This window comes from Virgibacillus siamensis (assembly GCF_039522605.1).
GTDB classification, from domain to species: domain Bacteria; phylum Bacillota; class Bacilli; order Bacillales; family Amphibacillaceae; genus Lentibacillus; species Lentibacillus siamensis.
In genome coordinates this window covers 168,265-225,935 of record NZ_BAAADS010000006.1, presented here as the reverse complement: position 1 = coordinate 225,935, position 57,671 = coordinate 168,265, and the positions used below count along the sequence as shown (strand labels likewise).

The window sequence follows — 57,671 nt, the reverse complement described above, 5'->3', positions numbered from 1 at the left end:
TGGCCGGATACAGAAGCCCTCATTTCGGTTATGTTTGTGAATTACGTGAATGGTACGTTTTTGTTTTTTTTACGAAGGGATCTTAGCTTTATACAGCGGGTTTGAGCTTTTGTTCAGCGGGTTTAGGAGTTTATTCGGCGGGTTTAGGAGTTTATTCGGCGGGTTTACCCATTTGTTCGGCGGGTTCAGAAATTTATTCGGCGGCTTTGCCCATTTGTTCAGCGAGTTTGGGAGTTTATTTTCCAAAAGTCCAGCAGCAATCTTAAAAACATTGACAAATTTACCTGGCCCTGCGTATACTTTTTAAAGTATACTTTTTTTATCGGAATAATGTAATTTGAGGAGAGGGTCAACATGTTTCTTCAGATGGATGGTGTGAGCAAACGCTTTATCGGACGGGATCAGCAGCCTTTTAACGTATTTTCAGATATTAACCTAAGCATACCTGAAAATCAATTTGTATCTATCCTGGGTCCATCCGGTTGTGGAAAATCAACCCTATTATCGATGGTGGCTGGACTTGAAAATGCTACCAATGGGGCCATATCACTTCAAAACAACGTAATTACTCAGCCTGGACGGGAGCGTGGAATGGTTTTTCAGCAGCCTTCATTATTTCCATGGCTTAATGTCCGGGATAACGTTACATTTCCACTGAAAGGGATAATGACAAAACACGAAGCGAATGAACGCGCGGATGATTTTTTGAAAATGGTTCACTTAAGTCATTTCAAAGATAATTTCATCTATGAACTTTCCGGGGGAATGCAGCAGCGGGTTGCGATAGCACGAGCACTGGCCATGGATCCCAAGGTTTTATTAATGGATGAACCATTCGCTGCTTTGGATGAACAGACACGGCATATTTTGCATGATGAACTGATTCGGATTTGGGAGCAAACACAAAAAACCATCCTGTTTGTAACTCACAGTATTCAGGAAGCTATTAAACTATCAGATCGCGTTATCGTAATGGGAACACTGCCAGGCCGGATTATCGCTGACATTGAAGTGGATATCCCAAGACCACGTAAACGGGAAGACCACCAGGTGATTGAAATTGAAAAAAAGGTGATGGGCTTGCTTGAAGGCGAAATTGACAAAGTATTAAAGGAAGAGCTAACCAATGAAAATTAATATCATCGTTAAACGTATTTTATTTTTAATAGCGGTCATCGGAATATGGCAACTGATTTTTGTTACAGGCGTTTTTCCGGATATTATTTTACCTTCACCAGCACAAATAGCTACAGCCTTATTTGAAGGATTTACAAGCGGCGATTTGGTTCAAGCATTGGGGGCAAGTCTGAAACATCTACTGATTGGTTTATCATTGGCCATTTTATTTGGAACCATTCTAGGTGTGATTTTCGGCAAATCCAATCAAGCGGATGAAACAGCTGGAATGTACCTGATTGCATTGCAAAGTATTCCAAGCATTGTGTGGGTACCGCTTGCGATTATGCTGTTTGGTTTTTCCGAATTTGCTGTTGTTTTTGTCGTAGTATTGGGCGGTACATTTGTGATGGCGTTAAATGTAAGAACGGCCATTCACAACGTTTCACCACAACTCATCCGGGCCGCCAGAACAATGGGAACACGCGGCTTCAGTCTATTCCGCCGTGTTGAAATCCCTGCCAGTATCCCCTATTTCATGCAGGGTGTCCGACTCGCCTGGGCATTCAGCTGGCGTGCACTCATGGCAGGTGAATTACTCAGTAATGGCCCTGGACTCGGCTATTCACTGCGCTATGCACAGGATTACGCCCGCATGGATCAGGTTATCGGAATAATTATCATTATTGGAGTAATTGGTGCAGTAGTTGACCAGCTTGTATTTTCAAAATTGGAAAAGAACGTGATGCAACGATGGGGATTACGAACAAAAGCTTAAAACCTGTCCACACTCAAAAATAATTCGGCAAAATTCAGGTGGCGACACCAAAAAAAGGGAGAGATCAAGATGAAAAAACTTATTTTATTGGCTTGCGCTGCTATATTCAGCTTTCTATTAACTGCATGCGGAGGAAATGACGAACAAGCGAGTGCTGATGGATCAAAGGAAATCACCATTGGCTACTTTCCGAATATTAATCATGTTGCCGGCATGGTTGCTGAAGAAAAAGAGTTATATTCTAAAACATTACCGGGTGGAACGACGGTTAATTATAAATACTTCCCTGATGGTTCAGCCTTTATGACTGCGATTGAAACAGGAGAAATTGAAGGCGGCCTTGTCGGACCAGGTCCTGCCATGAACCATTTTACAAGCGGCGCAAAAATTAATGTTGTTGCTGCCGGTTCAACAGGCGGTACCGTCATTATGGCAAGAAAAGGCACTAATATTGAAACACCGGAAGATTTAAAAGGACATTCATTTATTTCGCCACGCGTCGGCTGTACACACGATGTTCAATTTGAAACGATGATGAAGGAAGAATACAGCATTACCTCGAAGCGGATTGGCGGAACCATGAAACATGTTACAGGAAAACCAGCAACCTACCACCGACTGTTTAAAACTGAAAAAGTAGATGCTGCAACTGTACCGGAACCATGGGCATCCGTTATTGAGGAAAAAGGCAGCGGTGAGGTTCTTGTAGATACCAAAAACGTCGCATATGGCCAAACATTGCCGGCAGCCGTGTTTGTAACGTCCCAGGATTTAGTCGAAAACAATCCTGAAATGGTTCAAAACATTGTTGATGCACATAAGAAGGCAACAAAATTCATTCAGGATAATCCGGATAAAGCCAAACAGATCGCAATCAAGAAAATCAAAGAAATCACTGATCAAGAACTTTCCCCGTCTGTTATCGACAATGCCTGGGAACGAATCAACTTCACATATAAAGTTGATGGTGATGTACTGCAGGATTTCGCAAATTCTTCCTACCAGCTTGAATTTTTAAAAGAAAAACCGGATTTGGAAGGATTGGTGAATACAAGTTTTATTCAAAAATAATAAATGCAATTTAAAAAGCAAGCCGGGATTAACCCTGGCTTGCTTTTTTAGCAGTTAAGTATAAACCTTTCTTACTGTATAAGTGCAACTAAGGTCGTCACCTAAAACCATGGTGACAACCAAGTTTTCTAATCACCGCTGTCCTTATATTCGTTGAAAAATGATGTGAATAATTCTTTGGACTGCGCACCATTTACGCGGTCAACTTCTTTTCCATTTTTGAAATAAACTAATGTCGGCGTACTTCTTATCATGTATTTGGGCGCCATTTCCGGAAATTCAATCAGGTTCAATTTTTTCATATCCACATTCATATCTTTTGCCAGCGGTGCCAGCATTGGTGTGGTTTTTTTACAGTGCGGGCATGTCGGACTGTAGAAGTAAACAAAAAGCCCTTCACCGCTGTTCACCTTTTTATTCAATTCGTCAGGCAGAATCTGGTTTCCGTAATATGGGCTGTCTAGTTGATCAATCGTCGCCTGATGGAGATCATCTTTGCCATACGGATTATTCTCCATCGCCTGATCATTCTTATAATCGATGACAAAATAAAGTCCAGCAAACAAGATGACAATAACAATCCCAAAAATTATCATCTTTTTTTTCATATTATTTCCCTCCTTGCTGTTTCATCAGGATGATATGTAAAACAAAGATTACAATGAATGCAACTCCAGCCATAAAAGGAATAGTGATGAATCCAAAGTAATTTACATACTCAGCATTACACGGCACCAACCCGCATGAATTACCGGCATCGGCTAATGCAGGCAGTTTTTGCACGAGATAATGATAAATAGAAACACACATGCCGATTCCACTCAATATAAGACCAGGCAACGCAACAGATATATCTTTTTTGATGGCAGCAACACCATATATGATAACCAGCGGATACATCAATATCCGTTGATACCAGCATAACTCACAGGGAACATACCCCATGATTTCCGAATAAAACAGGCTTCCCAACAGAGCAATTAATGATTGTGCCCAGATGAGCATAAGCAGTGTTTCATTTGACTTGGAATTTCCCATACATAAGCTCCTCATATTATATTACTTCAATATTATACAGGGAATTCTACAGGAAAATCAAAAATGAAATTTGAAAATACTAATTTTCTTCTTTGGATAAGGCATTTTTGTGAACATATACAGCTGCTTGTGTACGGTCATGCACATCAAGCTTTGATAAAATATTGCTGACATGGGTTTTTACCGTTTTAATCCCAATATAAAGGTTATCGCTTATTTCCTGATTCGTCAGCCCGTCACCGATACACAAAAGCACTTCCAATTCACGCTCCGTCAATTCTTCATGCGCTTTTTTCGGACCGCGCCGAAAATTGGTCATCATTTGGCCGGCAACTTTTGGCTCAATCACATTTTCACCCGCTGCCGCCTTTTTAATCGCCGCAGCGATTTCTCTGGCAGAAGATGTTTTTAAAATATAGCTGAACGCACCCGCTTCAATCGCAGGAATAACCTGTTCATTGTCATAATAGCTCGTTAAAATAATAATTTTGCATGAAGGCAGCTCTTTCATGACTTTTTCAGTCGCCTCAATCCCGGTACCATTTTCCATGATAAGATCCATTAAAACAACATCCGGCTTTGTTTCCAAAATAATACTTGCTCCGTTATTCCCGCTGGACGCTTCCCCTACAATTTCAATGTCTTCTTCCGTTCGTAAATAGGAAACGATGCCTTTGCGGACAATTTCATGGTCATCCACTACCACTACACGTACCATTGTCCTCCCCCTTTTAGCATGGAATCCGTAAATCGATATACGTTCCTTCCCCTTTTGTTGACCTGATGGCAAACGTTCCGCCAAGTTCTTCCGTACGCTCCCGCATTGTTTTTAATCCATATGATGTTTTGCGTCCTGTATCTTCTTTTACATTAAAGCCTGCCCCATTGTCACTGATATGTACAAATAATTCCTTCGACCGGACAGACGCTTCAATCGTTACATCAGTTGCTTTCGAGTGCCTCAACGTATTTGACAGCGCTTCCTGGATAATCCGAAAAACATGCTCTTCCACCGTATCCGATAGATCCAGTTCATCATCGATTACAACGTTAAACCCCATTGCTGTTTTTTCCATTAACTCATCAATCAGCTTTTTAATACCGGTTCTGAGCGGCTCTCCGGACAAATGAACCGGACGCAGATGCAGCAGCAATGCACGCATTTCCGTTTGAGCTTTCAAGGCGCTTTCGGCAACATCCTGGAGCTGTTCTTTGGCGACGGCAGGATCAATTTCAAGCTGACGCAATGACGCCTCTGACATCATCGTGATCGCGAACAATTGCTGACTCACCGCATCATGCAAATCCCGGGCGAGCCGCTGCCGTTCCTCGATTACGGCTGCCTTATGCGCTGATTTAGCAAAATCCGCTTTCTCATCGGCCATCCGCTGCAATGATTTCACTTGATTTTGCAATTTCCCGCCAAGCTCATTCATTTCATTGCCGATCCGTGTGATTTCATCGTTCTCATTAAAATAAATCTTTGAATGATAATTTCCATTGGCAAATTGCGTGATCAGACCGGATAAATAATCAAGCCGCTCCTTCATTTCACCACCTGTTTTGAACCCGGCGTAAAACGAAATGACAACACCAATCAAACAATATAATAAGATGAAAATAAAAATACCAAATGCTGACAGCCAATCGGGTGAAATCAGAACGTACACGGTCAATAACAATGATAACAAAATGACGGTCGTCAGAAATACTGCATATAAATGGGAACGGATATACATATAACGGATACTGCTCAGTTTTTGCAACATTTTTTTCCGCCCCCTTCTATACGGTTACAACCCGTATGGATCCTGCCTTAAGATTAACGTGTATATCCAATTTTTTGACCGAAGAATGATATTCCTTCGTTTCATACCGCAGGCGCCTGTTGATCCCTTCCGCTTTTTTCCCTACTATATCAATATCACCGGCTTTTGCCGAGGCATCCACTCTAAAAGCAACATTTTCCGGAATCAGAATATGCACATCCCCTGCCAACGATTTAATCGAAATCGGGGTTTCTTTTTCCGGAATAAACGCTTTGGAAAAATCCATGTAAAAATCGCCGGCCATGCTTTTCAGATTCATCGGTTCCACTTTCCAGTTCGGCTGACTGTATTCATGTTCCCCAACTGAAAAATAACTGCTGTCATATTCTGTCTTTGCTCCTGAATCGTCGCCATCCGAGCTATACGTAACTTTAACCTTGCCTGGCTTCCTGATAAACGAAAATCCAATATACACAATCAGCAATGGCCACAACTTCATAATATCCCAAAAATGGAATGGGATGACATCAAACCTGTCAAGAAGCAACAGTGAACCAAAGATAAAGAAAAATGACCCGAAAATCCAGCTGCCGCCCTTATGTCTGATTTTATCAACCATCCATTTCAATCCGAACAGAACGAAAATGGATGGATAAATATACAGCCACGCATTATCCATATTTATATCAACAACACCAATATTTGCCAAGACTAGCGCTGCACCGGCAAGTATCAGTATCCCAGCAAACAGAAACCGAAAAAACCCGCCCATTGCCATCCCCCATTTCTTCTATAGTCAAGTTACTTTTATTGTAATGGTTTGTCTTTATACGTGGAATGACCTCTGGAATGTTTTTGCCTCAGACTTAAGACGGAGACCCATTGCGTTTTCTTTGCACAGACTTATGTAAAAAAATCAGTGCAAACAGACAGATGTCCCCGAAGAAGAAGCCACCAAGCACGTCTGTCAGGTAGTGTACATTAATAACGTACCTGCTGATTCCAATCAGGAAAATAAGTAATAAAAAGCTGACATGCATGATTATTGCCGTTGTGTTATGTTCAATTTTTTTGGCAAGGAAGTAGGAAAGCATGCCATAGCATACGGTTGACATCATCGCGTGGCCGGAAGGGAAACTGTATCCTTCTGCATCAGCCGCAGCAAACAAACTTGGCCGTTCCCGTTCCACCACAACTTTTATCAAAACATTTAATCCATGACTGGACAAGGTTCCTAAACCGAATATCACAGCAGGAAGAAAGTCGCGGTAGATCCACCATAAAACAACAGACATAATAATGGTGAACAGGGTTAAAAACGTTCCCGAACCAAGTTCCGTAATCCAACGGAAAATTGTAAAAATATCCGATCCGGCCAGTTCCGCAACAAGTTCTCTCGTCCATTGATCTACATATAAAATATGACCGCTTACAAGCTTGACAACCCAAATCCCCATTATTACAGCCATTATACTAAATAATATGAGCAGTAGAGAATAATCTTTTTTTCGCACGTACAAAACCTCCTTTTGTAATCATACCTTATAACAGGTTTTAAAAAAATAATTTAGGGAATTGTATATATATAATGAAATTCATGAAAGGTTGGGATACAATGGATCAGGATTTACAAACTTTGATAGATGGTCTCAATGAAGACCTCTCACATGAATATGCAGCAGCAATACAATACACGTACAGTGCATCGGTAGTAACAGGATTGTACCGTTCTGCTTTAAAACCGTTTTTTGAGAATGAAATAAATGATGAAATGGGACACGCCCTATATCTGGCCGAAAAAATTTATAATATCGGTGGAACACCAACGACAAAAGCAGCCGAAATCCCACAGCCAACAGAAGTGAAAGATTTACTCGAAGCTTCCCTTCAATCGGAGAAAGATACGATTGAGCGCTATGAAAAACGCAAAAAACAAGCAGACGGACTGGGATACACGGAACTGGTCGTAAAGATTGAAGACATGATAGCCGATGAAACACACCATAAAGAAGAAATTGAACGATTACTCGCAGACCCGAGAGTTTCTTGAAGAAGAATTGAAACGAGGATTACTGTATTGCAGTAATCCTTTTTAATTTGAATACCAATAAAATGTTGGCGTTGGAACGGCAAGAATTTTGTTCTCCCTGATAAATCCGATCTTCTCCCGATAAATCCATTCTCCTCCCGATAAATTTCTACCACTGTATCCATTTCCTTCATAACACCTCATAATAAGATGTTTCACCTTTTTAAAATAGCGTTTAATGTTATAATTATAAGAAAATAATAAAAGGAGTTGATCATTTGCTGCAGGATATACATAAACAGCTGGATGAATATTATTCCGAGATGGTGGAGATTCGGCGTTATCTTCATCAGTATCCGGAACTTTCTTTTCAGGAAACGAAAACGGCAAAATATATTGCTGATTTTTATAAAGAATTGGGAATTCCATACGAAACGAATGTTGGAGGGAATGGCGTCATTGCTACACTAAAAGGTGGCAAACCGGGAAAAACCATTGCACTGAGAGCCGACTTTGATGGACTTCCGATTCAGGATCAAAAGGATGTTCCCTACAAATCAAAAGTGGACGGTGCTATGCATGCCTGTGGACATGACGGCCACACTGCGAGTCTGCTTATTCTTGCCAAGACCATGAAAGCTTTTCAAGAACAATTACCAGGAACGATTGTGTTTTTGCATCAACACGCAGAAGAATATGCTCCCGGCGGCGCAAAACCGATCATCGAATCGGGTGCACTGGATCATGTTGATGCCGTTTTTGGAACACATCTGTGGGCAACAACCCCATTTGGTGTTTTACAGACGTCAAAACACGCATTCATGGCTGGCGCTGACCGGTTTCATCTTACTATCCAGGGGAAAGGCGGCCACGGCGGCTATCCGCACGAAACAAAAGATGCCATCGTAATTGGTTCACAAGTTGTTTCCGAACTGCAGCAAATTGTCAGCAGGCGGCTTGATCCGCTGGAAACAGCAGTTATCACAATCGGACAGTTTAATGCGGGGTCAGCTTTTAATATTATTGCTGATACTGCAGAACTCGTCGGGACAGTACGGCATTTAAATACGAACGTCCAGGAACAGGTTATTCAGGAGATCGAGAAAATTATTAAAGGTGTTTGTGCGGGGCATGATGTCACGTATGATCTGAATTATGAAAAGGGCTATCCGCCGTTGATTAACAATGAACATGAAGCGGAACTTGTTTTGAAAGCAAGTGAAAAAGTACCGGAAATCAAACAGGCAGAAATTGTAAAACCTGTAATGGCTGGGGAAGATTTCGCTTATTATACGATGGAAAAGCCCGGGGCGTACTTCTTTACTGGGGCAAAAATAGAAGGTCAGGGCTACCCGCACCACCATCCGAAATTTGACATTGAAGAACGCGCATTGCCGGTTGCCGCCAAAACACTGATTACCGCATATTTTGATTTTCAGGAGCAGAGTTAAGTTCAGAAAATGCGAGCTGATAGATGTGAAAGATTATGTTTTTCTGTATGACAGCCATGTTGCACTGATGCAGTAAGAAGAGGTTGTATACTATCCGCTCAAAAAAACGAAACCATCTCACCAAGAGACGGTTTCGTTTTTTTTAGGCTATTTTTTTCTTTACATAACGGTTCTGAAAAATGTAGTTAAATGTTATTCCGGCGGCTAATACAAGTAAAGCACCAAGCCACTCTCCCATTCCAAGCAGCAGCACTGTAAAAATAATCGTCTGCAGGAGTGTCAACTGAAACAGCAGTTTCAATAATGACTGCTGCCTGACCTTTAATGCGACAGGATACAAATCAAGCCACATAACGGTGCGGTGATGATGATACAGGGTAATCATCTGAAAGCTGCTCATATAGATAAACAGCAGCGCAAAAATAGCTTTCATCCACAAATTCGGAATAAAGAAAATAAACAATCCGCCGATTACAATCAGCCTAAAATACATTCCAAGATAATCCACACTTCTGATAAACGAAATCCGGTACAGGTAATCAAAAGTATGTTTTTGGGCGAATGGTACGCGGTTGACTATTGACACGAGCCAATGTCTTCTTTTAACCCGGTTTTTTAAATGTGGAACATCGGCAAACATATTAGCAATCCGATAAAATGTCTGCATACGGCTTTGATCTTTTTCCAACAGTAAATCCCACAGGAGACCCGCCTGTCTTCTCGAAATCATCAAATCGTATAAAAAAACCAAAACAAACAAAAACGTTGTGATGCCAGCAAGCAGCATTTCACCTTTAACAAGAAAATAAAAAACAGCCATATTTAATAAAGTGCGGGCAAGCAAATCAACCTGACGGATGCCTGGTTCCCTAATTTTCAGCATCCACCAGTTGGTCAACATATTCCACAGTTTAAAAATCAGCACAACTGCCAGCGTCAATATATATATGTTACCGGCCCGACCCGGATATGCAGCAAAATACAATGGTCCAAAAGCTCCTCCGGCAAGCAGCAGTACATAAAGCTGCACAACAAAACTGTAAATGATAGCATTACGAAAATATGCATCCATTTTCGTTTCGGCCGGTATCAGAAAAACCAGATCAGGTTCCTGCAGTAAAGTACGGACAGGACTATAACTGACCAACAGTCCGAATACAATTCCTGCGATGAGCGCCGTCGGGAAATTATCCGGAAGATCCATCAGCCACTGCTGGTAATAATAAGCCATCGCTGCCACGAAAAAAAACATGGCGAATGCGATGTGCCCATTAAATATGTAACGTGTGTACCGGCTCAGCTCCTTGAAATGGGCAGACAGCCGTTTCTTGAAAAAATCATGGGAATCAAACATGACGATCTTCCTTTGTCAACCGCACATACAAATCATCCAGCGCAGCATCAGGCATATTGAATTCCTTCCGAAGTTCCTCCAATGTTCCGGCAGCACGGATTTCCCCATCGTGAAGGATAACAAAACGGTCACATTTCCGTTCAGCTGTCGCCAGGATGTGTGTGGACATCAACACACCAGAACCATTGGATTTCATGCTATCCATTAATTCCAGATAAGATTTGATGCCAAGCGGATCCAACCCGACAAATGGCTCATCCACAATATATAATGGCGGTTCAATCAAAAATGCACACATAATCATCACTTTTTGCCGCATCCCTTTTGAAAAATGAACCGGAAACCATTTCAGTTTTTTTTCCATCCGAAACTCTTTCAGAAGAGGCTGGAGCCTTTTTTCAAATACATCTTCCGGAATATCATAAGCCATTGCGGTAAGTCTTAAGTGCTCGTACAATGTGAGTTCATCGTATAAAATCGGCATCTCCGGTATGTATGCCATCTGATTTCGATAGCTTTTCGGATTTTCCTCAAACGTTTTTCCATTCACGGAAACAGTGCCTTTTTTGGCTTGCATTAAGCCGATTACATGCTTAATTGTGGTGCTTTTCCCAGCTCCATTCAAGCCAATCAGGCCAACAATCTCACCCGGAAAAACATCAAACGAAATTCCGTGCAAAACATTCTTATGTGTATATCCGCCATGCAGATCACCTATATGCAACAAAGATTCCACATATTCTCCTCCTAAACGTCACTTATTAAAATTTTACCATGTTTGCATGGCAATGCCAAAATAAACTCTTCCCGCTGATCCGACATTTTTTGGCAAATATGACGTTCGCCCAAAGGTTTGGCGAATATCATTTTTCTAATGTATAAAAATCACCCAAACCAACCACAATAGGTAATGAAGTTACGAGGATGTTCCACTGTGATACAAAATTCGTGTTCAAACACAAATGAGGTGTCTGTGATCGGCAATCTAACGAAATAACCGTTTTTTGCCAGCGTATCCCCGTAAAATGTTACGAGGATGTACACTGTCATACAAATTCGTGTTCAAACACAAATGAGGTGTCTGTGAAAGGCAATCTAATGCAATAAACGTTTTTGCCAGCGTATCCTGTAAAAAGGATTCTGCCAAAATAAGTTTTATTTGTAATCAACGTTAATCGATTATCGTTAACAATCATTACAAAGTCCCCAACATTAGAATTTTGCAAGTCATCCTCTTGCTTCTGTAACAGGCAGGTCCGCATCAGCGGGCTTGACCTGTTAATTTTATGTCTATACAATTAGTGTTAGAAAAACTCGGAATTTGCCTTGTCAAATGCCTAAGTTTTTCTTATAAGGTCAACCTTAACTTATACTTCTGACGTTATAAAGAAAATGAGGAGTGATATTTCGTATGGCTCACGAAGATTGTATTTTCTGTAAAATCATTAATGGAGATATTCCTTCAGCAAAAGTTTATGAGGATGACAAGGTATACGCATTTCTTGATATCAGCCAGGTAACCAAAGGACATACACTTGTTATTCCAAAAACACACACCAAGAATATTTATGAAACACCGCCGGAAACAGCAAGTGAGTTATTTTCCCGGGTTCCAAAAATTGCCGCTGCCATTAAAGAGCGCTACAACCCGATTGGGATGAATCTGCTTAACAATAATGAAGCACCGGCAGATCAGTCAGTTTTTCATTTACATATCCACATCATACCAAGGTATGACGATGGGGACGGTTTTTCATCCAATTGGACTACACATGGAGATGATTATTCCACTGAAGAACTTCAGCAAATTGCTTCTTCCATTAATGAAAAGATATAGTTCTTTTAGAAAATTAACATTTTTTATTTATTGGATATTCTGGTATAATGATAATACGTTTCCGCAGTTGGCAATGCGCACGCAGTTGAGAAATGATGAATCAGATTAGCTTAGCAAAAGAAAGTGATAAATGAATACTAGAGTTTTGATTATTTTGTCGTTGCTGGTGGGTGTAGGTGCCGTTTTATTCCATTAATATTATATGGCGAGAATCCCATCGCACTGCCGACAGCTACGTTAACTAGACTTCTGATGTCGATTGTACCTCCCCCATCCAGCGAATTATGAAGCAGACGTCAACAGTGTCCACTTCTTAAATGACTGAATATCCAATCCTCTGGCACAACATGTCAGGGGATTTTTTAAAGAACATGATAAAGAGAATGTTTCATAGCATCCTAAATAAAGGAAATGATATAATAAGTTCAGAAAGGGGCGTTTTATATGATTAGCAAAAAATCACTGGTACTCGGTGTGATGGTTGGTGGTGCAATCAGTACCGCTGCAACACTTCTGAGCACACCGGCCTCCGGAAAAGATTTTCGAAACCGTGCCAAAGATCAGGGAATAGAATGGAAGCAAATGTTTGGAAACTTGAAGCAGGATGCGCTGCGATTAAAAAATCAACTGACAAAAACCTCTAAAGAAGGGGCCGCCCTGGTCAAAGAACTGACTCAGGAAATGAAAAATTCTGTGGAAGAATGGAAATTGGCTGTCGAACCACACCAGGAAAACATATACGAATACCTGGATCAGATTGAATCAAGCCTGAAAGACCTGGAAGAAAAAATAGATAAACAATGATGACACTCCCCTCCTGCATGAAAAAGTCTTGCTTTTTTCCAGCTGGCGGGGAGTTTTGACATTATAGTGACTTGAAATCCGTTAAGGTCTACGTAAAAAAGACTGCCAAACCTGGCAGTCTTTTTCATTGTTTACTTAGCTTATTTTACGCCTTTCAACCATTTATCCACTTTATCCGGATGTTCTTCCAAATATTTAGATGCAACTTCTGCAGGGTCTGCGCCATCATGGATTTTACCCATCAGTGCGTTCAGCTGCTTATAGTCAGCAGTATATTGTTTTAGAATCTGGTATGCAGCTGGCGCCTTATCTTTCAGTCCTTTGTTAACCACGATATCGATGTGGTCACCGTCACCGCCGTAAATACCTTTAGGGTCTTTTAGCATTTTAAGATCCATTTTTGCAAATGCCCAGTGTGGCTTCCAAAGCGGAACAACAATTTTCTCCTCATCTTCCATCTTTTTTTGAAGTTGTGAGAGCATTGCAGATCCAGAGCTTTGAGTCAAAGTCCATTTGTCCAGGCCATATTCTTTTAATGCTTTTTGTGTATTCTGCATAATACCTGCACCTGGGTCAATACCAATAATCTTCCAGTCGGTTGCTTCACCAAGTTCTTTGTTTCCTTTCAAATCTTCAACCGAGTTAATATCTTTCATATAAGAAGGAACTGTCAGTGCCAATGGTGCTTTATCAATAATCGTGTTGATGGATTCCACGCTGTCTTTATATTTTTTCCAATAGCTTTGGTGCGTTGTTGGCAGCCAAGCGGATGCTGTAATATCAGCAGATCCGTCTGCTACACTTGACCACATTGGACCAGCTTCTACTTGTGGTGTTTCCACTTCATAGCCGGCTTCTTCAAGAACCTGCGCAATCAGGTGTGTACGAGCAATTGCCCCAGCCCATGCAACATATGGCATTGTCAGTTCTTTTTCACCAAGTTCCACACCGCTGCTGCTGCCTGAGTCGCCTTCAGATCCACTGTTTGAAGAATCTGAGCTTTCTTCATTTCCACCGCCGCATGCGGCTAATACAACTGCCAATGCAACAATCATTGCAAGGCCAATAATTCTAAATTTCTTAGACATAGTGTAAAATACCTCCTGTGTATTAGATTATTTTATTTTTCCAATCCCTTCCGCCAATTATGCAGTCAGGCATTGTAAACAGTATTATTTGTTCCCTTTATTCGCACCTTGTGTAATACGATCCAGAACCATAGCAAGAATAACCAGTGCAAGTCCGCCTTCAAAACCGGTTCCAATCTGTATTTGTGTAATGGCGCGATAAACCACCGTACCAAGACCGGGTGCACCAACAAGGGATGCAATAACAACCATGGACAGAGTTAACATGATGGTCTGGTTGATTCCAGCCATTATCGTCGGCATTGCAAGTGGTATCTGAACCTTTGTCAGGCGCTGGCCTGTAGATGAGCCAAATGCATTGGATGCTTCGATTAGTTCTTCATCCACCTGTCGAATACCAAGATTCGTCAGACGTACTGTCGGTGGAGTCGCGAAGATGATGGTCGAAATAACACCTGGAACCATCCCGACACCAAAGAAGACAACTGCCGGAATCAGATACACAAAGGCTGGCATCGTCTGCATAAAGTCAAGTATTGGCGTAATAATAGCCTGAACCGTACTTTTCTGCGACATCCAAATACCAATTGGCACCCCGATAATAATTGCAATAATAACTGAGATTACAATCAGCGAGATTGTTTCAATCGTCTCTGGCCAATATCCTAGGTTATTAATCAGACCCATTCCAATCAATGTGAATAGTCCAAGTTTCCAATTCACAACCCACCATGCAATCAACGCAAGCGCAATAATAAATACCAATGGTGGAACAAATGTCAGCAAAGAAACAAAACCTTCTGAAACAAAAGATATTCCATTTGATATTGACTCAAAAAACGCTTCAAAGTTGTCTGTCAGAAAATCAACAAACGATTCAATCCATTCCGCTAATGGGAGTTTCGGAAATAAATTGTGCAAATTATCCATCTAATACGTCACCCCCATTTCCATTAATCAGTGTGTCATCGCCGGCAAGTGCACCTAACACCATTCCTCTTACAACTAAACCGATCAGCCGATCCGAATCATCAATAACTGCAAGCGGAGCCTTTGCTTCCGTAATTTTTTCAAATAAATCAGCAAGCAAAACATCCGGCTTAACGGTAGGTATGTCTGTTGTCAGCACATCTTTCAATTCTTTCTGATCCTGAACAGCTTCTGACGCCTGATCAGCCGTAACATATCCCAGAAGTTTTCGTTTGCTGTCGGTTACGTAAATAGTGGAGACTCCATTATCACGCATCAGCTTCAAAGCAACTTTAGGACCTTTGTCAACAGTCACCTGCTCAGCCCGTTTCATAACATGACCTGCAGTTAACACTTTGGACAAATCAACATCCTGAACAAAGCGTTCCACATAATCATTAGCCGGCGAGATAAGAATTTCTTCTGCTGTTCCAACCTGGACAATACTTCCATCCTTCATCAATGCAATTCGGTCACCAATCCGCAATGCCTCATCCAAATCGTGTGTGATAAATACAATGGTCTTATGAACGGATTGCTGCAGATCCATCAACTCATCCTGCATGTCTTTACGGATTAATGGATCCAATGCACTGAAAGCTTCGTCCATCAGAAGTATATCCGGGTCACTGGCAAGCGCCCGCGCTAGACCGACACGCTGCTGCATACCACCGGAAAGCTCGCTTGGGTATTTATCCAAATACCCGCCGAGGCCAACTAATTCCAATGCCTCAGTCGCTTTCTTTTCCCGCTCCTCTGGATTGGTCTTACGAATTTCAAGACCAAATTCCGTATTTTTTAAAATAGTCTTATGAGGAAGCAGTGCAAAATTCTGAAAAACCATGCTCATTTTCTTTCTTCTTAAATTCCGTAACTGTTCTTTCGACATCTTGGTAACTTCTTCACCATCGATTTCGATGCTGCCAGATGTTGGTTCAATAAGGCGGTTCAGCATACGGACGAGTGTGGATTTACCACTACCGGAAAGTCCCATGATTACAAAAACCTCTCCGGCATCTACTTCAAAGGAAGCTTGATTAACACCAACCGTCATTCCAGTCATTTCAAGGATTTCATCTTTTGTTTTGTCTTCTTCCAGGTATTTAACGGCTTGTTTTGGACGTCTGCCAAATATTTTTGTTAACTTATCAACCTTTATTTTACTCATATCTTCACCTCGCTTAACGCTGTCTTTTTTTTATTTTCCGGGTCGCTTCCATTCTTTTTATAAAGAAGTCAGCAGTCTACCGTGAGATACTGGCCATCTTCCTATTTGTTCCTCCCCTTTATGTTCCGTATTCGGCCATAAAAGTGACGAAAGTCTTACAACTAAATTATCAGTTTTAGTCCATAAATATAGGAATCTGTCAATCTTTCATAAATAAAACAGAACCATTCGTCCGTCACTCACTCTATTTACTATATAAGTATTACAGCTATATTTCAAACATTAAAAACCATAAATTTTGTTTATTTTAATCGTACAGTTTATTCTGTATGAAGTTTTGTTCCTTTATTCTTTTATTTACTCCATTTAACTCCCAATATCTATCCAGTTATCGATTTTTAAAAAAAATCACTTTGATGTAATCTTAATATAGCAGCGTATTAGGAGGATTTTATGCTTGATTCAAACATTGAAGATCTTACCAAGAAAATTATCACGGAGTTTTCAAAAACCATTGAAATGTTCGGTCTCACCACTTTGGAAGCAAGACTATTTGTCTACCTATATTTGGAAGAAAGGCCCTTAACCCTCGATGAAATGAGTGAAGCTATGGGAAAAAGCAAGACATCCATGAGTACAAGTATACGAAGCCTGTCCGATTTTAACCTTGTGACACGTGTCTGGAAAAAAGGGGTAAGAAAAGATTTGTATGAAGCAAATGAACAAATTTATAAAACCATCATGAACTCTTTTTCAGGAAAATGGATCGATGCAGCCAACCACCAAAAAGATTCACTGTACGACATTAGAAAACAATTCAAAAATGAAAACATAACCAGCCCCACACTAAACAACCGCCTGAATAATATCATTGAATTCCACCAGCATCTGGAAAAAGCAATGCGTGAAATCAAACAGGACTGATTATCCCTTTAACTCCGGTTGCTCACTCCTGGCCAATACATTTATAAATGCATCAATTAAAGAAGGATAGTATCCTTCTTTTTTTAGTGCGAAAATAGTTGTATTCGGGTCTAATTTTTCATTCAACATGCCGGCAAAATGAACAAGGAGCGGTGTGAAGTCCAAAAGACCTTCCTCTTTTTGTGTTTCATACCGGCTGTTCAATTCAGTTAACAGCTGCATAAGCTGTCGATATTCTCCGTGCGTGATATTGTTTTCGACCACCAGTTTAATAAATGGATAGTGTTCCATGTTAATCACTCTGGAAAGCAGCTGTAGATGAAATGATAGCGTTTCATTATTAACCTGGTTCAACAAAATGACCTCCCACATAAGTAAATACCTGCAAAACTGCGTCAAGACTCCGTTCATAAAGGGGGTTAAAAACTTGTGAAAAAACTTCTGAAAAACGGTTGATTTTCCGATGAAAACATACTATTATTCTTGAGGGATTTAAAGAGTTAACATTCAAACTGAACTGGAGGGATCAAAAATGAACTGCTGGAAGTCTATAAATCTTAATAAAGAATTTGGGTTGAATCGATTATACCTGTTGTCATTTTTGATCGGTCTGGCAGTATTCATATTTCTTTATATGCCATTGTCAATTGTACACGGGGCAACAGAAATTTATGACTTTGGAATTATCCCGTTACTGGTGGCATTGTTCTTCATGCCAACGGCTCACTCATTCATGCATATTTTACCATTAATTATGATGAATAAACGGGCTAAATTAGTTTTCAAACGTAAAAACAAACTATTTCCTATTATTAACTATTATACAAAAAAACACTTAACAAAAAAAGCATCAATAGTGGTAGCATTGGCTCCTACCATGTTCCTGACATTTCCGGGACTTATGGGAAGCTTCCTTTTCCCCCACTATTACGTGTATTTTTTATTATTTACAGCTTTTCACATTGGCATTACATTAACCGACTTTTTGTATGTTTTCAATATAGTAAAAGCACCGAAACATTCTTATATTGAGAGTACCAATGATGAAATCTCCATCCTTGTAAAAGCGCATGATTAACAGCCATCAGCACCTCGTCTGCTGATGGCTGTTTCGATTATTAGGAAAAAAATACCAGGATTATAACTTCACTGCACTCATTTTTGATGAATTTAGGTCTGTTCATGACGGACAACTTTTGATAAAGTATTAAATATGGATTATGTGGTATGCTTGTTAAGGGGGTTTTGGAATGACATTTTTATTTCCGGTATATGCAGTATTTATTTTACTGATATTTAATTCATTAACCCAGCAATTCTGCACAAAAATGGAAATGAAAGACGCAAAGCAATCATCAGTCTTTCGGGTTATAAACATTATGATTCTTGTGTTGCTCATCTCTTCCTATGTGAAGGTAATGAATCAGATTACTTGAGTCAGAAGAGATAAGAGATAAGAGATTAGATAAAAAACTAAACGAAGATGGAGTGTTCATGGATGAAAAAATTAGTTGCAGCTGTAACACTTACAGCAGCCGTATTCACCCTTTCTGCCTGTTCTTCAGGTGATGACTCGGAAGCTGTAGTAGAAACAAAAGCCGGTAACATTACAAAAGATGAATTTTATCAAGCAATGAAGGATCAAAGTGGTGAACAGGTATTGCGGAAACTGGTTACCGTTGAAGTATTGGAAAATAAATATGACGTCAAGGAAGAAGAAATTGATAAAGAAGTTAAAAAAGTAAAAGAGCGGTTAGGGGATAAATTTGATGCCGCGCTCAAACAACAAGGTTACACTGAAGAATCTTTCCGTGACGTAATTAAAATGAGCCTTCTTCAGGAAGCAGCTGTCGCAGAGGATATTAAAATTACCGAAAAAGAACTAAAAGAGAAATATGAACGCATGAAAATGGAAATTCAAGCATCACACATTTTGGTTAAGGACAAGAAAACCGCCAAAGAAGTGAAGAAGAAACTTGAAAACGGGGCCGACTTTGCAAAGCTTGCAAAAGAATACTCCACTGATAAAAAATCTGCCAAAAAAGGTGGAAAACTTGGCTACTTCTCTACCGGGCAAATGATTCCGGAATTCGAAGACGCAGCCTATAGCATGAAAAAAGGCGAAGTAAGCAAACCTGTGAAATCTCAATATGGCTACCACATCATTAAAGTGACCGACAAACGGAAGAAGAAAGAAGATATCGGATCATTCGAGGATAATAAAGATGATATCCGCCGTACGATTCTGAATAAACGAATGGATGTCAATAAAGCCCGCGAAAAAATTAACAACATCCTTCAGAACTCTGAAATAGACGTAAAAGTTGACGGCTTGGAAGATATGTTCAAACAGGATAAGAAAAAACAGGATGCTAAAGGATAAAAAATAGCGGCTAGTTCACATTTTTTGTGGACTAGCCGTATTTTTATTCGGAACCCTGCTGTTCTCGCTCCCTTTTGGATTTTTGCTCACGGAGCTCCTCCAACCGATCCATGTATACTTTTCCCTCTTTTTCAATAAACTGATGCTCGAGCTCCCGTTCAGCCCGCATAGCCCTGAATGCCATATATCCACTCAGAAAGATGAAAATGATCATTAAAAAAACCCACCATGGCACTCCAACAATCATGTTTAGCCCCCCTTGTCCAACTTGTCTACCACAAATATATGACAGCAAAGCCAAAAACATGAATAAAAAGGAGGTTAGCTGCCTTAAAATACTTAAATCAATTAAGATCATGATTTCATGGACATGGCCAGTCGCATCGCCAACCGTACAGGGATTGCAGGGTTTGCCATTTGATTGATATCTCCGGTGAAAAACAAATCTTTTTTGGGATAGTAAAATGCCAAGGAACCTGTTGAGCCGGAATGACCAATCAACACACCACTTCCCATAAAAAATGTTGCAAGACCATTCAGTGGAACTCTCATATATCCAGCACCATAATGAATAGGAAACATAGAAGCCTGCAACCTGTTATTTTCTTTTTGTTCACGAAAAACATGATTATTAAATAACTTTCCGCTAAAGAAGGCTTTAATAAATACCATTAATTCATGCGCCGTGGAAACACAGCCGCCACTTGCACGAGTGCTCCTGAGTAATTTTGGACGGTGTAAGGCAATGTCCTTATAATAAACATGAGGGATAAAATCATCCTCGTCTTTCGGGAGATAAGTATTTTTGAGTCTTAAAGGGTCAAAGATAAATTGTCTGTACACTTCATCCAAAGTCGAATGAGTAACAATTTCAATGATTTTTCCGAGGATTTCAAAGTTTATATTTGTATAATGAGCTCTTTTTCCCATACCTGGAGCAAAGTATGGTTTGATTCTCTTCGTCTCTATGATGGCATCATTAAAATTCGTTTGCACATCCTCATATATAGCACGCTTTTTCGACTCATTACTGCCTTCCTCTATGGCATCACGCAATCCGCTTGTTTGAAGTAATAGGTCCAAGAGTGTAAGGCGATTGGAATACTCCTTGCCTTTGTATACATGAAGGTTTTTTATCGTATCCTTTTTTAAGTATTTTGTTATTTCATCAACCAATGACAGTTTTCCCTGCTCTCTCAAAATAAAAATGCAAGTGGTTGTGAACAGCTTTGTTATACTTGCCATAAGGAATGGAGTATCTACATTCTTACCCCCACCCCCAAGACTATATGAAAAATCCCCATTGGTATTTTCCACGAGAAGAACAAATTCATGTATTTGCTTGTTTTTTGTAACCTTATCAAAAATTTGTCGGACTCTCTCTTTTTGAATTTCCATACACACCCTCCCTCATGTTATTTTACAATAATAGACTGATACCATTTATTCTATTATATAGTTCCATATGCGGTTTTGGACCTCACGTAATTCAACATCATTCATTTTTTCTTATTATTGAGTCATATGTTAAGCCATATTTCTTCGGATCCATAACACTAGAACGTGGTAAAAGTCTTAAGTCTTTTATTAATAACCACAAGACAGCAATTAGGAAAAAGACTATACCTGCAAAAGCAAAAACAGAAGATGCGTTAAAAAATACTGTGATTGTTCCTCCGATAAATGATCCTATGGGCATTGCGACAGCAGAAGAACTTTCTAATACTGAGAAAGCCCTTGCCAGAAAATACTCAGGCACAATTCGCTGTAGTGTGCTTATTAATACAACACTAGTTACACCGATCGGAAGCCATGCTAATCCGAAAGCAATCACACTAAGCCAGTTAAACGGTATTAAAATTGAGACTAGCCAGAATAATGCTGTAAAGAGATAAGAAAAAGCATATAAATTACCCAGCGGAAAGCGATCAAAAAGTTTGCTTAATAATGAACCAACCAAGGTTCCAGCAGCTAGAGAAGCCATATAAAACCCATACATATAAGCGCCACCGCGTTCTCCAGCATAAACAGGAAGAACGGCAATATTGATACCGATGGAAAAGTTAGTCAGAACAAGCACCACAACGTACTTGGCAAGAATGGATTGTCTAATGTAATATATTCCTTCTTTAAGTTTTGTTTTATAGTTCTTGAACGAATCAATTAGGTTTTGTTTTTCAGCAACAGGTATTACGTCCTTCTTTTTTGGCAGTTTTAGCAGATAAAAGAAAAATGCAGCAATTATAAAAGTGGATGCATCAACTAAAAAAATAATGGCAGCGCTGAAAATAGTTACAAGAATCCCTGCCAACGCGTTAAATACGAGATCCACACCTTGATAAGCAAAAGCCATATACGTATTACCACTGGTAAGCTGATTATTTTCCAAAATTTTTGGTATAGCAACGGTTTGAGCTGGATAGGCAAATTCTTCGATGAATGTAATAAGAGGCATGATAATTAATAATACAGTAATGGTTAATAGATCAAAGTAAAATAAAATTGGAATCAGTAACACAAGAACGAATTGTAGTACTTGTGTTGTTACCAGCGTTTTGCGCAAAGACCATTGATCAATTAAAGGTCCAATCATAAATTGTAGCGCTTGTGGCAAGAGCGTGAGTGCACCTATTAGACCGGTATAAAAAGCTGAACCACCCAGTTGATAGACCATCCAAATGGCTGCGACTAAATAAATACTGTCACCCGCGTTAGTAATTAACCTTCCCAAAAAGAGATTTCGAAAATTGGAATCGGAAATTAATAAACTGATAAAACCATCCTTCATTTTATTGATTAAAATGGAAAGTCCTTACTCTCATTATACCATTTATCCTTTACATGAAGGAGCTTTAGCCCTTAATTCCAATAGTCATTTTTTCACCCGTTTGATTATATTATTTAAAAGTTGATCTTTTCCCATATTATTATATGCTATTCCTCCCCCAAGAAATTTTGATTTATTATTAGGGGCAAGCGCCAATATTTATAACGAATTAGTGGGTTTCTTGTCAATTGAAGTAACGTTGCTTTCCATACTATTAATTACCATAAACTTACCCTTGAATAGGCAAAAAGAAGTTGTAAATAATAAAAAGAATTATAATGATAGTGAGGTGAATATGGTGAAATTAAAGAAATTAACAGTAGGCGCTTTTACTGTAATACTTTCCTCCGGGTTATTGTTTGGGTGTGGAGCTCCCAATTTAAATGATGAACAGGAACCAGACCCGACTGAAGAGCCTTCCGAGCAACAAGACCAAAACGGTCAAGATAACAATAACCAGGACAACAATGATAAAGATGATCTAGATGATATAATACAACCAGGACACCAATAAGTATCGTTAGCGCCGTTTAAAAGGTATTTTTTGTAAATAGAAAACTTAGGCTTGGCCCAGTATACGTGGTGAATCAACTATCATTTCAAATATGTTACTATGATGACTATTGCATCTGTCGGACGCTGGCTGTTTAAATTATACTAACCTGTCCTAAAAAGACACTAACATACTTACTATATTTTAGTTTTGTTCAAACGTTGGTTTATAAAAAGACCGATTATCCATGGCGAAAATCCGCTCGGTGAATTCGCCGGGTTTAACTTTGTCGAGAGACCGGTTAAGCATGTTCATCTTGGCATCAATCAAGTCAATTAAATGGAGAAGCTCCGCCTCACGAACCAGCGGCGGTTTGGGGCTGCCCCACTCCGCTTTTCCGTGATGGCTCAGAACCAGATGCTGCAATATCATAACTTCCTCACTATCAATCTGTAATTCTTTGGCCATTTGACCGATTTCCTCTACCATCATCGGGATGTGTCCAAGCAGTTTCCCTTCAATGGTATAAGAAGTCGTAACAACACCGGATAATTCTTTCATCTTCCCGAGATCGTGTAAAATAATGCCAGCGTACAATAAATCCTTATTCAATTCAGGGTAAAGCTTATGCAGTTCTTTCGCTACGCTGAGCATGCTTACGATATGATGGGCGAGACCGGAAACATAATTATGATGATTTTTCGTAGCAGCGGGATATGTCAGCAATGGCTCCTGGTATTTTTTAATAAAAGCGCGCACAATTCTTTGTATTGCCGGATTCTGCATCTCAAAGATTATTTCCGTCAGGTTCGCAAGTAATTCTTCCTTATCCACCGGTGCTTTCTCCACAAAGTCCGCGACTTTCACTCCATCAGTCGGCTGAGCAGGACGGATGGATAATATTTTTAATTGAGCTTTTCCGCGAAACTGATTAATTTCACCTGCAATCCGGACAATCTGTTCTCCGACAAACACTTCTTCGTCTTCTTTGGATACATCCCAAAGTTTGGCATCAATCTCACCTGTCACATCACGCAGAATTAAGGTTAAAAAGGGTTTACCGTTACTTGCAACACCTCTTGCAGCCTCTTTGATTAGTATAAAGTTGTCAAATTTATCCCCAATATTGTAATGACCTATCCCTTTTTTCAATGTAAATCCTCCCCAGGGTACGAAAAAGGATTGACAAAAGATGCACGCTGTCATTTATCTTTCTGTCAATCACTTTCGATGTTTATTATTCAATGTTTTTTGGAATATAGTTAAATATTTCACCTGACTCGATAACTTGTATGAATTTCATCAGCCATTCATAATAATTTCGGGCATAGCGCAGCCTTTCAATATCATGTTCTATCTTTTCACGCAGCGCTTCATCTTCGGTTCGCTGCATTATTTGCTGCAGTTCCTCTACAGCTTCATCGGCTTCCTCAATATTTTTTTCAGTATGCTGGCGCCACCGATTTCCAAAAAGTGAAGTGAAAGATTTGTACCAATCTTCCTCCGACTCGTATAAATCTTTCCGGATTCCCCTTTTGAACGTCGATTCAACCATTTTCATATCTGATAAAGCACGAACACCGGTAGACATGCTTGTTTTGCTCATTTCCAGAGCATCCCGCATATCATCCAATGTCATTGGATCCTCGGAAAAATACAACACGCCGTATAATCGTCCCACAGAAGGGGTAATACCATATAAGGTCATGTTTTTCGCTATTACTTGAATGAACTTTTCAATGGTTTCCTCGTATTTTCGAATGTCATTCCGTACTTCTTTTTTAGGCAATGGAAGTCCCTCCGCGTGCAATTTTCTTCCTTTGTTCAATGCGATTTATCGCCCGTTAACCGACAGTAATCCTCCTGTTTCAAGATTATGAGGGTGAAATAGGTTTAGATGGAATTACGGCTGCCAGTATATTTCCGATTCGTTCTACTAACATTCAGTGGAGAAAAACACTCCACTGAATGAAGTTTCACGTTATCGCAGTTTGACAGGCAGATAATACCTGGGTTTTTAATGGATTATCTGAACTTTTATATCCATCAGGTAAACTGCCTGTTCAAGCCCGATTCGTTCTACTAACATTCAGTGGAGAAAAACACTCCACTGAATGAAGTTTCACGTTATCTGAAATCAGTTTATCATTAATGGCTAACTTATGCGAACAGAATTATCCAATTCGATAACATGTATAGCTTCAGCTGCTTTTGGAACATCCCATTTGCATGTGAAGAGAATAATTTGATGCGAGGTTGAAATCTCAGCTAATATTTCAGCAATCTGTTGTATACGAATGGAATCAAAATGCACAAATCCATCATCGACTATAAATGGTAAGCTGTGCTTATCACTCATCACCTCACCAATTGCCAGCCGAAGTGACACATAAAGCTGATCAATCGTTCCCTTTGAAAGTTCCCCTGCTGTATAACGGATTCCATCCATAGTTTCGACCCGAAAAGGCGCAGTGCCTTTTGGCGGATATACAGCATGGTAATGATTGCCTGTAATTCGTGAAAAGTAATTTTCCGTTTTTTCCAGCACACTATCCAAATATTTTTCACGGTATTCCCGCTTGGATTCAGCAAGCATTTCCTTGGCAGCTTTGTAGACAGACCATTCATGTGCTAGTTTTTTAAGATGTTCCGTTTCAAATGCTAATCGGTGCTGTGTATCAGATTGCGATTCGGATGACTCCATACCTGTCAGTTCGGCATTGATATCCGCGTACTGCTGTCGTTTATTATTCATAACCTCATCCAAACCGGCAATACGTTCCGAAGTCTGTTCCATTTGTTTCTCAAGGTCCCTGTAATACATTGGTTCATTCGCTAATAGAGGCTCCAGTTCATCAGGATGAAGAAGTGCATTCAATTGGCTGAACTGCTTCCTGATATTTATTTCATGACCCTGCTTCTCAGCCAACTGTTTTGCTGCTCTTAAAAACTCCTCTTCATCTGCAGCATTGGCAGACGCCAATAATTCGTGCTTTTCGGATTGATAGACGCTCATTTTTCGCAAAGTATCTTCCTGATGCTTTTTGTTCTCTTTCAGCCACTTCTCATACTGGTCCATTACGTCCAGTTCATTATTATAGTTATCAAGGAGTTGTTCAATTTCCTCAAATTTAGTTTCAATTGATTTATTTGCCGGTTCCCAATTCATTGTATGGTAAAACCCGTTTAACTGCTCAACCAGTTTTTGCCTCGATTCAGTTAGTTCGTTACGTTGCTGTTCCGAATAATTCAGTTCACGATGCATACTCAATATCACTTTTAATTTCTGAAACAAATCCGGCCAATAGCGGACCTGAATCCCCTTTAAAAACGGGAAATCAGCCCGCTGCAGCGAAACCTGCTCCAGCAGTCGGTTTTCCCGCTGCTCAAGTCCTCGTTTCTTTTCCTCCAATTGCAATAGCTCTATATCCACGGTACGAAGTCTGCCCTGAATTGAGGCTAATTCATGTTTCTTCTGTTCGTGCACAGAAAGCAAATGGTTCGCCTCGTCCATCTCATGCTCAGTAATCTGCGAAAGTGAAAACCTGTCGTCATCCAGAAATGTTTCCGTCTCGGCATCCGATTTTTTTCCAATCCTCCATTGCAAAAAACCTGCCAATATAAGGATTGCGCTTACCAAATAGAGCGTGGATTCACCGTTGATAATAGCAATAATGACCAGTAAAACTGAAGCTGCGATACTTCCGGATAATAACAATCGGGTCCGCTTTTGCTGATTTTCACGCAGTCTTTCCAAGCCCGTTTGCTGCCGGGCAGTGTCCTGTTTCATTTTTTCCATATAGTACTGCTCGTTATACCGGTCGATCCTATTTTCCAACTCATTTCGCGTATGCTCCGGTAATAGATTGTTCGTGAACGTTTCTTTCTGCTCCTGTAAATAATCTTTGTTGGACGTAAGCTGCCGATCCGTTCTTTCCACCTCTTCCTTATCAGAATCGACTGCCTCCATGTCTTCTTTTATCTGACTCCATGCTTTTTCAAGATGAAATGGTAATGTTAAGCCCATCAAATCTGATCGGCTGATTCCTATTTCCAGTTGTGCCAGTTCAGTGTCCAACTGCATTTCCTGCTTACTGATGGACTCAGAAAGTGATATTAATGTTTGCTTTTTTTTAAAAAATACCGGTTTCTGTTTCATCAATCTCCCGGCATCCTCAAATATCTTTTTATCCAATAAATTTGAACGGATGGAAGTTATCTCCGTCGTATACGTTTCCGCATTATTCCGCAATACCGACAGTTCACTTTTCAACGGGAGTAATTCGTTATTAAGCTCTGAAATTCTCGTTTCACCGTTTTCCGGAAACGGGATGAACTCAGGATAAGTTGATAACAGATTTTTCTCCTCGAGATATTCCTGAACCACCGGTAACGCTTGCTGTTGCCGCTCCACCCGATGCAGCTTCACTTTTTCCTGTTGTACCTGTTCCTGCAGATTTTCGAGATCACTGGACAACTGATCAATGGCTGCTTGTTTTCTGCGATATATCTCCTCCGTGTTTACATCTTTTTGAAGCGACGAATGTAGTTCATCAAGCGATTGTAATTGCCTGTTAATAACAGGTTTTCTTCCGCTTGGTTTAAACAGCTCCCCAATTTTATTGTCCAAGTTTTTTTCGATTGTATGAATGTTGGCGGAAGCAGTCAAACCAACACTTAGCAATACCTCGCCGAGATCTTCTTCCTTCATGTCCTGTAATGCAGCTAAATCCAGCGCTGAAAAGGTGAAAATGGATTGATATGCAGCATATGTCATCCCGTGCAGTTGACCCTGCAGCCAATTCTCATCAAATGTTTGTCCATTAGACGTATGACAAACTGCAGCACCATTTCGAACTCCATCAAGTCTTTCAACCGTGAACTCCCCTGCATCCCGATCAAACAGCGTCAGTCTCCCTCCCATTTTCCCGCTTTTCCTGGGACGGAACGAAGCACGTTTTTTTGGCGGGAAACCAAACAGCATAAACATCAAAAATTGCTGGATTGTCGTCTTTCCTGATTCATTTTCACCATAAACACATAAGTATGACCCGCCCGAAAAATCAAAACCGGTATCAATCCATTTGCCGAAACCAAATATATGAGCATGCCTGATTTCCATCTTATTCACCTCCATAACGCAAAAGCTCATCGATCAACAGCTGTTTTGCCCGCTGTTTAATATCACTCTCATCATCTTCGGTCAAAGGAGGCATATACTTTCGTGCCAGTCTGTTCCGGTAAAGATCTGACAAATGGCTCTGTATATCAGAATGGTCAATATGGCGAATTAATTCCCCGACAAAATGGTGTCCTTCAGCCAATCGAGCATTATCTGTCGAATCAATCTGCTCCAGTTTATAACGGTATATTAATTTCCAGTTTGCCTGGTGAGCAAAAGTTTCATTGATCATTTCAAGCATATCCTGTATAAAACCATCATGACCCCATTGACTAATTTCTTTAAAACCGTTTTTCAAATTTAGATACAGCAGCTGTGGTATGTCACTGGTGATTGAACTTATTCCTTGCTGGATTTTCTTTTCAAGCTGGTGAAGATCCGGACAATTAGCAGCATCTACATCTAGCTCATTAAACTGAATGGACTGGAGCGGAATGAATGTCAATGCTGTACCGGAGGCCGTTAATTCAACATGATAACAGCCCTTTTCACCGGACTCTTTCCGGTTTCTTCCCTGAATATTTCCCGGGTATACAACTGCCGGGCTTTCTTTTAGAATCTCACGTTTATGTATATGCCCGAGCGCCCAGTAATCATATTCTTTTTCCGACAAATCGCTTAGTTGAAAGGGCGCATAGACATCATGTTCCGTATTACTGGATAAACTTCCATGTAGCATTGCGATGTGAAAGGGGATATGCTTCCCCGACAGCTGATACTCAGAAGTCTTGTTCGCAGTAACAGCACGGTTAACATAACTGAATCCATAAATGGAAGCCAATTGCTGACCATTTTTTTCAAACGTAAAGCTGGTGACATTTTCGTCCTGGAATACAAATACATTGTCCGGAAACTCGACCGGGTGAACGTTTCCTTTAACAAAATCATGATTGCCATAAGACAGGTAAACATTAATTCGATGCCGCCGCAACTCTTCAAAAGCGCGTCTTAATCTGATTTGTGCTTTCAGGTTTTGCTTCTCATTATCAAACAAATCACCTGTAATCAGTACAAAGTCAACCTCCTTACTGATAGCTGTTTGCACCAGCCGGTTTAACGCAGAAAATGTACTGTCCCTGACTTTTTGAAAAATATGTTCCGGTATATAGGAAAGTCCAGTGAATGGACTATCCAAATGCAAATCAGCAGTATGAATAAACGAAATCTGTTTCGTCATCTGATATGTCTCCTTTTTCCGAGCCTATAACTTTATATTATCAAAAAACAAACCAGAATGCACGTTCGATTACTCCTGAAAATCTTATCAATACAATCTTTTTGTGATACATTTAATATAGATTGATTCTTCGGGGGAGGAACCAGATTATGAAGACATATAATTTAACGGTATTTGATAAGTCCGGTGAAAAACTGCTGGATGAATCGTTTGAAGCTGCTAATAATGAGGAAGCTAAGAAAGTTGGTACAGCACGGCTTGAAGAGGAAGGGTACAGTGAACACACACACCGCTGTGTTTCACCGGAAGCGAAACTGGTGCTGTTCCACAGATAAATTCGCGGATTAGTTGTGGCAGGTCTTATGATGTAGGAGATCTGCCACTTTTGTTTTATTTCCCTTTAAATGCAGGTTTCCGTTTCTCCAGAAAAGCCGTAACGCCTTCCTGGTGGTCTTCCGTGTTGCGAAGTTCCCATTGTGACTTTCGTTCAGCTTCCAAATAATATTGAAGTTCTTCCACGGTTCGGTTGTGATACATCATCTTGGTTTTCAGCATTGCAATATGCGGCTGACCCATCATCTGCTCCGACATCGCTTCTGCGTAATCAACTGCACTTTCTTTCGTAATAATATCAAAAAGCCCCATGCTTTTCGCTTCTGCTCCACTTATCTGGCGCATTCCCCAAGTAAACTGTTTGGCTTGATGAATTCCCATTCGCTCCTTAAGCCAAAAATGGCCGCCGCCATCAGGGGCAAGTCCAACTCCGGCAAATAACATTCCTGCTTTTCCTTCCTTTTGTGCAACAACGTAATCGGCAGTTAAGGCGATACTTAACCCCAAACCAACAGCTGATCCCTGAATTGCCGAGATAACGATTTTAGGCATCATATACAATTTTACCACAACTGCCTCAATCGTCTTCATCACTTCTTCATAAAATTCCTTCTCAGCAAAATCGGTCATCATGTCAATGTCGCCTCCTGCACAGAACGCATTTCCCTCGCCGCTGATAATAACAACCCGGTCATCATTATTTTCCACCCGCTCCAAAACTGTCAGAAGTTCCTTAAGCATCTCTTTGTTCAACGCATTATACCGCTCCGCACGATTTAATCGAACATAGGAAATTTTATTCCTGCTTTCATATAAGACCATACTCATTTCGCATCCCCCTCAAGCATTCAATACTAAAAAAGCCCGTAACATTAAATGGTACGAGCCAGTAATTCATTATTCATTTGATTGCTCTTCCGGATTTCCGTACAATTCTTCCAGTGGTTTTGTGATGATCCGGCTGACATCATTAATAACGACATTAAGCCGCTGTTCTTCTTCCATCAATTTGGAAATATCTTCATGCTGCTGAACCAGTTCAACAACCTGACGTGCTTTCTCAACTTCTTCTTCACTAATCTCCTGTCCCTGCATTTGTTTTTCCTGCAGTTCCATTTGAGTATTCCGGAAATTATCAAACATCTGTTTGGCAGACTCATCAGCCATTACAGCATCATAAGCATCTTTTAAGTTTTTAAATTCCTCACTGTTACGGATTGCTTTTTCCAAATCGTACGCACTATCATAAATATTTGGCACGTTGTATCCTCCTTCATAATTTAACTAAACCAACTATATCAAACGAAAGAAATCATGTATACCGATACGGAGTTCAGCCAATAGGCGTAAAATCAGTTTTTAACACCCCGGTATCCTGCTATAATGGAAAAAAGACGATGGAAAGAGGCATTATTATGATAAATAAGCTCCGTGAAATTTTTATTTCATTAATTTTTTTCGAAGATATTACCACAGAAAAAACCGAACATTATCACTGGTTCCGTTCCGATGATAATAGGCTGATCGGTATAGCTAAGGAAGAACTGAGTCAAAAAGATTTAACACTTCTCAGTGCGTTCTTGCAGCCGTACCACGTTACCATTCCTGAGATGACTTCTGAAGAAAAGCAATGGAATAACCTACTGGATGGCTATAAGCCTGATACAACGGATATTGCGCCATACCGATTTATTTATTTTTCCTTTTCGAAATTCCAGTTGGAGCCTGCTTCCTTTAAAGAGGCAATTCAGGCTTTTTTTGCAAGAAAAGTTCCGATTATCTGGAGAAATGAGCATGAAGGGATCATTGTTGAAACAAACCCAGACCCCAATCTTTCATTTGATCAAATTATCGACATTCTCATGAGTGACCTTTATGTAAAGATCAAGTTCCTGATTGGCCCCTGTCATGATTCACTGACAAAGGTCAAAAAAAAATATGCGATGCTTGTCCAAGGTGCCGGTAGTGCTTTCCCCCACTCGGAAAAGTCCGTTATCCCCTATACAGAAGCAGTGCCTTATATCCTGCTGAATCAAGCTGAGCCAAATTTTCTCGACGATGCTGGAACGATAATTCTTGGGGGATTTAGGCATGATGAAGAATTTTTAAAGACCATCGAGATGTTCATTACGTGCAATTTGAATATTTCCGTGACTGCAAAAAAAATGCACTTGCACCGCAACAGTCTGCAATACCGTCTAGACAAATTCGCCGAAAAAACCGGTATCGACATACGCCAGTTTCACCAGGCCATGACCGTTTACCTCGCTATCCTCGCTGTAAAAACATAATAGCGGAATTGTTCAAATTCACGGTAAAAACATGCACAAACAAGTTGGTTATCTTTGTGCATGTTTGCCATTTACCCGGATGATAGTTTTTCGATACAATTAATGAAACGCTTACATAAATGGAGGAGAAAAAATGGCAGAATTACGTTTGGAACATATTCAGAAATCGTATGACAAAAAAGCAATTGCCGTGGATGACTTTGATTTGCATATTCATGACAAGGAATTCATCGTCTTTGTTGGCCCATCCGGGTGTGGTAAATCAACAACATTGCGGATGATTGCAGGATTGGAAGAAATTACAAACGGCGAACTGCACATCGATGACCGGAAAATGAATGATGTAGCACCAAAAGATCGGGACATTGCGATGGTCTTTCAAAACTATGCATTGTATCCGCACATGAATGTATATGACAATATGGCATTTGGCTTGAAGCTAAGAAAATTCAAGAAAGATCAAATCGAAAAGCGGGTTAATAACGCAGCGAATATCTTAGGCCTTGAAGCATACCTGGACCGAAAACCGAAAGCACTATCCGGTGGTCAGCGTCAGCGGGTGGCATTGGGACGCGCGATTGTTCGGGATGCCAAAGTCTTTTTAATGGACGAACCGCTTTCCAACTTGGATGCTAAACTGCGCGTGCAAATGCGTGCGGAAATTCAAAAGCTGCACCAGCGCCTGCAAACAACTACAATTTATGTAACGCACGACCAAACAGAAGCAATGACAATGGCCACTAGGCTCGTTGTTATGAAAGACGGCATTATTCAGCAAGTTGGTGCACCAAAAGATGTTTACGATCAACCGGAAAATATGTTCGTTGGCGGATTTATCGGTTCGCCTTCCATGAACTTTTTATCTGGATGGCTCAAGGATGGAAACTTTGTAATGGGTGATACAAAAGTGAAAGTCCCAGAAGGTAAAATGAAGGTTCTACGCGAACAAAACTATTTGGACAAGGAAATCGTGCTTGGCATTCGTCCGGAAGATATCCATGACGAACCTGTTTTCGTTAATTCCACACCGGACACAAAAATCGAAGCCGTCATTGATGTTGCTGAATTAATGGGTGCAGAATCCTATCTTTATTCAAAAATGGACGATCAGGATTTCATTGCCCGCGTCGACTCCCGATCTGATATTAACGGCGGTGAAAAAGTTAATCTGGCATTTGATATGAATAAAGCGCTGTTTTTTGATGCTGAAACCGAACAGAGGATACGCTGAATTTAGTATGTATACTCTTCCTTAAAGTGTAAAAAATACCAATAGTAAACCATATAATTTGAGGGAAGTCTGTAGCGACTTCCCTCTTGCTTTAAAGGGGTGGTTTCCCCCTTAGAGGCCATGGGTTTATTTAGGTTGTTGTCCACTGAATTGCTGTTGTGCTGATTGTACTAGTCGCTTCGTGATTTCACCACCGACAGAACCGTTAGCACGAGAAGTTGTATCAGCTCCAAGATTCACGCCGAATTCTCCAGCAATTTCAACTTTCATTTGATCAAGTGCTTGCTGTGCACCAGGGATTACTAGTTGATTTGAGTTGTTGTTAGCCATGTTTATCACCTCCTGTAACCATATTGTTAGCAATTCCACAAAACTTATCACGAATTTTTACTGGTAATTGTTGCTTAAAATATGGATGCTGAGATGTTGATTTAATCGGCTGCTTTGGCGGTTTTATCAGCCATTTTGGTGGTTTTATCGGTTACTTTTAGAGGTTTATCAGCCACTTTCAGGTTTTTAACGGTCACTTTCGACAATTTATCAGTATTTCAAAAAAAGTCCACTACTACGCGCAGTGGGCTTTTTTCCATTTACTTAGGATATGTCATTTCTTTCGGATTCACGTACTCTTCAAATTCTTCTTCTGTCAGCAGCCCAAGTTCCACTGCGGTCTCTTTTAAGGTTGAATTGTCCTGGTATGCTTTTTTGGCAATCTTAGCCGCATTTTCATAGCCAATATGCGGATTCAGTGCGGTTACAAGCATTAAGGAATCCTTCAAATATTTTTCAATTTGTTCATGATTTGGCTCAAGCCCCTGTACACAGCGCTCATCAAATGAAAGCATGCTATCGGCAAGCAGCTGACAGGACTGCAGGAAGTTGTATGCAATAACCGGTTTAAATACGTTCAGTTCAAAATTCCCCTGACTGGCCGCAAAACCAATCGTTGCATCATTTCCCATTACCTGCGCAGATACCATTGTAACAGCTTCACATTGGGTCGGATTTACTTTACCCGGCATGATGGAGCTGCCTGGCTCATTTGCCGGAATGATAATTTCACCGATACCACAGCGTGGACCGCTTGCCAGCCAGCGTACATCGTTGGCAATTTTCATCAGATCTGCTGCAAGTCCTTTCAAGGCTCCATGCGCATGAACTGTTTCATCATGACTTGTCAGTGCATGAAATTTATTTGGTGCAGAAACAAATTTTTTATCGGTAATCACATTAATTTCCTTACATACAGCTTCTGAAAAATCAGGATTTGCATTCAGCCCTGTACCTACAGCTGTTCCGCCAATCGCGAGCTCCTTCACATGCTGCGTGCTTTCCATAATCATCGTTTCTGATTTTTCAAGCATGCGATGCCAGCCACTGATTTCCTGGCCAAGTGTCAGCGGTGTGGCATCCTGTAAGTGTGTGCGGCCGATTTTCACAATATCCTGATAGGCATCCACTTTTTCCTTCAGCGTACTTTTCAACGCTTTCAACGCCGGAATCACTGTATCCTCCAGTTTAAGTACCGCTGCAATGTGCAGTGCGGTTGGGTATGTGTCATTGGAGCTTTGTGATTTATTGACATCATCATTTGGGTGAAGGGAATAATCACTGCCCTGTTCATCCAGCCATTTATTTCCTACATGTGCAATCACTTCATTCACGTTCATATTTGACTGGGTACCACTGCCTGTTTGCCAAACAACCAACGGAAAATGGTCACTTAACTTATCATCAATGATTAGATCTGCAGCGTATGCAATTGCTTCGGCTTTCTTCTGATCGAGCAGACCGAGCTCGCTGTTTGCTTTTGCCGCACTTTTTTTCAAAATAGCAAATGCCCTGATAACTTCAGCCGGCATTTTTTCGTCCCCAATTGGAAAGTTCTGTTTGCTTCGCTGGGTTTGTGCACCCCAGTATTTATCCTTTGGCACATTAATTTCACCAATCGTATCTTTTTCTACCCGGTATTCCATCGTCTGTTTCCTCCTTATGTATGAGTAATATATCCTTTTACATTGTAACAAAATTATCCGTCATATTGTTAACGGAAACCACGGGTCAGTCACAAAATAGTACTTGTTTAGCGCCCCATAGCAATCTTTTTTCTTTTATAATACAATAAAGTAACGTATTATATGAAAGACGCGACAGAAAACTTTATACTTTCAGGATACAGCTTACTCACAGAAACCTTCTAATTTTGGCGTCTTATCAAGGAGGATTTCACAATGCCAAACATATGGACACATATGCTATTCAGTGAAGAAATAGTGGATGCCATTATTGATAATCCCTATGCACTTTCTGAATTTGAGCCTTATATGAAACTGGGCTCACAAGGTCCTGATCCTTTTTTTTATTATAATTTTTGGCCATGGATTAAGGATGAACCTGTTCACGAGATTGGAATGGCTTTACATACGAAACAATGCGGCGCCTTTCTGATTGATTTAATTGAACAGGCACGGAATTTTGAAAATCATGTACGTGCATATATATTCGGATTTGTCACCCATCATATCCTGGACAGAAACGCCCACCCCTATATTCACTACCGGGCAGGATATGAAGGCAGTAATCATCAAAAGCTGGAAGTATTGATTGACACATTAATGATGGAGAAATGCTGCAATTTACAAACATGGAAAGTTCCCGTTTATAAAGAAATTGATGTTGGGTCTGTTCTCAACAAGCAAATTGCCGATCTTCTGGATGCAACAATCACGAAATATTTTCCCGACCTTAAACCAAGTAAACAGGCATACATTCAAAAAGCATACAAAGATATGAAACGTGCATTAAAAATTCTTGCAGATCCATACGGTTGGAAAAACGGGGTAATGAAATCATTCATCGCTTCCTATTCACATCGGCCGGTTACAAATAATGTTGATTACCTGAATTTAAACCATGTAACATGGTATCACCCCGCCACAAATGAGCCGAGTACGAAAAGCTTTATTGATTTGTATAATCAAGCTCGAACGGAAGGAATTGAAATTATGGCGGAAGTGCTGACATATTGGCGAACGCCGGATGAACATACAAAAAATAATCTGACTGAACGAATCGGCAACATTTCCTACGATACAGGGAAACCGCTCGAGTTCAACCTGGAAAACCGCTACAGCGATCCGATTGTATAGCGGAAATGCTAGATACAAAAAGTTTATGTGCGATTTCAAAACTAATATGTGCGGTTTCATTGGTCATATGTGCGGTATTTAAACATATATGTGCGATTCCGGACGGGATATGTGCGATTTCTCGTATCCATGTCACCAAATCAAAAGTCAGAACCTCACAAGCAGGTCCTGACTTTAATAGATCCTATTCGGGTTTTACATCGACTTTGCCTGTTTCCGCTCGGGCTTCCTTCATGCCCTGCTCAATATTAACGAAACGCAGCAAAATGATTCCGCCGATAAAAAAGACAACAAGCGAGAAAATGCCCAGTCTGCTTGATCCGGTCAACTGTCCGACAAGCGCAAACAAAAATGGTCCGAATATTGCGGCAAACTTTGAGGAAATTCCGTAAAAGCCATAAAATTCGGCATGCTTATTATCTGGTACCATTCGGCCGAAAATGGATCTGCTTAGGGACTGCGCACCGCCCTGGACCAAGCCGACACATATCGCCAGCATGTAGAAATGCAACGCGGAAGACATGAAGTATCCAAGTATTACAATAAACAAATAGGCGTACAAGGTAATATAAAGCGCCCTCTTTGGTGTGATTTTTTTGGCCAGCCATCCAAAAAAAATCGTACATGGAATACCGACAAATTGTGTAATCAGCAATGCTGCAATTAAGGCATTTTGGCCAATCCCGATATCGCGCCCGTAGATTGTTGCCATCTTAATAATAGTTGAAATGCCGTCATTATACATCCAGAAAGCAATCAAAAATATTAATAAATGCTTATAGTTTTTAATATCCTTAAATGTGGTAGTAACCCTGCTAAGTCCAATCGCCGCGTAGGATTTTTCCCGTTTTTCGACTGTCTTTTTCTCCTCATGAACATTTTTAAGAAGCGGAAGAGAAAAGATAAACCACCATACACCAACTGAAGCAAATGAAATTTGACTTGCTACAGTAGCATTGGGCATCCCGAACGTTTCGTATTTTAAAATCATCATCAGATTGATTGCCAACAGCACACCACCGCCAATATAGCCGAATGCGAACCCATTCGACGACACTTTATCAATTTCATCTTCTTCGGCTATTTCGGGCAAAAAAGCATCGTAAAATATATTGGCGCTTGAAAAACCGATTGTTCCGACGATGAGAAGGATAGATGCAAATATGTACTCTCCTTCATTTACAAATGCCAGCAGTATACTTGCAATAATCCCCATAAAGGCAAAAAATCGAAGGAACTTTTTCTTCGCCGCTGAAAAGTCACTGATTGCACCTAAAAACGGTGCCATAACAGCCACAATTAACACAGCAATTGATTGTGAGTACCCCCAATAGCTGGTTGCCAATGATTCTTCCAAGCCTGCTGCAGCAACATCATAATAAAAAATCGGCAGTACCGCTGCCATAATCGTCGTTGAAAAGGCTGAATTTCCGAAATCATACATCATCCAGCTTACTTTTGTCTTTTTCGTCATCAGTGTAAGAATCCCCCCTTACGAATAAGCATAACAGATATTTTGCTGAACCTGATTTATTTTCTGTTAAAAAATCTTCGCATTCACCAAGCTTTATAGTGAATGCCTTAGTCGCACTTATGCAGTAAGAAAATTTTATATTTAACTGCTAAAAAAGCCCCACCTGTCCAAGGTGAGGCTGATAACCTATTCCCAAATAAAATGTCTGTATTTTTCACTTAAACCCATAAATGCTTCTTTGTTCCCGGCATCAATGGACGAATTGATTGCTTTTTCCAATCTTTCCTTATTCCAATTGAAACAAAGTTCATCCAATAATAATCGCGAGGAAAGTTTCAGTTCAAATGGAATTTCTTTTTTGGCGTGGAGTTCTCCCCCCTGATATGGCAAAAAACGATAGACAACTTTTTGTTTTTTCATGGAACATGCCCCCTTGTTCCTTTTTTCTATTATCCTAAATCTTTAGAAAAATTGCAAGCAGAAAAACTGCTTATTAAACTAACTTGATTCAGGTTTGATGCCACGGTAAGCGAGAAAACCTGCCCCAAGCGCAAATATAGTCAACAAACTGACCATCCAGATAATATTTTCTTTCATCATTAATGCGATAACCGGAGGACCGGATGCGACTCCAATAAAACGCATAGCACTGTAGATAGAGGTAATCACACCCCGTACGTTTTTTTCCATGCTTTCTGTAATAAGAGCGTCCAGACATGGCAGTCCCATACCGATTCCTGTTCCGCAAACCAAGAAAATGCTTAATAAATATACCGGGTGATCCATGAATGGGATAACAGCAACAGAACAGCCGGACAGAATAATGCCAATAAAGGTAATCCATTTCATTTTAACGAGATTATCCTTAATTTTCCGGCCGGTAATAAAAGATGCAATGGACAAAGCCAGTAATGGAACGGCAAGCAGCAACCCTTTCCAAATCCCTTTGTAATCATATTTCTCTTCCAGAATACTGGATAAATAAAAAAGAAAACCAAATAAAATAAACATCAGAATTGCACCAATAAAAAAAACCGCACATAACCATTTCCCGTGTTCCTTAAATGCATCTTTGGCCAACTGGCAATAATCACGGAAGTTGGTATGTTCTTCATTATTATTTTTATTCTTCACTAAAAATCCTACAAGCAGAACCGAAATCACACAAAAAACAGGAATCGAAAAGAATGGCAAAAACCATATGACAGCAGCCAAAGCTGCACCCAATATCGGACTTAGCACTTTACCTACCGTATTGGAAGTTTCAATTATACCTAACGTAGCACTGGCTTCTTTGTCATCACGAAAAATGTCACCAACCAATGGCAATACAATCGGTGAAGCCCCAGATGCTCCAATCCCCTGTAATATCCTTCCAACCAAAATCCAAATAAATGGATCGCTCAAACTGTACGATGCCCAGCCTGCCACAAGCCCGCCTGCTCCGGTAATAATAAGTGAGGGGATAATTACCTTTTTCCGCCCAAAGCGGTCAGACAAAAAACCTGCCAGTGGAATAAAGAAAATAGCCACGATTGAATATACCGTAATAATATAACTTGACTCAAGTTTAGATATATCCAGTTCCTTTTCCATCACAGGCAAGATAGGGATCAGCATGGAATTTCCCAATGTCATAATTAATGGAATGGATGACAGTGAAATAATTGCCAAGCGTTTCTCGTGTGAATCTTGTTTCTTTTCACTCTGCTTTATCATTAAAAGACCCATCCTTCATTAGAAAACTTGGCTTATCACAAAGCCTGGTTATTTTTGCAGGAAGAAGCATGTATACCTTTCTTCACTTCTTAGAAAACTTGGTTGTCACCAAGCCTTTGGGTGACAGCCATAGTTGCACTTATGCAGTAAGAAAGTTTTATCTTTCTTATCTGCCAAAAAAATAGCTGCTGGGATTTACTATTCACTACCTGTGATTATTTATTCTCATTGTTATCGCTTTTATTTTATTGCACTAGGGAAATCTAATTTAATGAGTACAAAATACTTTCATACTTGCTTAACTGTTTCTCTGGACTTACCAGCAACCCCTCTGATAGACTGTTAAAGCTGAAATCATCACACCCAAAAAGTTTGCAAATGGAAAGAAATTGGAGGCTCCTGAACATGGATCATGCAGATAATTTAAAACGCGGAGAGAAAGGTGCATGGGTCAGTATTTTTGCATATATCATTCTTTCAATGGCCAAGTTAATGGTGGCATTCATCGGCAGCTCTGCAGCATTACGAGCTGATGGGTTAAACAATTTGACGGACGTTGTCGCTTCAATAGCTGTTCTGATTGGATTGAAAATATCCCGAAAGCCGCCTGATGAAGACCACCATTATGGACACTACCGAGCTGAAACAATTGCCTCCCTGTTCGCAGCATTTATCATGACCATGGTAGGATTTCAGGTCATTATTGACACTTTCAGCAAAATTATGACGCAGGAAATGACTGATCCAGATTTGATGACAGCCTGGACCGCACTCGGCGGTGCAATTATCATGTATTTTGTCTACCGTTATAATAAATCATTAGCAGCATCAGTTGGCAGCAGTTCACTGTATGCAGCTGCCCAGGATAACCGTTCAGATGCGTTGGTAAGTATTGGGGCATTTATTGGGATAATAGGCGCACAGTTCGGTTTATTCTGGCTGGACCCGCTTGCAGGTCTCATCGTCGGAATCGTAATTTGCAAAACGGCGTGGGATATTTTTGTCGATTCCACCCATACCTTGACAGATGGATTTGATAAAAAGCAGATCAGCCGCATCACCGGAAGCATTGCCAAAGTAAAAGGTGTGAAACAAGTGGTTGATGTTAAGGGAAGGATTCATGGCAATCAGGAATTTATAGATGTTACCATTCTGGTCAATCCCGAACTGAATGTCCGGGAAAGCCATGCAATAACGGAACAAATTGAATCGTTATTACGAAAAAAATACAATATTACGTATGCGCAGATTCATATTGAACCGTATGAATAAAAAATTACGTTCAGATAAAAATCGGTACTGTTCTATTATAACCGCCGTACTTTAGAGGAAACCTGGCGTACCAAAATTATATCGTACTTCGTTTTTGAGCAGATGTCGCACTTATACTGTAAGTTTTACTGAAAAAGCCTATATATAAAAACGCTGCCTTTCTCAAGGCAGCGTTTTTAATAGCTGATCAATATTTTCCCAACCGTACGCTGTTTCCTGGTATGTTCCTTCACCAATTGTTGTAACCTCTTCCCCAACAGGCCGGGCATTATACCGCTCATAAAACCGGCTGGACGGATTCTGTTTCAAAATCCAAACCAAAAGAGATTGGTACCCCAGGTTTTTCATTCCTTCGCTAAAAACATTCAGCAGCCTGGAACCAAGACCTTTTTTTTGAAATTCATCCAATAAATATATCGTGTAAATCTCACCGTCGTAGTTGAATTTTTTTGTGCGTTCCGGACCGCCGGATATGAAACCGACAATTCTTTCTTCATTATGTATGACAAATGTGAGCTGTTCTCTTTTCTGCATCCGCAGCACTGTTTCCCATAGTGCCCGGCGGTTTTCATATGTCATATTCGATAAATCTTTTTCTTCCAACAAATCCGTGTACGTGCTCTTCCAGCTGTTAACATGAATATCCGCAATCGCAGTTGCATCTTCATAACAAGCTTTTCGAATCGCAAACATTTTCGTACCCCCTGAAAAATCAATCTCTCTGTTTACATACTGAAAAGAAAAACGGTAATAATTGCTCCTACAACCGCTAACACCACGTTTAATCCCAGGTATGCCAGTACAGCTGCTACCAACCCGCCAAGCAGACCAATAGACGGCTGATCCGGCTTGACACTTAGAATGCCAGGAAAAATCAATGCTCCCAACGCTGCAAATGGAATAGCATTGAGCCAGCGGTTTACCCAATCATGAAACTGCAGTTTATCTACAATAAATGCGGGAATTACTCTCGGTATCATTGTTACGAGCGCCATTCCGACAATAATCACAAATATCATGATTGTTCCTCCTTCAACAGAAAAACACCACTAAAACCGCCCAATACCGTACCGAATACAATTGCCCATCCACTGCTCATAAATTGACTGCATATCGCATTGATCAACATTGCAATCACTGCAATCAACCCGATTCGCAACTCTTTTTTCACAGATGGTACCAGAAGTCCGATGAACATGGCATACAATGCGATTCCCATACTTTGACTAAGTTGCCTAGGAATGACTTCTCCCAGTACCCCACCCAGAAATGATCCGAAAATCCAGGAGAAATAAGCCGTTAAAATAAGCGCTGTGTAAAATAGCGGGCCTTTTTCCATCCTGGCTTCTTTCGGGTGCAGGGAAGATACCGCAAACGTCTCATCTGTTAACCCCAATGATAAAGGAAGTTTCCATTTTAGTCCAATATCCCTTAGACGGTTCATAAACGACAGACTCATCACAAAGTGACGGAAATTAAGGACAAAAGTTGCGACAATAATTTCAACTGCACCAGCACCGACAGCAATCATATTTGCTCCCATGAACTGACTCGCTCCGGCAAACACAAGTACACTCATCAGTGTCAACTCAGTCAATGACATTCCTGCCTGTTTGGCTAGAACCCCATATGTAATCGCTATCGGCAAATAACCAAGCATAATGGGAAATCCGACCGCGATTCCTTTTCGGATCATATGTATAGAAGGCGATATATTTTTCTCTGCCGCATTCAATGTCATTTATACGTCACCTCTATATTTAAAATTTAAATTATTATAACTTATAAAAGCATTTTTACAAAACGTTTGATTCTATAAAAATATTGACAAAAGTATAAGGCACCATGTATAGTCAAAATTAATATTTTGAACTGAATATCCTGTCCGGGAATGCGAAGTAGAAATATTTCCTGCAGCATAAAGAGACAGAGTGGCGTGGTGTGAACTCTGGCGGGTCTGTTTTGAATTACACATTCGGTTTATCGGATTGCTTATGAGGCGGATGAGCCTGCAGATTTTACAATATGCTCATCAATCAGGGTGGTAACGCGGAGTAAAAGCTTCGTCCCTATTCAGGGATGAGGCTTTTTTTAGCAGCAAAAGTATAAAGACTTTGTTACCGCATAAGTGCAACTTTGGTAGCAACCAGGTTTTCTAATTTTTACACAACAGGAGGGGATCAACCATGTTTCCAATCAATCCAAAACACAATCCATCATTAGTAGAATCTGTAATATTCTTCATAATTACGATTGGCCTTATCAGTTATTTTATAATCAGTCTGGGAACGTCTCCTCATATCCCCATTCTAATCGCGATATTTCTGCTGGTGCTGTACGGTCTGTTGAAGGGAATCTCATTTAAAGACCTGGAAGAAGGCATGACAGCAGGGGCAAAATCAGGGATGGGCGCAATATTTTTGTTTTTGCTTATTGGCGTATTGATTAGCAGCTGGATGATTAGCGGCACCATTCCGGCACTGATTAACACCGGATTTTCCCTTATTGGCGGTACGTGGTTTTATGCGGTTGTTTTTGCAGTAACGGCACTGGCAGGTGTATCGCTTGGCAGTTCGTTAACTACTACAGCTACAATCGGTGTAGCGTTTATCGGGATGGCCGGTGCCATGGATGCATCAATGGCGATTTCAGCCGGGGCAATAGTTTCTGGAGCCTTCTTCGGGGATAAAATGTCGCCCCTGTCAGATACGACCAATCTGGCGTCAACGATTGTTCAAGTTGATTTATTCGACCATATTAAACATATGAGCCTGACCACTATTCCGGCTTTTATTATTTCTTTGACTTTGTTTGGGATTTTATCGCCTGATGAAGCAGCATCGATCCAGAACCTTGCATCCTATAAATCCGCTTTGGCAGAAACCGGATTGATTCACTGGACATCCTGGATTCCGCTCATCATTCTAGTAGCTATTACATTTTTTAAAATACCAGCCTTTATCTCTCTGGCAATCAGCAGTTTAGCCGCTACACTTTTGGCAGGTGCAACAAGCGGGCTTACATGGACTGACATCTGGACCACCTGGTTTAACGGGTACACTGCAGCTACAAATTTTGAGCCAGTCAACAGTTTGCTGACCAGAGGTGGTATCAACAGCATGTTGTTTACCGTTTCATTGGTTATTTTAGCATTGGGATTTGGCGGCTTGCTGTTTGTTACTGGGATTATCCCTACGTTGCTGTCCTCCTTTAAGGACAAACTGAAAAGCGTTCGGTCAATCATCATCTCTACTGCTGCGACAGCTATCGGAGTGAATGTTTTCATTGGTGAGCAGTACCTTTCCATCATGTTGACTGGTGAAACATATAAAGGGCTCTATAAAAATACTGAATTACCGAATAAGGTACTTTCCAGAACACTTGAGGATGCAGGTACTGTCATTAATCCGCTTGTCCCCTGGAGCGTGTGCGGGGTATTTATTGCCGATGTTCTCGGTGTTCCAGTCCTCACTTATTTGCCATTTGCTTTTTTCTGTCTGCTGAGTCCAATCATAACGATTATTTTTGGCGGGAAAGCATTGCGGTAGAGGATGTTAAACATCCCCTCAGACGTGAGGGGATGTTTAATACAGAGACTTCATTTAGTTCGAGTGCGGAACTACCCCAAAATTCGTATATGGAGTTTGCACGATATAATCGATTCTTAGTTTGACAGAAATCACTTATCCTGATCTGTCGTCAGTAACGGACCATCTTTCGTAATTACAACGGTATGTTCATATTGCGCTGAACGGCCTTGATCCACCGTGCGCGCCGTCCAATTGTTGGAATCCATTTTACTTTGCCAGGTTCCTTCATTGATCATTGGCTCAATGGTAATAACCATTCCCTCTTTAAGCCTGGCACCCTTATTAGGCAATCCAAAATGCGGAATGTGCGGATCCTCATGAATAGTTGGTCCGATGCCATGCCCTGTGAAGTCCCGAACGACAGAGAACCCTTCCCCTTCAGCATACGTTTGAATGGCGTGTCCAATGTCACCGATTCTGCTTCCTGGCTGGCACTGTTCGATCCCTTTATCAAGTGAAATTTTTGATACTTCCAGAAGTTTTTTCGCCTTTTCATCAATATTTCCAACCGGATATGTCCAAGCTGAGTCAGCCAATCCACCATTCAGATTTACCACCATATCAATCGTGACGATATCACCATCCTGCAGCTTTTCTTCGCGTGGAAAACCATGACAGATTTCATCATTGACTGATGCACAAATCGCATATGGATAGCCACTGAAACCTTTTTGTTCCGGCGTCGCTCCGTGCTCAGCCAAGTATTTCTCAACAAATGAATCAATTTCCATCGTTGTGATACCGGGTTTTATCATTTTGGCAATTTCTTTATGGCATTTTACAAGCAAATCGCCCGCAGCCTGCATTTTTTCAATTTCCCGCTTACTTTTACGTGTTATCATTAACTAACTTCCTTTCAACAAAGCTTACAAATAGTCTCACCATAAAGTGTACCATAAATCCAGGACAAAATGAGAGTCAGTGTATTTGGAAATCCGTGCTGAACTGTTTGTCCACCTTCCTTCACTGCCAAAATAAAACATGCAGGAAGGTTCTGCCTCCCTGCATGTTTTAAAATTAATAGCCGCCGTAACCGTAACCGCCGCCCATATAAGCGGTACCAACAATTATAAGCAAAATAAACAATACGACAATCAGCGCAAAGCCTGAATTGTTTCCATATCCTTCACTCATAGTTACCCTCCTACATTTTCAGGATCAGTATAAACTATGCACCTGACCATATAGTTGGGAGGGCGAATGTCTATATTACCGGCTTAATAATAATCTTTTACATGATAAATTTTACCATTCTCAATACTTGCTTCATCGGTTAAAATGTCTACTAGCACACTGCCAACAGCATCAGTATCCTTCAGAAGATTTTTATTTTTATAGTCCTTAAATGTATCGACTTCAATAAATTCATCTTTGTTGCTGGCACGGATTTTTTCCTGCATTTGCGTATCCATTATTCCCGGACTGAAGGCAATCACTTTACTCTCCGATTTCAATTCTTCCTGCTCAAGCGCGACCGTCTTCGTATACATATTTATACTTGCCTTCGAACTGCAATAGGCACTCCAGCCATAAACCGGTCGTTCAGCGGCACCGGAAGTGATGGTTACGCCAATGAATGGAACCTCTTCCTCCGATACTTTTTTCAAAAATAAATTCGTCATAACCATTGGTGCAAGTGAATTTACCTGCATATGATAAGCAAGATCACGATTATCAAGGTTCATGGATTTGTCCACCGGGTCAAGCACTGCCGCATTATTGACAAGATAAACGGACGATGGTTCTTCCCGGAAAATCAGACCGCTTACCTCATTAACTGTCTTCTCAATCTCATCAACATCACCTAAATCGCATGAAAAGTGCTGAAATGATACATGGTTTTGCTGTGCAGCCTCTTTTAGAAAATTATTTTTGCTCCGGGAAATACCAATAACATTAACCCCGGATTCCATCAATATTTTAGCAATGGATTCCCCTAACCCTTTAGATACTCCGGTAACCACGCCATATCTCATTTTTTTATTACCCCTTTTCTGCAAATCATCCATATCTATTATTACCCGGGAACATAACAAAGGAAACGAGGTTAATTTGTTATGGTAACAGCCTGGCTCCCCATCTGCTTCCACGCCGCTATAAAATTTTCCTTTGACAACCGCTGATTTTTATATCCATATGGATTGTTAATATAAACATACTTTTCATCGACCCCCGTTACAACAACACTGTGAACACTGAAGGTTACTTGTATTTTTCCGGAAGGTGTATTCCACGTTTTAAAATTATTGACTGGAACACTATTTGTAGTGGTAATCACCCAGACAGGCATACCATTGGAAACATGTTGGAATAGCGTTTCAGCAGATTTACCTGTCAGATCAACAGCTTGCTTGCCTGCATAATCTGCAGCCAAATTATGAATTGGGCCATGATAAACTGTCAATCCCGGACCATCCTCCATATCCCCGACAAACCCCTTGTTCGGATTTCCTTTCAACCCATTTTCATAGGTTAATGGTACCCTGGGAATTTTATCCGCCAATTCTGATTTGGTAACCTCATAGCCATGATATTTTAACAGCATTGCCAGACTGGAAACTTCACATCCATTATAAATCTGCGGCGATGCCATCTGATTGACGAGCGGAACATCCAGAACCGTCTTTTTCACAGCTTTTTTACCCGCTGACGTTTGAGAATCCTCTTCACTGACCTCTGTTGTCTTTTTGAACTGCAGCATTTCTTTTTCCTTAAAATTTGACTCCCGGTCAGTGTTGGCACTGGCCGGTAAACTGGATTGACTGCATCCCAAAAGCAGCAGCAGAATGCCGCCCGTAAACATCACTGCTGCCATTTTTGTCTTACTCATGTTTCTCCTCCCTGTGTAAAAACCCTTTTATTTCTCATTTATTCCATTCCAGTAATGGACAAGCGTCTCCATTCCTTTATCGAAACTGTCTAATGGAAAGCTTTCGTTTGGTGAATGCAGACGGTCATCCGGTGTGCCAAACCCAAGTAGCACGATAGGCATTTGATAAATATCTTCAATCCATTCGACTACCGGGATGGATCCACCCATGCGTACATAGACAGTTTCTTTTCCAAATGCTTTCGTATAGCTTTCTGCCGCTTTTTTAATCAGTGGATGATCCGGTTCCACTTTGTACGCTTTGGCTGACAGCTTCTCTTTTTTTACATTAACCGTTACACCCGATGGCGCAACATCCTTTATATGTTTTTCCAATAGCTGCTGGATATGCTCGGGATCCTGCCCCGGCACAAGCCGGCATGTGATTTTGGCAGTTGCCGTTGACGGGATGATGGTTTTCGTACCTTCACCCTGATAGCCGCCATACATACCATTTATTTCAAATGTCGGCCTGCCCATCGTATGTTCTTTTGCTGAGTATCCTTTTTCTGAAACAGTTTCCGGAACTCCTGTTGACTTATGGTAATCTTCTCCTTTCACTTGTTTGATTAATTCACGTTCATGGTCTGTCAATGGTTCAACACCATCGTAAAAGCCATCCACGGTGACAACCTCATCTTCATTTTTCATCGATGCCAGGATATGCGTCAGAGCTATGACCGGGTTCCGGACTGCTCCGCCATACATACCTGAATGCAAATCATTATCTGGCCCGGTTACATTGATTTCGATACCGGTAAACCCTTTCAATCCATACAGAAGGGTCGGCTGGTTCTCGGCAACCATTCCGGAATCGGAAATCACCGCAAAATCTGCTGCGAACTGTTCCTTTTTTTTCTGAAGAATGTCGTACAGGTTTTCACTGCCGATTTCTTCTTCCCCTTCGATACATACTTTTACATTAAGCGGCAATTTTCCATCCGTTTTCATAAATGCTTCAAATACCGCAAGATGCATAAACACCTGACCTTTGTCATCACTTGAACCGCGTGCATACAGGCGTCCATCCCGAAATTCCGGCTGAAATGGATCACTTTTCCACTGATCAATCGGATCCACCGGCTGCACATCGTAATGTCCGTAAAATAATACGGTTGGGGAATCCGGTCCAGCCTGATTATATTCGGCATATACAAGTGGATGTCCGCCCGTGTCCTGCCGCTCCACGTTATCAAAGCCAATGTCACTTAAATAGGTTTCCAAAAAACCCGCTGCCTTGCTTATATCTTCTTTATGTATGCTATCTGTGCTGACACTTGGAATTGACAAAAATGTATTCAATTTATTTAACAGCTGTTCACGATTTTCGGTCAAATACTGTAATGTTTTTTCGCTCATTGACAAAATCCCTCCACATTCTTTTCTCCATTTTAGCATACCATATTGCGACGATTTAAGTGGTATGCAATTTAACAATAACCACAATAAAAAATCACACTACACGAAAAGACAGCCCCGTTATGAGACTGTCTTCCACAACAATATATTTTTATTTCAATGCCTGTTCCAAATCCTCGATTAAATCATCTGCATCTTCAATTCCGACAGATACGCGAATCAGCCCGTCTGTAATACCAAGTTCGGCCCGCCTGTCAGCCGGAATCGAGGCATGGGTCATTTTAGCCGGCACAGATATCAGGCTTTCGACGGCACCAAGGCTTTCTGCAAGTGTGTAATATTGAACACGGCTCAGTACCTTTTCCGCTTCTTCACCACTGCCTACATCAAATGAAACCATGCCGCCAAAACCGGTTGCCTGTTGTTTTGCCGTTTCATGTCCGGCGTGGGATTCCAGTCCCGGATAATAAATATTGGTTACTTTTTCATGTTTCTGCAAAAATTCAACCAGTTTGGCCGTATTATGCTCAATGGCTTCCATCCTTAGCGCAAGTGTTTTAATGCCGCGCATCAGCAGCCAGGAATCCTGGGGTCCCAGAACACCACCCGCTGAATTTTGGATAAAATGAAGGTCACCACTAAGTTTGTCGGAATTGACAGCGGCAAGTCCTGCAACAACGTCACTGTGGCCACCGATGTATTTTGTAGCGCTGTGTAGAACGATATCTGCTCCCAAATCAAGCGGCTGCTGCCAATATGGTGTTGCAAATGTATTATCAACAATCAGCAAAAGATTATGCTTTTTAGCAATTTCCGCCATTTTATTAAGGTCGGTAATTTTCAGCAGCGGATTTGTCGGTGTTTCAATATACAGTGCTTTCGTATTTTCGTTAATGGCTGCTTCCACTTCTTTCGGTTTGCTTGTATCCGTATACGTATGGTTCAGATTAAAGCGGTCAAGCACGTTGGTCACAAGCCGGTACGTTCCACCGTAAACATCATCAGTCATGACAACATGATCCCCCGAGTTAAACAGCATCATAATCGATGTGATCGCTGCCATACCTGATCCGAATGCAAATCCGCTGTTACCATTTTCGAGTTCGGCAATTACCGATTCCAGTGCTTCCCGTGTTGGATTTCCGGTTCTGGAATATTCATATCCGCGATGTTTCCCGACCGCATCCTGTTTGTACGTGCTCACCTGATAAATAGGGACTGAGACGGCACCTGTCCGTTCATCGCCGGTTACTCCGCCATGAATCATTTTTGTTTTTGAACGCATTTTTCCAACTCCTTAATCATTCAGGTAGATATCTTTACTTAAATAACGATCACTGCCATCGGGGAAAATAACCGTAATATTTGTTCCCGGCTTGGCATTCCGAGCTTCCTTCAGTGCTGCGGCCATAGCAGCACCCGAAGAACTTCCAACCATCAATCCCTCTTTGGCAGCTAGTTGACGGACCATGTGAAATGCATCATCATCCGATACCGTATAAATTTGATTAATCAGTGAACGGTCAAAAAATTCCGGGAAAAATTCCATGCCAATTCCTTCTGTTTTATGTGAGCCTAGTTCACCACCGCCAATAATCGACCCCTCTGGTTCAACAATCACATTCTTTACAGCGGGGTTCTTTTCCCTTAAAAATGCAGCTGCTCCCATAAATGTGCCGCTTGATCCTGCACCGGCAATAAATACATCCAGCTCACCCTGCAAGTCCTTCCACAGTTCCGGTCCAAGCGTCTTATAATAAGTTCTGGGGTTAGCGGGATTACCAAACTGCTTTGGTGAGTAGCTGTTGGGAATCTCTTTTAAAAGCTGTTCGGTTTTATCAATCGCCCCCTGCATCCCATCTGAGCTTGGTGTATGCACAATTTTTGCGCCAAGTGCCTTCATCAGCTGTTGTTTTTCAACACTGAATTGTTCCGGGACACAAAAGATAATTGATAAGTCCTTATTCATTGCGGCCAATGCCAGCCCGATTCCAGTATTGCCAGCAGTGGGCTCAATGATCGTACCGCCTGCTTGTAACCGGTCGCTTTCCAGCGCGTCATTGATTAATGAAACACCCAACCGGTCCTTTATACTGCCACCCGGATTATAAAATTCCAATTTCGCATACAAATGGACCCCCTCTGGAAGGGGGAACTGAGCAAGCTCTACCAATGGTGTATCACCAATCAGATGTTGAACGGACTTATATTTCACCATGACAATTGCCTCTTACTCAGCAAAAACCTGATGCCACTCATCACGTTTTTCCAGCATTTCCCGAGCAATGTTTTGCGCGCCGTCAAGGCTGTGATTTGCAGCCCATCCACACTGAACCTCGTTGCATGCTGGAACTTCGGTTGCCTCCAATACATCATGAAGCGTTTTATCCAGTGCATGAAGAACCTGATCATAATTATCGTTGTTCAAAATGGACAGGTAGAAACCTGTTTGGCAGCCCATCGGCCCGATATCAAGCACATTGTCCATATGATTCCGGATGTTTTCTGCCATTAGATGCTCAATCGAATGGAGACCGGACATATCCATATGTGCCTTATTTGGCTGCTTAAAACGGATGTCATATTTGTATACCTTATCACCGTTTGATCCTGACGTAACACCGACAAGCCGTACATATGGGGCTTCTACTTTTGTATGATCAAGGTTGAAGCTTTCCACATTCATTTTTTGTGCCATGTTTATTCACTCCTTTAGTTGGTTATGGCTGAATCAGATCTGCGCACTGCTGTAATCAGCCAGACAAAATCGTTCATTTGTTCAAACGTAACATGAAACCCTGCACTTGTAAAAATACGCTGCATCTCTGGGATAGTCGTATAATACTCCCGTTGCAGATCTTCCGCAAGGTCTGAAAAGCCTTGTTTTTCAGCCTGTTTTATCATGTTCAGTTTATGCTGGTCTGTTTCAAACATCGTATCAGCAAATACAATTTTTCTCATCGACGGATGGAATTGCGTGTATTGTGTCAGAGCCCTTTCCTTTTCTACATCTGTTAAATGATGAAACGCGTACGTACTGACAATGGTGTGAACAGAAAAATCATTTTGCGGGTACTCCAGGAAATCCCCTTCGTACAAAGATAATTCAGGGAATTTCGCCAATGCTTTTTCACGCATCACTTTTGAAGGCTCAACCCCCGTAACATCATATCCGGAAGCAAGCAATTTTCCGGTTAAATTTCCTGTCCCAACACCAAACTCAAGTACATTGCCAAAAGAACCCATACTGACCTGATGCAAAATTTCATCATAATTTTCAAATACTGCCTTATATTGGGGATCCACACCAGCGACACTTTTATCATAGGACTCTGCCCATTCATCAAACAAGCCTAAAAATTCACGACCCATTTATAGTTCAACTCCGTTTTTATTAATTCATAGTATTTTACTATGTTTAGTATGGATTATATGTATAAGAATAGCACAAGTTGCAGACATAATCAAAAGGAATAATTGCAAACTGCTGCAGCGGAGTGCACAAATAAAAAATATCCCCGGACAGGAACAAAAGCGGAAGCGCCCGTTTAGCGACGTACAAACTGGAGCACTCCGCAATGAGATAAAGGAAACACGGTGAGCTGAAAGCGAACCGATGTTGACTTATCGTAGTGAGGAAGTGTGAAGTTTGCTAGTCGCTGGGCGCTGGAGCTGGACGTGGCTGATTAGGAGCAAGTGCATTATCCACATCTACAAAATTTTATAATTTCCTAGACAGCAAAAAAACCGGATGCCAGCCATTAGCCGGCATCCGGTTCATAATTTCGGATCATTATTCTTTGTTTTGCGGGAAAACGCGCTCAATCATATTGCCAAGCTGATCAAACATTCCTTCAACAGGATCTCCATCGCCTGCATCATCGGCATAATTGTTCGCCAGGTCAAAGAAATCAGGGTTGGTTGAAACGTAAACATTGTCAATGTCGCCATCGACTGATTTTACAATCTTGGAGATACGATTTTTCACATCATCTGTCAGCGCATCGTCATTAGTAGCGCCATTGTTATTGTCGTTGCCATTCATGTTGGTGTCGTTGCCATTGTTATTGATGTTGTTGTTTTTGGTGGGATTGTCGGCATCGTTTCCAATATCGCCAATGTTGTTATCATCATTGTCTCTATTGTTATTGACATCACCAAGATTATTTCCATCACCATTATTATTGTTATCGCCATCTGTATCCAGTTCAGCGGCAACGTATGCATTGTTATCGGTTTTCAATACGTAGGCACCATCGATTTCAGCAATTTGATTTGTTATTTTGTCTGCTGCCTTTTCAGCCACTTCATATTTACCGTCATTATTGTTGTTATCCCGATTTCCATTGCCATTGTTATTCGTATCGTCACCATTGAATCCGGTGTTTTCAACATTGGTATCTCCGTTATTCTTGTCCTGACCATCCTGATTACCATTTCCATTGCCATCATTGTTTCCGCAAGCTGCAAGCAAAAGCATTAATACTGCAGCCAAACTCAAAATTTTCCACTTCATTGGATTTCCTCCTTACTGTTTTGCCAATTAGTATGTAACAGGAAGAAATTTTTATGCGTCATACAAAAATTGGAAAGTACACCATTTTGTTTTTAGCATTATCAGACTGAATCGGGAAGACTAATGAATAACCCTTTATGTAAAAGGAGGGTATAAATTGGATATACCGGATTACGACAAAGCCTTATTTTACACACTGTGGGGACAATGGGATGATTTGCTCGTTCTGATGGTCCGCACAGAAGATGACATGCTTTCTAAAAAAATTCAGCACTTTCTGCACGCATTTCACTATTCACCCGACCAGGCAAAAATTATGGAATCACATGACAGCCTGCTTTATTATATCGACCATGCGATGAAGCATATTCCGGCAGCCGTGATGGAAGTTTAAAACGAACTACAGCTGACTGACACAGTGAACATGCATTCGAAGTGTTTGCTAACTATTTAATTCGTGCGATTGGCCAGCTATTCAGCTTTTGTTCAGCTTGCATTTGTGTTTACGAAAAAAAATCACTAAAAATGCACCGGGTTCCGGTGCATTTTTCCAATTGACTCTTACATAACCATTATTGCTATCCAACAATTAACAGGGCTGCGACTTTGTTAGATGCCGTCGGAATATACTTACTTCACCTTTACAGCATAAAACTGGGGTAAGTACCGGGACCTTTTCAGCTCATACCTCGCCCGGATTCTGCATATTTCAACGAGAAAACACCCTTCCGATTTAATGATTATGTTTCTGTTTATGGCCTTTGCCAGGGTGATTTTTGTGATGCCCTTTCGCTTTGCCGGGATGATCTTTATGATGTCCTTTGGCTTTACCCGGATTACCTTTATGGTGGCCTTTGGCTTTACCAGGTATGTTTTCGGAATGTCCCTTTGCCTTACCACGGTTCTCTTTGAAATGTACCTGTGCCTTCCCTGCTTTTCCTTTATGATGACCGTTCACCTTGCCTCGTTTTTCATGGGAATGACCTTTCGCTTTACCGGGGTTGTCTTTATGGTGTCCTCTTGCCTTGCCCCGATTTTCCTGATGTTGTTCGTTAGCTTTACTGGATTCACCGGCGTTATTTTCTGGGTTTCTGGAATTTCCATTCTCGTTCCAGTTTATGTTATTGGTTTCTTTTGCTGGTTTATTTTGAGCAGATTCCGACTCATTATCCGAGCTGTTTTTATCAGACTGCTTTGTAACACTTTTCGAATCATCGTTATCCACAGTCGTAGTAGTTGAATGGGAGTCATTGTTATAAAAAGAATTAATAATAGCTTTTTCTTCCTCATTCATCCATGACGATTGATTGCTCGTGTAGTCTGAATCATTCATTTTTGAAACCATCACTTCACCCATGGAAAGTTTTTTTTCATCGGCAATTTTATGGATTTCTTTTGGTACCATAAAGGTTGCGACCTGCCAATCCTCTCCATTTTCAATGAAATAACTATCAACCGCATCCAGCACGGATAACTCATGTTTATCTAAGGCATAGCTGACACCAAGAAGCATACTTTTTCCATTTTCAGTGAGTCCTGAATCTTCACTTTTTTGCATAATTAATGCAAGAATTTTTTCAAGCTGCTTCCCTTTATACTCCGGCAGTTCCTTTACTATTTTCTTTCCGTCTTCATTGACAGCAGTCATCGAGCGAACCTGCATTTCTTCATTTATTTCGAGTTCAATGCTTGGATTTATGTCAATGCTCACGTAAGCATATGTTTTATTGACCCCCATTGTAAAATATACAGGCACAAGTAATAAAAGCACTACGCACAACAATGCTACCGGCTTCATTGAAATTTTTCTGTTTTTCATATAAAAATCAAAACGGTTCTTTGCAGGAAGCGGTTCAAATGAAATTTCTGATCCAACAGATACATCCATTGGAGGCGCTTTACAAAACACACCGTCATTTTGCATGACAATCATGTAACGCCGGTGTTTACCCATCACGATTCCTTTTTTCACTAACCCACCCCCTTCAGATACTCTTTAAGGTATAAATAATCCTCACTTAATACAATGAAGATTGCCAGGATAAACTTCCTGTTCCGTTCCAGGGTCTTTTTACTGACGTTTACTTTCGTCTCCAAATCTTTAATCGGAAGTTTCTTTTTTTGTTGAACATAATCCCGTAATAATGGATCATTGTACAACGTTTTCGCCACTAATATAGCCGAATCCCGGGCGTCTCTGTGTTTCGGCGAGATTTCCGTAAGCTCTACCATTGACAGCTTATAGGACCGCAGTTTTTCCTTAAAATCAAGAATTTCTTCCCTGCGGTACCAGGACTCCTGCTCCTTCTGATAAATCTCCTTAACCGCCACGATTTCTGTAGGGTTTTCCATCTGTTCTTCATCGTATGTTTCATCAAGTGATGCAGCAACAGGCGTTTTTTGAACATACCGAATATAATCAATTACCTTCCGTTTCACTACAAGTTTTGAAAAAGACAGAAAAGAACTGCCTTTTTCCGGAGAATATGAAAGAATTGCTTCGTTAAACGCAGCCAGGCCAATACTGAATTCATCATCCTTCTTCGCATCTATATACCGTTTGCATACCTCGGAAACGCACTTGGCAATAAAAGGCTGATATTTCTCCAGCAAATCATTCTGAATTTGTGTATCACCTTGCTGGGCTGAAGCGATCAGCTCGTTTAGGTGCTTATCTTTTGATGACCGTTTCATCATCAGCCTGAACACCCCCAGCCATTATAAAATTCGATTTTTTCGTATCATTTTTGGGTGTAGTTTTCGTATATAAATATTCATTATTGATTGCATAAGATCTATAGTCCATGATGTATTCACCATCTTTATTATTAAAATTCGTTATAATTACCTATTTTTCCAATATGCTAATCTTAACGTACCACTAGGAAGCTTGCCATCTCAGAAAAATTACAGTTTATTTAAGTTATCGTTACTTATTGTTAAACTGCCTCATAATGTGCTGCCGTTCATCCTTCCATAAACAGCTAAAAAATAAAGATGCCCTTTTTAAAAAAGGCATCTTTTCACCAAATTCTATCTACAGGTCCGCCAGTATATCTTCTTTGGCCTGATAACTCCTTTTTTGTTTAATGGAATCCAGTGAACCTCTTACATAAATATCACCTTCAAACCAGTCAACCGATTCTACATCCTCTAGATCCATCACATAATAATTATTCTCATTCGGAAGCCCTTCACTCTCAACAATTAAATAACGCATTTTCCAATAATGGTCGTCGAGTACAAGATCAGCTGCATGCCCGAGTTTTCCGTCATCCGCATGGACCTTGTAATCCATTGTTTCATCTGCACTCCGAAGGTCAAGGTTTGTTTCCTCATTCAAGTTCATTTCCTGCTGTATTTGGTCCTTAGCAAGCGCTTCGTTACGAACATCGTTATACGGGCGAGGCTGTACACCACCTACCAGACTATCCGTCCAATATCTGCCCCAGCCATAGTAGCCGGTTAGTGATTTTTCAACTTCCCTTGTTATTGGCTGCCCTTCTGGAACTTTAGGACTGTTTCGAATCGTTTCTTTATCCTCTTTTGCTTTAACGAACGCTTCTTTACTATCAATGGAATCGAATGAAGCAGGTGATAACAGCACTCTTCTTCCGGGAAGCCATTTCCTGCTGTCAACGACCACATATCGTAATCCCCATTTATCATCATCAAAATACAAATCATGAATCTTTCCCATTTCGCCATCAGTTGCGTAAATGTTATATGTTTTCAGTGTTGATGTTAAATAATGCATCGTAAACGCCTCCTTTAGAGGATAGATACCCCAATTACTAAAATTTAATCACGATGCTCCAGATAATAGGTTACAGGTATAAATAAACCCACCTTGTCAAATTTGTCATGATCCAGTGTGGCGAACACAACCCCAATCACCTTACCATCTTGATTAATGACCGGACTCCCGCTGTTCCCGTTATAGACCGGTGCATCCAGCATGACTACCGGTCGCTCCCAATCGCTGAGTGTTATGGAATTAATAATAGAGCCCTTGTTGGCAATTCCATTAAAACGTAATGGATTTCCAATAAAATAAATCGGTGTATCCGGCTTATAATCAGGATTTTTTGCCAGCTTCAGATACGGGAGATGTTGATCATCTACGTCCAATACAGCAAGATCGACGGATGGATATGTATGTTCAACATCCGCTTTGTACAGCCCCTGATCAGGAAATGCTACCGTGACCTCTTCCTCACCCTCGATCACGTGATGGTTTGTGAGTATCGTTCCATCAGATGAGATTGCGAATCCCGTCCCTTTACTTTTGCCTGCTTCAATAACAACTACCGCTTTTTTGTATGTTTGAATATCATCTTGCACAGACAGTTTTGCCGAGGTTATCAGAAAATCAATCGCCGGAATCGAGAAGGTTTTTGGTATCAGTGC

Annotated in this window: 63 protein-coding genes; 19 read left to right on the top strand and 44 right to left on the bottom strand. The window is 40.7% G+C overall.

The window, feature by feature from the left end; genetic code table 11:
• The first annotated feature begins 354 nt into the window (after window positions 1–354).
• From ABD010_RS05370 to ABD010_RS05360, 3 genes are all read left to right on the top strand, one after another.
• On the top strand, window positions 355–1,137 hold the full coding sequence (locus tag ABD010_RS05370) for an ABC transporter ATP-binding protein (RefSeq protein ID WP_343810947.1): 783 nt from the start codon (window positions 355–357) through the stop codon (window positions 1,135–1,137).
• The gene (locus ABD010_RS05365) at window positions 1,133–1,894 is read left to right on the top strand and encodes an ABC transporter permease (RefSeq protein WP_390351183.1); all 762 of its coding nucleotides are present in this window, start codon (window positions 1,133–1,135) and stop codon (window positions 1,892–1,894) included. Before ABD010_RS05370 ends, ABD010_RS05365 begins: the two co-directional genes overlap by 5 nt.
• Before the next feature lie 69 nt (window positions 1,895–1,963).
• Window positions 1,964–2,965 (top strand): aliphatic sulfonate ABC transporter substrate-binding protein, encoded by a 1,002-nt coding sequence (locus ABD010_RS05360; protein ID WP_343810943.1) that lies wholly within the window; start codon window positions 1,964–1,966, stop codon window positions 2,963–2,965.
• A gap of 128 nt (window positions 2,966–3,093) precedes the next feature.
• Here the strand turns inward: ABD010_RS05360 and ABD010_RS05355 are convergent, their stop codons facing one another.
• The 6 genes from ABD010_RS05355 to ABD010_RS05330 form a co-directional block, all read right to left on the bottom strand.
• Window positions 3,094–3,573, bottom strand: a complete 480-nt coding sequence (locus tag ABD010_RS05355) for a thioredoxin family protein (protein WP_343810941.1) — start codon at window positions 3,571–3,573, stop codon at window positions 3,094–3,096.
• A gap of 1 nt (window position 3,574) precedes the next feature.
• A complete protein-coding gene (locus ABD010_RS05350; protein WP_343810939.1) occupies window positions 3,575–4,003 on the bottom strand; it encodes a disulfide oxidoreductase in 429 nt (142 codons plus the stop codon).
• A 79-nt stretch (window positions 4,004–4,082) separates the two neighbouring features.
• The gene (locus ABD010_RS05345; protein WP_343810937.1) at window positions 4,083–4,721 is read right to left on the bottom strand and encodes a response regulator transcription factor; all 639 of its coding nucleotides are present in this window, start codon (window positions 4,719–4,721) and stop codon (window positions 4,083–4,085) included.
• Between the two features lie 13 nt (window positions 4,722–4,734).
• A complete protein-coding gene (locus ABD010_RS05340; RefSeq protein ID WP_343810935.1) occupies window positions 4,735–5,772 on the bottom strand; it encodes a sensor histidine kinase in 1,038 nt (345 codons plus the stop codon).
• Between the two features lie 16 nt (window positions 5,773–5,788).
• The gene (gene liaF, locus ABD010_RS05335) at window positions 5,789–6,544 is read right to left on the bottom strand and encodes a cell wall-active antibiotics response protein LiaF (protein ID WP_343810933.1); all 756 of its coding nucleotides are present in this window, start codon (window positions 6,542–6,544) and stop codon (window positions 5,789–5,791) included.
• A gap of 94 nt (window positions 6,545–6,638) precedes the next feature.
• Entirely contained in the window at window positions 6,639–7,286 is a 648-nt protein-coding gene (locus tag ABD010_RS05330; protein ID WP_343810931.1) for a phosphatase PAP2 family protein, read from the bottom strand.
• Window positions 7,287–7,387: 101 nt separating this feature from the next.
• Between ABD010_RS05330 and ABD010_RS05325 the strand changes: the two genes are divergently transcribed.
• Both ABD010_RS05325 and ABD010_RS05320 read left to right on the top strand, forming a co-directional pair.
• Window positions 7,388–7,822, top strand: coding sequence for a ferritin-like domain-containing protein (locus ABD010_RS05325; protein WP_343810930.1), 435 nt, complete (start codon window positions 7,388–7,390; stop codon window positions 7,820–7,822).
• 257 nt (window positions 7,823–8,079) lie between these two features.
• Window positions 8,080–9,252 (top strand): M20 family metallopeptidase, encoded by a 1,173-nt coding sequence (locus ABD010_RS05320; RefSeq protein WP_343810929.1) that lies wholly within the window; start codon window positions 8,080–8,082, stop codon window positions 9,250–9,252.
• A 142-nt stretch (window positions 9,253–9,394) separates the two neighbouring features.
• Here the strand turns inward: ABD010_RS05320 and ABD010_RS05315 are convergent, their stop codons facing one another.
• Window positions 9,395–10,606 carry an ABC transporter permease gene (locus ABD010_RS05315; protein ID WP_343810927.1) on the bottom strand — a complete coding sequence of 404 codons (1,212 nt, stop codon included), beginning with the start codon at window positions 10,604–10,606 and terminating at the stop codon, window positions 9,395–9,397.
• Entirely contained in the window at window positions 10,599–11,342 is a 744-nt protein-coding gene (locus tag ABD010_RS05310) for an ABC transporter ATP-binding protein (protein ID WP_343810925.1), read from the bottom strand. The genes ABD010_RS05315 and ABD010_RS05310 overlap by 8 nt, the downstream gene beginning before the upstream one ends.
• Before the next feature lie 675 nt (window positions 11,343–12,017).
• Here ABD010_RS05310 and ABD010_RS05305 point away from each other — a divergent pair.
• A complete protein-coding gene (locus ABD010_RS05305; protein WP_343810922.1) occupies window positions 12,018–12,443 on the top strand; it encodes an HIT family protein in 426 nt (141 codons plus the stop codon).
• Between the two features lie 444 nt (window positions 12,444–12,887).
• Entirely contained in the window at window positions 12,888–13,247 is a 360-nt protein-coding gene (locus ABD010_RS05300) for a YtxH domain-containing protein (RefSeq protein ID WP_343810920.1), read from the top strand.
• 140 nt (window positions 13,248–13,387) lie between these two features.
• On the opposite strand, the gene ABD010_RS05295 is transcribed toward ABD010_RS05300, so the two are convergent.
• From ABD010_RS05295 to ABD010_RS05285, 3 genes are all read right to left on the bottom strand, one after another.
• Window positions 13,388–14,335, bottom strand: coding sequence for a glycine betaine ABC transporter substrate-binding protein (locus tag ABD010_RS05295; RefSeq protein WP_343810918.1), 948 nt, complete (start codon window positions 14,333–14,335; stop codon window positions 13,388–13,390).
• Window positions 14,336–14,419: 84 nt separating this feature from the next.
• Entirely contained in the window at window positions 14,420–15,265 is an 846-nt protein-coding gene (locus ABD010_RS05290; protein ID WP_343810916.1) for an ABC transporter permease, read from the bottom strand.
• The gene (locus tag ABD010_RS05285; RefSeq protein WP_343810914.1) at window positions 15,258–16,472 is read right to left on the bottom strand and encodes a quaternary amine ABC transporter ATP-binding protein; all 1,215 of its coding nucleotides are present in this window, start codon (window positions 16,470–16,472) and stop codon (window positions 15,258–15,260) included. The genes ABD010_RS05290 and ABD010_RS05285 overlap by 8 nt, the downstream gene beginning before the upstream one ends.
• 453 nt (window positions 16,473–16,925) lie before the next feature.
• Between ABD010_RS05285 and ABD010_RS05280 the strand changes: the two genes are divergently transcribed.
• Window positions 16,926–17,396, top strand: a complete 471-nt coding sequence (locus tag ABD010_RS05280) for a GbsR/MarR family transcriptional regulator (protein WP_343810912.1) — start codon at window positions 16,926–16,928, stop codon at window positions 17,394–17,396.
• Here the strand turns inward: ABD010_RS05280 and ABD010_RS05275 are convergent, their stop codons facing one another.
• Window positions 17,397–17,750, bottom strand: a complete 354-nt coding sequence (locus ABD010_RS05275; RefSeq protein ID WP_343810910.1) for a DUF1878 family protein — start codon at window positions 17,748–17,750, stop codon at window positions 17,397–17,399.
• A 178-nt stretch (window positions 17,751–17,928) separates the two neighbouring features.
• Here ABD010_RS05275 and ABD010_RS05270 point away from each other — a divergent pair, with 178 nt between their 5' ends.
• The 3 genes from ABD010_RS05270 (at window position 17,929) to ABD010_RS05260 (ending at window position 19,779) form a co-directional block, all read left to right on the top strand.
• Window positions 17,929–18,474: a DUF3267 domain-containing protein gene (locus ABD010_RS05270; protein ID WP_343810908.1), complete on the top strand. Its 546-nt coding sequence runs from the start codon at window positions 17,929–17,931 to the stop codon at window positions 18,472–18,474.
• Window positions 18,475–18,646: 172 nt separating this feature from the next.
• Entirely contained in the window at window positions 18,647–18,832 is a 186-nt protein-coding gene (locus ABD010_RS05265; RefSeq protein WP_174616205.1) for a hypothetical protein, read from the top strand.
• A 62-nt stretch (window positions 18,833–18,894) separates the two neighbouring features.
• On the top strand, window positions 18,895–19,779 hold the full coding sequence (locus ABD010_RS05260; protein WP_343810905.1) for a peptidylprolyl isomerase: 885 nt from the start codon (window positions 18,895–18,897) through the stop codon (window positions 19,777–19,779).
• A 43-nt stretch (window positions 19,780–19,822) separates the two neighbouring features.
• On the opposite strand, the gene ABD010_RS05255 is transcribed toward ABD010_RS05260, so the two are convergent.
• The 3 genes from ABD010_RS05255 to ABD010_RS05245 form a co-directional block, all read right to left on the bottom strand.
• Window positions 19,823–20,026: a sporulation YhaL family protein gene (locus ABD010_RS05255; RefSeq protein ID WP_390351157.1), complete on the bottom strand. Its 204-nt coding sequence runs from the start codon at window positions 20,024–20,026 to the stop codon at window positions 19,823–19,825.
• Window positions 20,027–20,133: 107 nt separating this feature from the next.
• On the bottom strand, window positions 20,134–21,177 hold the full coding sequence (locus tag ABD010_RS05250) for a serine hydrolase domain-containing protein (protein ID WP_343810903.1): 1,044 nt from the start codon (window positions 21,175–21,177) through the stop codon (window positions 20,134–20,136).
• A gap of 97 nt (window positions 21,178–21,274) precedes the next feature.
• Window positions 21,275–22,567 carry an MFS transporter gene (locus tag ABD010_RS05245; RefSeq protein WP_343810901.1) on the bottom strand — a complete coding sequence of 431 codons (1,293 nt, stop codon included), beginning with the start codon at window positions 22,565–22,567 and terminating at the stop codon, window positions 21,275–21,277.
• A gap of 220 nt (window positions 22,568–22,787) precedes the next feature.
• Here ABD010_RS05245 and ABD010_RS05240 point away from each other — a divergent pair, with 220 nt between their 5' ends.
• A complete protein-coding gene (locus ABD010_RS05240) occupies window positions 22,788–23,120 on the top strand; it encodes a hypothetical protein (protein WP_390351154.1) in 333 nt (110 codons plus the stop codon).
• A 183-nt stretch (window positions 23,121–23,303) separates the two neighbouring features.
• Here ABD010_RS05240 and yhaM read toward each other — a convergent pair whose 3' ends face one another.
• From yhaM to ABD010_RS05220, 4 genes are all read right to left on the bottom strand, one after another.
• Window positions 23,304–24,251 (bottom strand): 3'-5' exoribonuclease YhaM, encoded by a 948-nt coding sequence (gene yhaM / locus ABD010_RS05235; RefSeq protein ID WP_343810899.1) that lies wholly within the window; start codon window positions 24,249–24,251, stop codon window positions 23,304–23,306.
• Between the two features lie 85 nt (window positions 24,252–24,336).
• Window positions 24,337–24,888 (bottom strand): GbsR/MarR family transcriptional regulator, encoded by a 552-nt coding sequence (locus tag ABD010_RS05230; protein WP_343810897.1) that lies wholly within the window; start codon window positions 24,886–24,888, stop codon window positions 24,337–24,339.
• A 366-nt stretch (window positions 24,889–25,254) separates the two neighbouring features.
• Window positions 25,255–28,221 carry an ATP-binding protein gene (locus tag ABD010_RS05225; RefSeq protein WP_343810895.1) on the bottom strand — a complete coding sequence of 989 codons (2,967 nt, stop codon included), beginning with the start codon at window positions 28,219–28,221 and terminating at the stop codon, window positions 25,255–25,257.
• 1 nt (window position 28,222) lies between these two features.
• Window positions 28,223–29,458, bottom strand: coding sequence for a metallophosphoesterase family protein (locus ABD010_RS05220; protein WP_343810893.1), 1,236 nt, complete (start codon window positions 29,456–29,458; stop codon window positions 28,223–28,225).
• A gap of 149 nt (window positions 29,459–29,607) precedes the next feature.
• Between ABD010_RS05220 and ABD010_RS05215 the strand changes: the two genes are divergently transcribed.
• Window positions 29,608–29,793 (top strand): YhzD family protein, encoded by a 186-nt coding sequence (locus tag ABD010_RS05215; RefSeq protein WP_343810891.1) that lies wholly within the window; start codon window positions 29,608–29,610, stop codon window positions 29,791–29,793.
• Window positions 29,794–29,848: 55 nt separating this feature from the next.
• On the opposite strand, the gene ABD010_RS05210 is transcribed toward ABD010_RS05215, so the two are convergent.
• Window positions 29,849–30,619 carry an enoyl-CoA hydratase-related protein gene (locus ABD010_RS05210; RefSeq protein WP_343810889.1) on the bottom strand — a complete coding sequence of 257 codons (771 nt, stop codon included), beginning with the start codon at window positions 30,617–30,619 and terminating at the stop codon, window positions 29,849–29,851.
• Between the two features lie 69 nt (window positions 30,620–30,688).
• Entirely contained in the window at window positions 30,689–31,051 is a 363-nt protein-coding gene (locus ABD010_RS05205) for a YlbF/YmcA family competence regulator (protein ID WP_343810887.1), read from the bottom strand.
• Window positions 31,052–31,206: 155 nt separating this feature from the next.
• Here ABD010_RS05205 and ABD010_RS05200 point away from each other — a divergent pair, with 155 nt between their 5' ends.
• Both ABD010_RS05200 and ABD010_RS05195 read left to right on the top strand, forming a co-directional pair.
• Complete coding sequence (locus ABD010_RS05200) at window positions 31,207–32,082, top strand: PucR family transcriptional regulator (protein WP_343810886.1); 876 nt, start codon at window positions 31,207–31,209, stop codon at window positions 32,080–32,082.
• Between the two features lie 133 nt (window positions 32,083–32,215).
• Window positions 32,216–33,313, top strand: a complete 1,098-nt coding sequence (locus ABD010_RS05195) for an ABC transporter ATP-binding protein (RefSeq protein WP_343810884.1) — start codon at window positions 32,216–32,218, stop codon at window positions 33,311–33,313.
• Between the two features lie 126 nt (window positions 33,314–33,439).
• Here the strand turns inward: ABD010_RS05195 and ABD010_RS05190 are convergent, their stop codons facing one another.
• Window positions 33,440–33,643 carry an alpha/beta-type small acid-soluble spore protein gene (locus tag ABD010_RS05190; RefSeq protein ID WP_343810882.1) on the bottom strand — a complete coding sequence of 68 codons (204 nt, stop codon included), beginning with the start codon at window positions 33,641–33,643 and terminating at the stop codon, window positions 33,440–33,442.
• A 260-nt stretch (window positions 33,644–33,903) separates the two neighbouring features.
• Entirely contained in the window at window positions 33,904–35,289 is a 1,386-nt protein-coding gene (fumC, locus tag ABD010_RS05185; RefSeq protein WP_343810880.1) for a class II fumarate hydratase, read from the bottom strand.
• Window positions 35,290–35,544: 255 nt separating this feature from the next.
• Here fumC and ABD010_RS05180 point away from each other — a divergent pair, with 255 nt between their 5' ends.
• Window positions 35,545–36,462, top strand: a complete 918-nt coding sequence (locus tag ABD010_RS05180) for a zinc dependent phospholipase C family protein (protein WP_343810878.1) — start codon at window positions 35,545–35,547, stop codon at window positions 36,460–36,462.
• Window positions 36,463–36,646: 184 nt separating this feature from the next.
• Here the strand turns inward: ABD010_RS05180 and ABD010_RS05175 are convergent, their stop codons facing one another.
• The 3 genes from ABD010_RS05175 to ABD010_RS05165 form a co-directional block, all read right to left on the bottom strand.
• Entirely contained in the window at window positions 36,647–37,936 is a 1,290-nt protein-coding gene (locus tag ABD010_RS05175) for an MFS transporter (protein WP_343810876.1), read from the bottom strand.
• A gap of 186 nt (window positions 37,937–38,122) precedes the next feature.
• Window positions 38,123–38,356, bottom strand: coding sequence for an IDEAL domain-containing protein (locus tag ABD010_RS05170; protein ID WP_343810874.1), 234 nt, complete (start codon window positions 38,354–38,356; stop codon window positions 38,123–38,125).
• A 78-nt stretch (window positions 38,357–38,434) separates the two neighbouring features.
• Window positions 38,435–39,655 (bottom strand): MFS transporter, encoded by a 1,221-nt coding sequence (locus tag ABD010_RS05165; RefSeq protein WP_343810872.1) that lies wholly within the window; start codon window positions 39,653–39,655, stop codon window positions 38,435–38,437.
• A 405-nt stretch (window positions 39,656–40,060) separates the two neighbouring features.
• Here ABD010_RS05165 and ABD010_RS05160 point away from each other — a divergent pair, with 405 nt between their 5' ends.
• A complete protein-coding gene (locus ABD010_RS05160; RefSeq protein ID WP_343810870.1) occupies window positions 40,061–40,927 on the top strand; it encodes a cation diffusion facilitator family transporter in 867 nt (288 codons plus the stop codon).
• A 162-nt stretch (window positions 40,928–41,089) separates the two neighbouring features.
• Here the strand turns inward: ABD010_RS05160 and ABD010_RS05155 are convergent, their stop codons facing one another.
• From ABD010_RS05155 to ABD010_RS05145, 3 genes are read right to left on the bottom strand one after another with little or no spacing between them, the layout of a single operon-like run.
• The gene (locus tag ABD010_RS05155; RefSeq protein ID WP_343810868.1) at window positions 41,090–41,620 is read right to left on the bottom strand and encodes a GNAT family N-acetyltransferase; all 531 of its coding nucleotides are present in this window, start codon (window positions 41,618–41,620) and stop codon (window positions 41,090–41,092) included.
• Window positions 41,621–41,652: 32 nt separating this feature from the next.
• On the bottom strand, window positions 41,653–41,946 hold the full coding sequence (locus ABD010_RS05150) for an AzlD domain-containing protein (RefSeq protein WP_343810867.1): 294 nt from the start codon (window positions 41,944–41,946) through the stop codon (window positions 41,653–41,655).
• Window positions 41,943–42,668, bottom strand: coding sequence for an AzlC family ABC transporter permease (locus tag ABD010_RS05145; RefSeq protein ID WP_343810866.1), 726 nt, complete (start codon window positions 42,666–42,668; stop codon window positions 41,943–41,945). The genes ABD010_RS05150 and ABD010_RS05145 overlap by 4 nt, the downstream gene beginning before the upstream one ends.
• Window positions 42,669–43,113: 445 nt before the next feature.
• Here ABD010_RS05145 and nhaC point away from each other — a divergent pair, with 445 nt between their 5' ends.
• Complete coding sequence (gene nhaC, locus ABD010_RS05140; protein ID WP_343810864.1) at window positions 43,114–44,475, top strand: Na+/H+ antiporter NhaC; 1,362 nt, start codon at window positions 43,114–43,116, stop codon at window positions 44,473–44,475.
• 131 nt (window positions 44,476–44,606) lie between these two features.
• Here nhaC and map read toward each other — a convergent pair whose 3' ends face one another.
• The 10 genes from map to ABD010_RS05090 all read right to left on the bottom strand — a co-directional run bounded on the left by map (window position 44,607) and on the right by ABD010_RS05090 (window position 53,261).
• Entirely contained in the window at window positions 44,607–45,359 is a 753-nt protein-coding gene (gene map / locus ABD010_RS05135; RefSeq protein WP_343810862.1) for a type I methionyl aminopeptidase, read from the bottom strand.
• A 175-nt stretch (window positions 45,360–45,534) separates the two neighbouring features.
• A complete protein-coding gene (locus ABD010_RS05130) occupies window positions 45,535–45,651 on the bottom strand; it encodes a YjcZ family sporulation protein (protein ID WP_343810860.1) in 117 nt (38 codons plus the stop codon).
• Window positions 45,652–45,734: 83 nt separating this feature from the next.
• Window positions 45,735–46,493, bottom strand: a complete 759-nt coding sequence (locus ABD010_RS05125) for a (S)-benzoin forming benzil reductase (protein ID WP_343810858.1) — start codon at window positions 46,491–46,493, stop codon at window positions 45,735–45,737.
• Window positions 46,494–46,564: 71 nt separating this feature from the next.
• Complete coding sequence (locus ABD010_RS05120; protein ID WP_343810856.1) at window positions 46,565–47,347, bottom strand: C39 family peptidase; 783 nt, start codon at window positions 47,345–47,347, stop codon at window positions 46,565–46,567.
• A 27-nt stretch (window positions 47,348–47,374) separates the two neighbouring features.
• Window positions 47,375–48,745 (bottom strand): dipeptidase, encoded by a 1,371-nt coding sequence (locus tag ABD010_RS05115; RefSeq protein WP_343810855.1) that lies wholly within the window; start codon window positions 48,743–48,745, stop codon window positions 47,375–47,377.
• A gap of 151 nt (window positions 48,746–48,896) precedes the next feature.
• The gene (locus tag ABD010_RS05110) at window positions 48,897–50,030 is read right to left on the bottom strand and encodes a bifunctional cystathionine gamma-lyase/homocysteine desulfhydrase (RefSeq protein ID WP_343810853.1); all 1,134 of its coding nucleotides are present in this window, start codon (window positions 50,028–50,030) and stop codon (window positions 48,897–48,899) included.
• A 12-nt stretch (window positions 50,031–50,042) separates the two neighbouring features.
• The gene (locus ABD010_RS05105; RefSeq protein WP_343810851.1) at window positions 50,043–50,963 is read right to left on the bottom strand and encodes a PLP-dependent cysteine synthase family protein; all 921 of its coding nucleotides are present in this window, start codon (window positions 50,961–50,963) and stop codon (window positions 50,043–50,045) included.
• A 12-nt stretch (window positions 50,964–50,975) separates the two neighbouring features.
• A complete protein-coding gene (locus ABD010_RS05100) occupies window positions 50,976–51,443 on the bottom strand; it encodes an S-ribosylhomocysteine lyase (RefSeq protein WP_343810849.1) in 468 nt (155 codons plus the stop codon).
• Window positions 51,444–51,457: 14 nt separating this feature from the next.
• The gene (locus ABD010_RS05095) at window positions 51,458–52,117 is read right to left on the bottom strand and encodes a class I SAM-dependent DNA methyltransferase (protein WP_343810847.1); all 660 of its coding nucleotides are present in this window, start codon (window positions 52,115–52,117) and stop codon (window positions 51,458–51,460) included.
• Between the two features lie 421 nt (window positions 52,118–52,538).
• A complete protein-coding gene (locus ABD010_RS05090) occupies window positions 52,539–53,261 on the bottom strand; it encodes a YhcN/YlaJ family sporulation lipoprotein (protein ID WP_343810844.1) in 723 nt (240 codons plus the stop codon).
• 157 nt (window positions 53,262–53,418) lie between these two features.
• On the opposite strand from ABD010_RS05090, the gene ABD010_RS05085 reads away from it, so the two are divergent.
• Window positions 53,419–53,655 (top strand): YhdB family protein, encoded by a 237-nt coding sequence (locus ABD010_RS05085; protein ID WP_343810842.1) that lies wholly within the window; start codon window positions 53,419–53,421, stop codon window positions 53,653–53,655.
• A gap of 339 nt (window positions 53,656–53,994) precedes the next feature.
• Here ABD010_RS05085 and ABD010_RS05080 read toward each other — a convergent pair whose 3' ends face one another.
• From ABD010_RS05080 to ABD010_RS05060, 5 genes are all read right to left on the bottom strand, one after another.
• Complete coding sequence (locus tag ABD010_RS05080; protein WP_343810840.1) at window positions 53,995–55,233, bottom strand: anti-sigma-I factor RsgI family protein; 1,239 nt, start codon at window positions 55,231–55,233, stop codon at window positions 53,995–53,997.
• Window positions 55,233–55,958, bottom strand: a complete 726-nt coding sequence (sigI, locus tag ABD010_RS05075; protein WP_343810838.1) for an RNA polymerase sigma factor SigI — start codon at window positions 55,956–55,958, stop codon at window positions 55,233–55,235. The genes ABD010_RS05080 and sigI overlap by 1 nt, the downstream gene beginning before the upstream one ends.
• Window positions 55,933–56,067 (bottom strand): hypothetical protein, encoded by a 135-nt coding sequence (locus tag ABD010_RS05070; protein WP_343810837.1) that lies wholly within the window; start codon window positions 56,065–56,067, stop codon window positions 55,933–55,935. The genes sigI and ABD010_RS05070 overlap by 26 nt, the downstream gene beginning before the upstream one ends.
• Before the next feature lie 231 nt (window positions 56,068–56,298).
• Window positions 56,299–57,018 (bottom strand): PRC-barrel domain-containing protein, encoded by a 720-nt coding sequence (locus ABD010_RS05065; protein ID WP_343810836.1) that lies wholly within the window; start codon window positions 57,016–57,018, stop codon window positions 56,299–56,301.
• 44 nt (window positions 57,019–57,062) lie between these two features.
• On the bottom strand, window positions 57,063–57,671 hold a 609-nt coding region (locus ABD010_RS05060), incomplete at its 5' end, for a S1C family serine protease (protein ID WP_343810834.1).

Excerpts from the sequence above, each read along its gene's own strand:
- ABD010_RS05370 (WP_343810947.1), top strand. The coding sequence starts at position 355 with ATGTTTCTTCAGATGGATGGTGTGAGCAAACGCTTTATCGGACGGGAT.
- ABD010_RS05360 (WP_343810943.1), top strand. The coding sequence starts at position 1,964 with ATGAAAAAACTTATTTTATTGGCTTGCGCTGCTATATTCAGCTTTCTA.
- ABD010_RS05355 (WP_343810941.1), bottom strand. The coding sequence starts at position 3,573 with ATGAAAAAAAAGATGATAATTTTTGGGATTGTTATTGTCATCTTGTTT.
- ABD010_RS05350 (WP_343810939.1), bottom strand. The coding sequence starts at position 4,003 with ATGGGAAATTCCAAGTCAAATGAAACACTGCTTATGCTCATCTGGGCA.
- ABD010_RS05345 (WP_343810937.1), bottom strand. The coding sequence starts at position 4,721 with ATGGTACGTGTAGTGGTAGTGGATGACCATGAAATTGTCCGCAAAGGC.
- ABD010_RS05340 (WP_343810935.1), bottom strand. The coding sequence starts at position 5,772 with ATGTTGCAAAAACTGAGCAGTATCCGTTATATGTATATCCGTTCCCAT.
- liaF (WP_343810933.1), bottom strand. The coding sequence starts at position 6,544 with ATGGGCGGGTTTTTTCGGTTTCTGTTTGCTGGGATACTGATACTTGCC.
- ABD010_RS05325 (WP_343810930.1), top strand. The coding sequence starts at position 7,388 with ATGGATCAGGATTTACAAACTTTGATAGATGGTCTCAATGAAGACCTC.
- ABD010_RS05315 (WP_343810927.1), bottom strand. The coding sequence starts at position 10,606 with ATGTTTGATTCCCATGATTTTTTCAAGAAACGGCTGTCTGCCCATTTC.
- ABD010_RS05305 (WP_343810922.1), top strand. The coding sequence starts at position 12,018 with ATGGCTCACGAAGATTGTATTTTCTGTAAAATCATTAATGGAGATATT.
- ABD010_RS05300 (WP_343810920.1), top strand. The coding sequence starts at position 12,888 with ATGATTAGCAAAAAATCACTGGTACTCGGTGTGATGGTTGGTGGTGCA.
- ABD010_RS05295 (WP_343810918.1), bottom strand. The coding sequence starts at position 14,335 with ATGTCTAAGAAATTTAGAATTATTGGCCTTGCAATGATTGTTGCATTG.
- ABD010_RS05290 (WP_343810916.1), bottom strand. The coding sequence starts at position 15,265 with ATGGATAATTTGCACAATTTATTTCCGAAACTCCCATTAGCGGAATGG.
- ABD010_RS05285 (WP_343810914.1), bottom strand. The coding sequence starts at position 16,472 with ATGAGTAAAATAAAGGTTGATAAGTTAACAAAAATATTTGGCAGACGT.
- ABD010_RS05280 (WP_343810912.1), top strand. The coding sequence starts at position 16,926 with ATGCTTGATTCAAACATTGAAGATCTTACCAAGAAAATTATCACGGAG.
- ABD010_RS05270 (WP_343810908.1), top strand. The coding sequence starts at position 17,929 with ATGAACTGCTGGAAGTCTATAAATCTTAATAAAGAATTTGGGTTGAAT.
- ABD010_RS05265 (WP_174616205.1), top strand. The coding sequence starts at position 18,647 with ATGACATTTTTATTTCCGGTATATGCAGTATTTATTTTACTGATATTT.
- ABD010_RS05260 (WP_343810905.1), top strand. The coding sequence starts at position 18,895 with ATGAAAAAATTAGTTGCAGCTGTAACACTTACAGCAGCCGTATTCACC.
- ABD010_RS05255 (WP_390351157.1), bottom strand. The coding sequence starts at position 20,026 with ATGATTGTTGGAGTGCCATGGTGGGTTTTTTTAATGATCATTTTCATC.
- ABD010_RS05250 (WP_343810903.1), bottom strand. The coding sequence starts at position 21,177 with ATGGAAATTCAAAAAGAGAGAGTCCGACAAATTTTTGATAAGGTTACA.
- ABD010_RS05245 (WP_343810901.1), bottom strand. The coding sequence starts at position 22,567 with ATGAAGGATGGTTTTATCAGTTTATTAATTTCCGATTCCAATTTTCGA.
- ABD010_RS05225 (WP_343810895.1), bottom strand. The coding sequence starts at position 28,221 with ATGGAAATCAGGCATGCTCATATATTTGGTTTCGGCAAATGGATTGAT.
- ABD010_RS05220 (WP_343810893.1), bottom strand. The coding sequence starts at position 29,458 with ATGACGAAACAGATTTCGTTTATTCATACTGCTGATTTGCATTTGGAT.
- ABD010_RS05215 (WP_343810891.1), top strand. The coding sequence starts at position 29,608 with ATGAAGACATATAATTTAACGGTATTTGATAAGTCCGGTGAAAAACTG.
- ABD010_RS05210 (WP_343810889.1), bottom strand. The coding sequence starts at position 30,619 with ATGAGTATGGTCTTATATGAAAGCAGGAATAAAATTTCCTATGTTCGA.
- ABD010_RS05200 (WP_343810886.1), top strand. The coding sequence starts at position 31,207 with ATGATAAATAAGCTCCGTGAAATTTTTATTTCATTAATTTTTTTCGAA.
- ABD010_RS05195 (WP_343810884.1), top strand. The coding sequence starts at position 32,216 with ATGGCAGAATTACGTTTGGAACATATTCAGAAATCGTATGACAAAAAA.
- ABD010_RS05190 (WP_343810882.1), bottom strand. The coding sequence starts at position 33,643 with ATGGCTAACAACAACTCAAATCAACTAGTAATCCCTGGTGCACAGCAA.
- fumC (WP_343810880.1), bottom strand. The coding sequence starts at position 35,289 with ATGGAATACCGGGTAGAAAAAGATACGATTGGTGAAATTAATGTGCCA.
- ABD010_RS05180 (WP_343810878.1), top strand. The coding sequence starts at position 35,545 with ATGCCAAACATATGGACACATATGCTATTCAGTGAAGAAATAGTGGAT.
- ABD010_RS05175 (WP_343810876.1), bottom strand. The coding sequence starts at position 37,936 with ATGACGAAAAAGACAAAAGTAAGCTGGATGATGTATGATTTCGGAAAT.
- ABD010_RS05170 (WP_343810874.1), bottom strand. The coding sequence starts at position 38,356 with ATGAAAAAACAAAAAGTTGTCTATCGTTTTTTGCCATATCAGGGGGGA.
- ABD010_RS05165 (WP_343810872.1), bottom strand. The coding sequence starts at position 39,655 with ATGATAAAGCAGAGTGAAAAGAAACAAGATTCACACGAGAAACGCTTG.
- ABD010_RS05160 (WP_343810870.1), top strand. The coding sequence starts at position 40,061 with ATGGATCATGCAGATAATTTAAAACGCGGAGAGAAAGGTGCATGGGTC.
- ABD010_RS05155 (WP_343810868.1), bottom strand. The coding sequence starts at position 41,620 with ATGTTTGCGATTCGAAAAGCTTGTTATGAAGATGCAACTGCGATTGCG.
- ABD010_RS05150 (WP_343810867.1), bottom strand. The coding sequence starts at position 41,946 with ATGATATTTGTGATTATTGTCGGAATGGCGCTCGTAACAATGATACCG.
- ABD010_RS05145 (WP_343810866.1), bottom strand. The coding sequence starts at position 42,668 with ATGACATTGAATGCGGCAGAGAAAAATATATCGCCTTCTATACATATG.
- nhaC (WP_343810864.1), top strand. The coding sequence starts at position 43,114 with ATGTTTCCAATCAATCCAAAACACAATCCATCATTAGTAGAATCTGTA.
- map (WP_343810862.1), bottom strand. The coding sequence starts at position 45,359 with ATGATAACACGTAAAAGTAAGCGGGAAATTGAAAAAATGCAGGCTGCG.
- ABD010_RS05130 (WP_343810860.1), bottom strand. The coding sequence starts at position 45,651 with ATGAGTGAAGGATATGGAAACAATTCAGGCTTTGCGCTGATTGTCGTA.
- ABD010_RS05125 (WP_343810858.1), bottom strand. The coding sequence starts at position 46,493 with ATGAGATATGGCGTGGTTACCGGAGTATCTAAAGGGTTAGGGGAATCC.
- ABD010_RS05120 (WP_343810856.1), bottom strand. The coding sequence starts at position 47,347 with ATGAGTAAGACAAAAATGGCAGCAGTGATGTTTACGGGCGGCATTCTG.
- ABD010_RS05115 (WP_343810855.1), bottom strand. The coding sequence starts at position 48,745 with ATGAGCGAAAAAACATTACAGTATTTGACCGAAAATCGTGAACAGCTG.
- ABD010_RS05110 (WP_343810853.1), bottom strand. The coding sequence starts at position 50,030 with ATGCGTTCAAAAACAAAAATGATTCATGGCGGAGTAACCGGCGATGAA.
- ABD010_RS05105 (WP_343810851.1), bottom strand. The coding sequence starts at position 50,963 with ATGGTGAAATATAAGTCCGTTCAACATCTGATTGGTGATACACCATTG.
- ABD010_RS05100 (WP_343810849.1), bottom strand. The coding sequence starts at position 51,443 with ATGGCACAAAAAATGAATGTGGAAAGCTTCAACCTTGATCATACAAAA.
- ABD010_RS05095 (WP_343810847.1), bottom strand. The coding sequence starts at position 52,117 with ATGGGTCGTGAATTTTTAGGCTTGTTTGATGAATGGGCAGAGTCCTAT.
- ABD010_RS05090 (WP_343810844.1), bottom strand. The coding sequence starts at position 53,261 with ATGAAGTGGAAAATTTTGAGTTTGGCTGCAGTATTAATGCTTTTGCTT.
- sigI (WP_343810838.1), bottom strand. The coding sequence starts at position 55,958 with ATGATGAAACGGTCATCAAAAGATAAGCACCTAAACGAGCTGATCGCT.
- ABD010_RS05070 (WP_343810837.1), bottom strand. The coding sequence starts at position 56,067 with ATGGACTATAGATCTTATGCAATCAATAATGAATATTTATATACGAAA.
- ABD010_RS05065 (WP_343810836.1), bottom strand. The coding sequence starts at position 57,018 with ATGCATTATTTAACATCAACACTGAAAACATATAACATTTACGCAACT.